Source organism: Rhizobium zaerense (genome assembly GCF_051810725.1).
Taxonomy (GTDB): domain Bacteria; phylum Pseudomonadota; class Alphaproteobacteria; order Rhizobiales; family Rhizobiaceae; genus Rhizobium; species Rhizobium leguminosarum_I.
The window spans coordinates 3172636-3228580 of the sequence record NZ_CM132690.1 but is presented as its reverse complement, the minus strand read 5'-3'; the positions used below and the strand labels follow the sequence as shown (position 1 = coordinate 3228580).

Here is a 55945-nt window from a genome sequence, read left to right as displayed (position 1 = left end):
CGGCCCATTCCATCGCCTTCATCTCCGATGAAATCTACCACGGGCTGACCTTCGCAGGCGAGGAGGCGAGCGCGCTGGAACTGACTGACGAGGCGATCGTCATCAATTCCTTCTCCAAATATTATTGCATGACCGGCTGGCGAATCGGCTGGATGGTGCTTCCCGACCGCCTGGTTCGGCCGATCGAGCGGGTGGCGCAGAGCCTCTACATCTCCCCGCCCGAGCTCTCCCAGATCGCCGCCACGGCTGCTCTTGGCGCTGGCGCCGAACTCGATCGTTACAAGGCAAGCTATGCCGCTAACCGCGACCTGCTGATGCGGCGTCTACCGCAGATCGGCCTTTCGATCGCCTCGCCGATGGACGGGGCCTTCTACGCCTATCTCGACGTCACCCGCTTCAGCAATGACAGCATGGGCTTTGCCAAACGCATGCTCGCGGAAATCGACGTCGCCGCAACGCCCGGTCTCGATTTCGATCCGCTGGAGGGAAATCGAACGCTGCGCCTGTCCTATGCGGGCTCGCAGGCAGAGATCGCCGAGGCGGTGGAGCGAATCGCAGCCTGGTTGAAGTAGCGCTCACGACCGGGCAAGCGGCAATGCACTCTCCTGTCGTCAGCTGCGCGACGAAAACAGCGAAGCGAACGTCGAAGACGGTTTGTTGTTCAGCCTTGGCACCACCACGAGCTGCTTGATGTCGCCGCGCTTATAGGCAGCGAGGAAGCGGCGGTAGTCCTTGAAGGAGACGCAGCCGTTGGAATCGCCGTTCTTGCCGAGCATATAGGTATGGGCGAGAAGGCCGACACGGTCATAGATGGCGTCCGAACCCTGGACCGGCGTCAGCCGCAGCGCCTCGACCCCATGGAAAAGGCTCTCGCGCATGGTGAGGACATAGGTGTGCGGCGGTGTTGGCCCGCGCATCTTCTTGTTCACATAACGCGGATTGTCGCGCATCTTGCCGAGCCCGGAATGGGCCTCGAGCCGTTCGCCGTTCGGCAGATAGACGGTGCTGTTTTCGATGTCGTAGATCGCCACGCCAGCGCGCAGCTTCGGCGAGAACACCGGCTTGTCGTAGCGCGGCACTGCGTCGTCCTCGTCATCCTCGATCGGCGAGTTCGGCTGGGCATAGGCAAGTGCAGGCTCGCCAGCGCGCTGCGAACCCTTGGAAGCCAGTGCCGGTTTGCCGATGAGGCCATCAGGACGTGCCATCGGCAGCGGCACGGAACCTTCGTCCGGCGCCAGCACGAGATCGAAGGGTGGCGCGTCGTCCGCGGCGGCAACGACCACCGGTGCAGGTTCCGAGGCGGGAATTGAGGCCGTTTTGACGGGAGATGCGGTCGGCTCGACCGGAGCCGGCGCGATTTGCCCGGATCCTGCATCGGCAAGCGCAAGCAGGGCTGTCAGTTCGGCTGCAGCGACCGCCTCCTTCGACGGAACGATGATCCGATTGCCGTCGTCTTCATCAGTCTCTGCCGAGGCGAGCTCGACCGGCGGCGCGATGACATCGTCCTTGCGGAATTTGGCGCTGTCGGAAATCGCGGCCACGACCGGTTGCTCCGCGGCCATGGTGAGCCGATTGTTTTTTGTAAGAGCCGCCAGCGCCGTTGCTGCGGCGGCGGTCTTTTCGGCATGGGATTGAATGAGGCTCGCCGTCAGCAGGACCTTCGGCTTCGCATCGAAGGCGGTTAGCCGGTCGGCCTTGCCGACATGAATCAGCCTCTCATGGCGCGGTGTAGGCGCCACCTTCGGCGCAGCCGCCACCTGTGCCGGGCGATCCGGCGGAGAATAGGGAGCGGCGATCGAATGCATCGTCGCGAAGGTCGCGATCAGCCATGTCGAGGTCAGAAATCCGGCGCCGACAACACTGTAAAGGAAACCGCGAGATCTGCGCCAACGGAAAGCAGATCCGCCAAGAGGGGTGACGTCATCGAACGTCCCGACCACACACGCCATACTACACTCGTCTTTCAAACTCGCTACGCAGGCCGGCGGCACTGACTGACTACACTTCGCCGGGGGCCGGTACAGGCGCAAATGGGCCGAATTTAGACCACCCACGACGTCCGACTGTCTCGCAAGGATGACGAATTATGGTTTCTAATTTGTTTACGCGGCGTTGCAGTTTCTCACGACGTCTCAAAAAGAGATGCGTTGGGCGTCTCAGGCGCGCTCCATCACATAACTTCCCGGCGCTTCCTCGATGGCGTTCAAGGCGTCGCCGCCGGGTTTGCGGGCCGGCACACGCCTGCCGTCATGCGTCTCGATCCAGGCCTGCCAATGTGGCCACCATGATCCCGGGGTCTCGGTCGCCTGCTCGAGCCAAGTCTCGTAGTCCCCCTTGGCCGGGCCGCCCGTCCAGAATTGATACTTCTTCCTGTCGGGCGGGTTGACGACGCCGGCGATATGTCCCGAGCCGGTCACGACGAATTCCACCTTGCCGCCGAAGAACCGGCTGCCGAGGAAGACGGACTTGGCAGGTGCGATGTGATCCTCGCGGGTGGCGAGATTATAGATCGGGATCTTCACATCCTTCAGCGACACGGACTTGCCGTCGAGGATCATCTCGTTCCGCGTCAGCGCATTCTTGAGATAGCAATTGCGCAGGTAGAAGGCATGGTTTGCCGCCGCCATGCGGGTCGAGTCGGCGTTCCAGAACAACAGGTCGAAGGGCAGGGGATCCTGGCCCTTGAGGTAGTTGTTGACGAAATAAGGCCAGATCAGCTCGGAGGCGCGCAGCATGTTGAAGGCCATCGACATCTTCGTGCCGTCGAGATAGCCGGTCGCCTGCATATGCTCTTCGAGCGCTTCAAGCTGCTCCTCGTCGACGAAGACCTTGAGGTCGCCGGCATGGGTGAAATCGACCTGGGTGGTGAACAGCGTCGCTGTCTTGATGCGCTTGTTCTTCTCCTTGGCATGCAGCGCCAGCGTTGCGGCCAGCAGCGTGCCGCCGACGCAGTAGCCGACGGCGTTGACGTCCTTTTCGCCGGTCGCCTTCTCGATTGTAACAAGCGCGAAATCGATTCCCTCTCGGGCATAGGCCGCCCAGTCCTTGTCGGCGTGGCGCGCATCCGGGTTGACCCAGGAAATGACGAAGACCGTCTGACCCTGGTCGACGCACCATTTGATGAAGGATTTTTGCGGGTTGAGGTCGAGAATATAGAATTTGTTGATCCAGGGCGGGCAGATCAAAAGCGGCCGCTTCAGCACCGTTTCGGTCGAAGCCTCGTACTGGATGATCTGGCAGATGTCGTTCTGGGCGATCACTTTGCCTGGCGTCAGCGCCATGTCGCGGCCGACGGCGAATTTCGTCATGTCGGTCTGGCGAAGGCGAAGATCACCATGTCCGGCAGCGATATCCTCGGCCAGCATCTTCATCCCGCGCACCAGATTGGCGCCGCTGGTTGCGATCGTCTCGCGGTAGAGCTGCGGATTGGTGGCGATGAAGTTGGTCGGCGAAAGCGCTGCCGTGATCTGCTTCACGTAGAAGCCGGCCTTGTGCTTGGTATGCTCGTCGAGGCCATCGGTCTCCGACACCAGCTTTTCCACCCAGTCGGTGGTGACGAAATAGACTTGGCGGAGAAAATCGAAGAACGGATTCTTCTGCCAGTCCTCGTCCGAGAAGCGCTTGTCCTTGCGGGTGTCCGGTTCCGGCTCCGTGGGTTCGCCTTGCATGCCGCGCGTGCCTTGCATGCGCTGCATTGAGCGCATCCAGATGCCGAAGAACGAGGACATCAGCTGCGTCTGCGCCTCGAAGGTGCGGCGCGGATCGGAAATCCAGTATTCGGTCACCTTGGAAAGCGTCTTGACCATGTCGGTCATCGGATCGACGGCGGTTTCGGTGATCTCACCGCGTTCGCGCGGCGCGAGCCAGGCAGACGCTGCTTGTCCGAGATTTTCGAGCGCTCGGGCGAAATTCATCGCCATGGCCTCGGGATCCTTCAACAGATAGGGATCGAGATCGGTCGCGTCGAAGCCGGCCTTTTCGCCATTTTTTGGCCGCCATTCTCCTGCTTGCTGTCGGTCACCATTTCCTCCGGCGGCAGCACCACTCTTTTTATCCATTCGTTGTACATCGTGATCGAACGAGAAAACAAGTTCCACCCGCATCGGCTCATGCTATTGCTTTGTGGCTGCGACAAATTTAACAGTCGACGCAGTCAGAACTGGATTTTTGAGGCATGACAAAGAACGGCATTCGGCGCATCGCAATCCTCAACCGCACCGCACTGATCTGCGCCGCGGCGGCGATGGCGCTTGCCGGATGCAATCTGACGGCGGAACAAAAGGCCGCAGCTGCCGCTAAGCGGGCGGCGCCGACCGCCGTCGTCATGCCGGCCACCAAGGGCGAGGCGGCTGAGGGCGGCCTGGCAAAATACCCGGACGGCTATCCGAGTTTCGGTGCGCCGCTGACCGCCGCCAATGTCCAGATGAGTGACGAGCAGGCGGCTGAACTGCAGCATCAGCTGACGGCACTTGCCGCTCGGCGTAAGGCCGGCACGATCTCGGAAGCCGAATATCAGGCCAAGGTCGCCGAAATGCGGCGTCTCGCCGCCGAGCACGGCACCGATACACTCTCCGAAATCTCCAAATAGACCTTGCCTTTCAGGCAATTTGGACGCAAAGCCATTCCGAATGCATCGGAAGATACAATTTTTCCGATAAAGCGCGTTACGCGGCCTTTCCGTCAAAGATTCGCCGCGTCACTTGGGTCTGATGAACACGGCGTTGCGATTCTGAAGTTCGTGTCGCAGCCGCCGGAAGACGGAACGAACTTCGACTGCGGCCCGAAATGCCGCCTTTCCATGGGGAATGAGATGGAAGAGTTTCACAAAGTCCGGCGTTTGCCGCCTTACGTTTTCGAACAGGTCAACCGTTTGAAAGCAAGCGCGCGAGCGGGCGGCGCCGATATCATCGATCTCGGCATGGGAAACCCAGACCTCCCCACTCCTCAGTCGATCGTCGACAAGCTGTGCGAGGTCGTGCAGGATCCGCGCACGCACCGCTATTCCTCTTCCAAGGGCATTCCGGGCCTGCGCCGCGCCCAGGCCGCCTATTATGCCCGTCGTTTTGGCGTCAAGCTCAACCCGGATACCCAGGTGGTCGCCACCTTGGGCTCCAAGGAAGGGTTCGCCAATATGGCGCAGGCGATTACGGCGCCGGGCGACGTGATCCTCTGCCCGAACCCCACCTATCCGATCCACGCCTTCGGCTTCCTGATGGCGGGCGGCGTGATCCGTTCCATGTCGGTGGAGCCGGATGCGAGCTTCTTCGAACCGCTGGAACGTGCCGTCCGGCATTCGATCCCGAAGCCCTTGGCGCTGATCCTCAACTACCCCTCGAATCCGACGGCCTTTGTCGCGACGCTCGATTTCTACAAGGACGTCATCGCCTTCGCGAAAAAGCACGACATCATCGTGCTTTCCGACCTTGCCTATTCGGAAATCTACTTCGACGGCTCCCCGCCGCCGTCGGTTCTCGAAGTGCCGGGCGCAATGGACGTGACGGTCGAGTTCACCTCGATGTCGAAGACCTTCTCCATGCCCGGCTGGCGCATGGGCTTTGCCGTCGGCAACGAGCGGCTGATCGCGGCGCTCACCCGCGTCAAGTCCTATCTCGACTACGGCGCCTTCACGCCGATCCAGGTGGCGGCGACGCATGCGTTGAACGGCGATGGTTCCGACATTGCGGAAGTCCGCAACGTCTATAAACGCCGCCGCGACGTCATGGTCGAAAGTTTCGGCAAGGCCGGGTTCGAGGTGCCGCCGCCGGCCGCGACGATGTTCGCCTGGGCGAAGATCCCGGAAAAGTTCCGTCATCTCGGTTCGCTGGAGTTCTCCAAGCTGCTGGTCGAGAAGGCCGACGTCGCCGTTGCCCCGGGCATCGGCTTCGGCGAAATGGGCGACGACTACGTCCGTCTGGCGCTTGTCGAGAACGAACACCGCATCCGTCAGGCTGCGCGCAACATCAAGAAGTTCATGTCGACGGCAGACGAGACGATGCACAACGTCATCTCGCTGAACGCCCACCGCTAATCCAACCGTTGGGCAGCTGCGTTCGGCGGCTGCCGCCACACAGACACTTCAGGATCGATCCATGGCAGATGCCCTCAAAATCGGCATTGCGGGCTTGGGCACCGTTGGCGCCTCGCTTGTCCGTATCATTCAGCAGAAAAGCAACGAGCTTGCCGTCACCTGCGGGCGTCCGATCACCATCACGGCGGTCTCCGCGCGTGACAAGGCGAGGGATCGCGGCATCGATCTTTCCACCGTTACCTGGTTCGACCGGCCGGAAGAGCTTGCCGAAAAAGGCGATATCGACGTCTTCGTCGAGCTGATGGGTGGCGCCGAAGGGGCGGCCAACGTCTCGGTGCGTACGGCACTCCAACGTGGTCTCCATGTGGTGACAGCCAACAAGGCGCTGCTTGCCTATCACGGCGTCGAGCTTGCGAAGATCGCCGAGGAGAAGGGTTCGCTGCTGAACTTCGAGGCGGCAGTCGCCGGCGGCATTCCGGTCATCAAGGCGCTGCGTGAATCGCTGACGGGCAATTCCGTCTCGCGCATCTATGGCATCATGAACGGCACCTGCAATTACATCCTGACCAAGATGGAGAAGGAGGGGCTTTCCTTCGCCGAATGCCTCAAGGAAGCGCAGCGGCTGGGTTATGCCGAGGCCGATCCAGCCTTCGATGTCGAGGGCAACGACACGGCCCATAAGCTTTCCATCCTGACGACGCTCGCCTTCGGCAATCAGATCGCGGCCGACGACATCTATCTCGAAGGCATCACCAACATTTCGATCGAGGATATCCACGCTGCCGCCGAGCTCGGCTATCGCATCAAACTCTTGGGCGTTGCCCAGCGCACCGATACCGGCATCGAGCAGCGCGTCCATCCCACAATGGTGCCGGTCGATTCGGTCATCGCCCAGGTCGACGGCGTCACCAATGCGGTGGCGATCGAATCCGACGTGCTCGGCGAACTGCTGATGGTCGGCCCGGGCGCCGGCGGCAACGCGACGGCCTCGTCCGTGCTCGGCGATATCGCCGATATTGCCAAGAGCCAGCCAGGCGCCCAGCGCGTGCCGGTGCTCGGCCATCCCGCAGCGACGCTGGAACCCTACCGCAAGGCGCAGATGCAGAGCCACGAGGGCGGCTATTTCATCCGCCTGACCGTGCTCGACCGCACCGGCGTCTTTGCCAGCGTCGCAACCCGCATGGCGGAAAACAACATCTCGCTGGAATCGATCGTCCAGCGCTCCAAGCAGCACCTGGCGCCATCGCACCACCAGACGATCATTCTCGTCACCCATGCGACGATGGAAGAGTCGGTGCGCAAGGCGGTCGCCTCGATCAAGTCGGAAGGTTACCTCTTCGGCGAACCGCAGGTGATTCGCATCGAGCGGCCAAAAGAAGAAGGCTGAACTCTTTTTTGCCACAATCCGGGATGGCTGACCCGCTCTGTGCACGCAGGGCGGGTTTTTTTATTGCCTGTTTAACCGCTCTCACGAAAACTTATATTAACAGGTACCGAAACATTGATATAAATAAGCCGGGAGAGGGAGTCGCCGGCTTTGGAGAACACCGTGAACAAGGACAGCCATGCCGGGAAGGGGTATGGTCGCCCGGAAGAGGAACCTCCCGATCATCCTGGTCTGTTTGAGGAAGTTCCCGAGACGAACCGTGATGAGGTTCGTTACCACCCCTCCGATGGGGCCTATGACGACGAAAGCCCGGAAGGCCGCAACTGGGCCATTCTTCTCACTCTCTTCTCCGTCATCCTGGTGCAACTGGCCGGCATCGCCCTGGTCGTCTGGGCGGTATTCTAAAGCGTGTCGCGATCTTTCAGATTCGCTCTCGCGCTTTAGGTCTTTATTTTTACGCATGTCGTTGTCGCAAAATCGCTGCACGCTTTTGCGCGACATGCTTTGGTAAAAAACCGTGTCTGCAAATCCATCGCTATGTTATCTCCGCTGCTCCTGTAGAAAGAGCAGATGAAGTCAGCGGAGTGTGGCATGGCAGATCTCGTCGACCCCGTACAGCGCGCGTTTCTCGGCGTGGAGAAATCCGCGCTCGACAATCGCTGGGTGGCGCGGCTCGACCGGGCCGGGCAGAACCGCGCGCTGGCCATGTCGCAGATCCATGGATTGCCGGATCTGATCGCCCGGGTGCTCGCTGGGCGCGGCGTGACGGTAGACGAGGCGATCGAATTCCTCGATCCGACGATCCGAAGCCTGATGCCCGATCCCCATAGACTGACTGATTGCGAAAAGGCCGCGACCCGCCTCCTGCGCGCGATCGAGCGAGGCGAGAGCGTCGCCATCTTCGGCGACTACGACGTCGACGGCGCAGCCTCCTCGGCGCTGATGTTTCGTTTTCTCCGCCATTTCGGCGTCAGGGCGACCATCTATATTCCCGACCGCGTCTTCGAAGGCTACGGCCCCAATCCGGCGGCCATCAACCAGTTGATCGACAACGGCGCTGAGCTGATCATCACCGTCGATTGCGGCTCCACCAGCCACGAGGCACTGGCCGCTGCCGCGGCGCGCAACATCGATGTCGTCGTCATCGATCACCACCAGGTGACACATGAGTTGCCGCCCTGCCATGCGCTGGTCAACCCGAACCGCGAGGACGATCTCTCGGGGCAGGGGCATCTTTGCGCCGCCGGCGTCGTCTTCATGGTGCTGGTCGCGACACTCAGGCTGCTGCGCGCGGCCGGCAACAAGCGCATCCTGGCGCTCGACCTGCTGCAATGGCTGGATATCGTGGCACTTGCGACGGTCTGCGATGTCGTGCCGCTGAAGGGTCTCAACCGCGCCTATGTGGTAAAGGGGCTGGTTGCTGCCCGCCACCAGAGCAATGCCGGACTGGCAGCACTCTTCCGCAAGGCGGGGCTCGCCGGCCCGGTGACGCCCTATCATTTCGGCTTCCTGATCGGCCCGCGCATCAATGCCGGCGGGCGGATCGGCGACGCCGCACTCGGAAGCCGGCTGCTGACGCTCGATGACGCCGGAGAGGCGGATGTGATCGCGCAGCGCCTGGACGAGCTCAATCGCGAACGCCAGGCGATGGAGGCGATCATGCTGCAGGAGGCCGAAGCCGAGGCGCTTGCCGAATATGGCGACGGCGAGGGCGCCTCCGTCATCGTCACCGCCCATGAGAAATGGCATCCCGGTATCGTCGGGCTGATCGCGGCGCGGCTGAAGGAGAAATTCAAACGGCCGGCCTTTGCGATCGCCTTCGATCCCTCCGGCCGCGGCACCGGCTCGGGCCGCTCCATCAACGGCTTCGACATGGGCAGGATGGTCCGGGCCGCAGTCGACGAGGGGCTGCTCGTCAAAGGCGGCGGCCACGCAATGGCCGCGGGACTGACGGTCGAGCGCGCTGATCTCGGCAGGCTGAGGACCTTCTTCACGGAGAAGGCCGAGAGGACGGTGGCTAGCCTCGTCGCCAACGAAACGCTGAAGATCGACGGTGCGATCGGCGCAAGTGGCGCCACCCTCGAACTCATCGACCGCCTGGAGGCCGCCGGCCCCTACGGCTCCGGCCACGCACTGCCGCTCTTTGCCATACCGGCGCATCGTCTGCGCGACGCCCGCCTGGTCGGCGAGAAACATGTGAAGGTGACGCTGGAGGCTATGGACGGATCGCGGCTCGACGGCATCGCCTTCCGCGCCGCCGACACGCCGCTTGGCAATCTTCTCATCAATTCACGCGGTGCCAGCCTGCATGTCGCGGGTTCGCTCGGTGCCGACCACTACCAGGGCGCACGCCGCATCCAGCTGCGCGTCTGCGATGCTGCACCGGCGAAATAGAACGGTCGCGCAAGAGCGCTGACGATGTGAAATGCAAGGGAGAGAAAGTGGTACGCCCTAGGGGAGTCGAACCCCTCTTCCCAGAATGAAAATCTGGTGTCCTAACCGATAGACGAAGGGCGCTTCCTTCGTGGTGGCGCCCTTATAGTCAGCGCCTTCGAAGGCCGCAAGCGCCAAGGCGCGAAAAAATCATCGTTTTCGCCGATTTATTTCGGCTGTGGAAAATCGCGGCACAGTCTACGCGGAATGGAGGTCAAGCCGGCGGGCTGGGATGAGCAGCGGCGCGCGAACCCAGAGGGTTCTACACGAGGGGACTCATAGGGCCGGTGGCCTATCATCAGGAATTGGTACGCCCTAGGGGAGTCGAACCCCTCTTTACAGAATGAGAATCTGTCGTCCTAACCGATAGACGAAGGGCGCAGGCAGCCTCGTTAAAATAGGAGCGTGCGCCGGCTTCTGCAAGCGGAAGTGATGGCTTCTATATAGGGAGAAAGTGGTACGCCCTAGGGGAGTCGAACCCCTCTTCCCAGAATGAAAATCTGGTGTCCTAACCGATAGACGAAGGGCGCGTCCTTCGTGGTGGCGCCCTTATAGTCAGGCGTATTGAATCCCGCAAGCGGCAATTGCGGTTTCTTTCAAAAAAATGACAGGAAATCCGAGCGCGTTCGAGAAGCCGATTATTGAAGCCGAATCAACAGGCTGCCGGTTGTTTCTTTAATGAGACCAGGTGGTGCTGCCGTAACGTAATGCCAAAATCGCGCGGCCGTCAGATCGCTCGTGCGGTCGTCATCGGCGCGCGTTTGCCGCCGCAGCCCCAGTTCCAGTCACGACTTTTGCCGGTATCGAGGTGGACCGAATCCGTATGGCAATAGGTGCCGACGCCGCCGCGGTCCGGCAACGAGCGGATATAGGCGGCGATATCCCATTTCGTAACACCGTCGATCTGGATGTCGGCCGCCTCGCAGCTCTTGTGCATCGATTCGTCAGCCCCGCCGGCCAGGCGGTTGTGCTCTTCGTCTCGATAGCCGGAGGTGACGATGACCGGTCGCCCGAAATGGTTTTCGACCGTCTTGATCACTTTCAGCAGGTCGGGCTTGAAGCAACCGACCTCGACCTTGTCGTTCTGGAGATGCAGCCCGTTCGGCGCGATGCGCGTCATGCCGGGCAGGGCCGCCTTGTGCAGGAGGCCCGAGAGGCTGCCGAGCAGGTTCTGCTTCGGCGCGCTGTAGAGCGCATTCATCGTCGAGGTCGGAATGCTGCCCGTCGCCAGCGACGCAGTCTGCACAGGCGCAAGCTGCGTGCTGTTATTCTGCGAGGATTGCTGCGGCAGCACCGGCTCTGCCGGCTGTGTAGGCACGGGCGACTGGCTATAGACGCTGCTCCGCGCCGGTGCTGCACCTTCCACCGGCACATAGGCCTGCGGCTGAATGACGGTGGAGGTGCTATTGTTCTGCGGCGCCGGCTGGCGATCTGAAAAGATGCTCATCGACTGCGCGTTGATCCTGGTCGACTGCAGGACCAACCCGCCGATATTGGCAGGCGCCGCCGTTGCCGAGCCGGCGGGCGGAGCGGCGGCATTTGGATCTTGTGCCACGACCTGAGGCGCGCCCTGGACGCCGGAGACGTTGACGAGCCGTGGGTCCGTATAGACCGAACGTGGGGCAGGGCCCCCAGGCGCTGCGGTGGCAAGCTGCGGTGCTGCGGCTTGTGCTGGAACAACTGCGGCGGAATCGAGCGCCTTCTTGTCCGACGCGCAACTGGACAGCGCCAGCACCGAGGTGGCGATCAGCAAAGCGCCCGTCACGGGCATCCGCATCTGCATCTTACGCAAGCGACAGTCTCCAGTTGCTCCGGAAAATAAGCGAAAACCGCTTCTCTTCCGCTTCGAGTCGTTAGGAGATTGCCTGCGGGGCCGGATCGCGGCAAGCGCCGAAGCGTCGGCCGGACCCGAAATCGGAAAAGCCGCAAGCCTCGCAAAAGCCTTGCGCCGAAAAGCCTTACCAGGCGCCGGTATTGCCCATCGAGAGCCAGGGCTCAGTGGCCGGAAGCGGGCTGCCCTTTTGCAGGATTTCGATCGAGATACCGTCGGGCGAGCGCACGAACGCCATGTTCCCGTCGCGCGGCGGCCGGTTGATGGTGACGCCGTTGTCCATCAGATTCTGGCAGGTCGCGTAAATATCGTCGACCTCATAAGCGAGGTGGCCGAAATTGCGACCTCCGCTATAATCTTCCGTGTCCCAATTGTAGGTAAGCTCGAGGCAGGGGCCTTTTCGCTGCGCGCACGGTCGAGATCGTCGCGAGCAGCCAGGAAAACCAGGGTGAAGCGGCCCTTCTCGTTTTCGTGGCGGCGAATCTCCTCCAGCCCGAAAAGCGTGGTGTAAAAGGCAAGCGAGGCGTCCAGGTCTTTGACGCGCACCATTGTATGAAGATAACGCATTCTATTTACTCCTTTATTGGGGCTAGCTTTTTTCGGCGAGCCGAGGTCAGCTTCGGGCAAGTCATCTTTATAAAATGTGCACCTGGGAATAACCGAAAACTAGGACTTGCGCTTATCCGTTACCAAGATGTTAATCTTGATTTCAAGAATCAGTTAACCGTAACAGTGTGACGCGTATTCGAGGGGCTGGCGACAATGGCTGACAGGATTTCATCGAACGAATACTCCGACCTCGACGAGCTATCGGGAGAGGCGGTCGATCTTGTTGAAATCACCGGCGTCGTCAAGTGGTTCGACGTTGCCAAGGGTTTCGGCTTCATCGTGCCAGACAACGGCATGCAGGATGTACTCCTGCACGTGACCTGCCTGCGCCGCGACGGCTACCAGACGATCCTCGAGGGAACGCGCATCGTCGCCCTCATCCAGCGCCGCGAGCGCGGCTATCAGGCTTTCAAGATCCTCTCGATGGACCAGTCGACCGCGGTTCATCCCTCGCAGCTGCCGCCGGTGCGCACCCATGTGCAGGTCACCGCAACGAGCGGACTCGAGCGTGCACTTGTCAAATGGTTCAACCGCACCAAGGGCTTCGGCTTCCTGACGCGCGGCGAGGGCACCGAAGACATCTTCGTGCACATGGAAACGCTCCGCCGCTTCGGCCTGACGGAACTGCGCCCCGGCCAGGTGGTGCTCGTCCGCTTCGGCGACGGAGAAAAGGGCTTGATGGCCGCAGAGATCCATCCCGACGTTCCGAGCCCGGCAAGCCGGTCGCACTGAACATGCGCGGCCTAATCCTATTTGATGCTATCAGAAGCGCCATCCTGGCGCTTTTTTTCATGGTTGGGCTGCCGGCCTTCGCTGACGAGCAGATGCGGTTCGACAAGGAGCCGCTGCTCATCCAGACTGCTGCGGGCAAGGTGTTGCATTTTACTGTCGAGATCGCCGCGACCCCGGATCAGCGCGCCCGCGGCCTGATGTTTCGCAAGGTGATGGCCGATGATGCCGGCATGATCTTCGATTTCGACGAGCCAAGGCGCGTCACCATGTGGATGGAAAACACCATCCTGCCGCTCGACATGCTCTTTGCCGACGACGCCGGTACGATTCGCCACATCAAGGAAAAGGCAGTGCCCTATTCGCGCGACATCATCGATTCGATGGTTGCGGTGAAATACGTCGTCGAACTCAACGCCGGCATTGTTGCCAAACTCGGAATCAAGCCTGGCGACAGGATCGTCAGCGCCACGACGACGAAAAAGATGAAGTAACGGCGCGCATAACCGCAAGCTGCGCTGCGCCTGTCAAGGAATTCAACAATATCGGGATATTTGAATGGTCGGAGTGGAGAGATTCGAACTCCCGACCCTCTGGTCCCAAACCAGATGCGCTACCAGGCTGCGCTACACTCCGTGCCGTGAATGGCAGGGGAGATACACGGTTCACTTCGCCGTCGCAACCCATAAATCCAGCTCTGGCCGAAGATTCCTCGCCGGACCTGTGGATGCAAGATAGAAAAATCTTGATGGGCGGTCAGTCTGCTTACCAGCGCACTAATCCGTTTGCCTGGCACTATTGGCGTCAGGGCAATTCTGCCTTAGCCGTGAGCGATCAGGCCGATATATTGAGCGTAGCTGATCGCAAGGTAGAAGAACGCCGTGATACCAGCCCCTATCACAATGGCATTGAACTCCGCCGAACGTCTCATCATGAGTGCGAATCCACTGAAACCAACCGAGCCGTAGAAATAGTGCCGAGGGCTGGCTGCGGCAATCAGGTTGCAATCACAACATGCGACAATCGGTAACATTGCGCAATCCGGCCGGTGTCGCTTGGCCATCAAGAGATGGCTGGTCCGTCACGAGGGGAAGAATGCCCACCGCCGCCTGTCCGCGGATATTCTTTGCTTCCTAACGCATCGGCTTGTCATGGGATGGAGTCGGCAGCGTCGTCGTGCACCGCCTTTTTCCTTGAAAAAGCGGGGATTCGCCGCTAAGCAAAATTCATCTCTTTGCGTTATCCTCAGCGATGATGCAAAAGGCCCGGCACGGGCCGGCAACGGGATTGAGACCATAAATGGCGGGCATTGTCCCGCATAGTCGGAGACGCTGCAGTCATGTCTGCCAAGATCTATCGTCCAGCCAAGACCGCCATGCAGTCCGGCAAGGCCAAGACCAATCTCTGGGTGCTTGAGTTCGATCAGGAGTCTCCGCTTAAGATCGATCCGATCATGGGCTACACCTCTTCGGGTGACATGCGCCAGCAGGTGAAGCTCACCTTCGAAACGCAGGAACTCGCCGAAGCCTATGCCCAACGCAACGGTATCGAATACCGCGTCATCGCGCCGAAGGACCCGACACGCCAGGTTGTCGCCTATCCGGACAATTTCCGCTATACCCGCACGCAGCCCTGGACGCATTGAGATTTCTGGTCCAGATATGCCGCATCCGGTCGCGCTCGTGAGACGCGGCCGCCGGACGGCCCCTTAGCTCAGCTGGATAGAGCACCTGCCTTCTAAGCAGGTTGTCGCAGGTTCGATTCCTGCAGGGGTCGCCACAAATTCAATGACTTGAAGCCGCCCGTGACCAGCCCGAAGGAGCCTGGTCACCGGGCGCTCACATTTGGACCGCCGCCCGGCGAATCCCGCGTACGGCGGCCGGACGGGCGTCCCAGACCGGTGCGGAATTATTGTTTGAACTGATCTCGCAAGACGTCGACGAGTGCCATCTGATCACCAGCAACCTTGCGTTCGAGGAATCCTGGGATCCGAGTGCCTGACCGGCGCTCTGCTGGACCGCGTCACCCGCCACGTCGACATCCGCGAGATGAACGGCGACAGTTATCGCCTCGCGCAAGTCCGCACTCGAAAGGCCGGCTGACAGCCGTCAAAAAATCGCAGCGCGCGGATGGGATCGCCGTTCGGGCTACGCCCTCCCAGCTTGCTCATCCACGCGCTGAAGTAGTCGAATTTTGCGCGCCGCGTGGCGGGTTTTACTCCGCCGTCGACACATTTTGTTAGCACGATTGTTGCGGCGATCAGACGACCGCCGCAACAGGTATAGTTACAGGATCAAATCGCCTGCCCCCAGGTGGACGAGGCCCTGCAGCTGAATCTCGAAGTCATGAACGCCGTCGCCGTTCAGGTCGGCCTGGACAACGGTAATATCGTGATCGGATCCAGCATTGTCTTGATAGTGCCAAGCGAGCGCGCCAGCCTTCTTATCGAACAAGGCATTCTCTTGCGCCTGGAAATGGAAGGCTGCATCGCCCTGCGCAGAGCCATTCGCATCGATCGCCGAGAGGTTGATCTTGTCGACCCCATGCTGGAAGTCGGTGATGACGTCGCGGTTCCAGCCGGATCCGGTCTCCGTCGCCGTCTTGAAGGTAAACGTATCCGAGCCGATACCACCGCTCATGATGTCCTTTCCGGCACCACCAATGATGACGTCCGAGCCGGCGCCGCCCTTCAACACGTCATTGCCGCCGAGACCCTTGTAGGTTTCGTTGCCGCCGTTGGACTGACCGGTGTGTGGCAGGTAGTCGTTACCCTCGGTGCCGGTATATACCTTCGTCGATGTGGTCGGCGTGGTCGGCTCTGTCGGTTGCGTCGGCGTGGTCGGCGTTCCCGAGCCGGAGCTCGGCTGCGTCGGCGTGGTTGGCTCTGTCGGCGTGGTCGGCGTTGTCGGCGTTGTCGGTTGCGTCGGCGTGGTTGGCGTTCCCGGTGCCGCGCTGGAGCCCGATTCGTAGGCACCCATATCGACAGTTCCAACGACGCGAGCGTGGCCGTCCAGATCGGTCGAGCCGACGCCGTACTTGGTGGTTCCACCGTCGATCGCCGACGAGCCGGAGCCGAGGTGGAAGTTGTCGGTCGCTGCCCCCGCGAAATGCGGGTCGACACCGAGCTTGTTGCCGTTCGTCGCACTCGGCATCGCGTTGCCACCGTCGGTCCTGACCGAGTCCTGGCCGGCCGTGCCGTTGTAAGTGATGTTGTTGGCCCAGACAGTGTTGGCGTTGGTGTAGCCACCGTACGACGTGTTATCGACAGCGGTGTTGTTCTTGTTCACCGATGGGTCGGCTACGGCGACGTTGTTGACCCAGGTGTTGTTGCTCGACTGCGCGTTGCTGAGCTCGCCGCGCCAGGTGCCGTCGTTCAGCGGGTCCTGGTTGTTGTGGTATGCCGTGTTGTTCTGCACCGTGACGGAGTCGCTCCAGGCAACCTGGACGCCTTTGCCGCCGTTCTCGTAGACCAGGTTGTTGTCGACGAGGGTCTTAAACGTATAGTTCGGATGACCATCCGCCTGTGTGCTCTGAAAATCGTCGATGATGATGCCGTTGCCATCGGTGTGCGCACCCGTCTTCGTGACGTTGTCGTGCGAGATGTTGTTTTGTACGATATTCCGGTAGCCGGTCGTCGAGGTATCGCCGGTGATGTTCCGGTTCTCGTAGATCGAGATGCCCGAGAACCAGCCCGTGGACGCGTTATGGTAGGTCTCGTTCCCGACGATCTTGACGAAGTCAGAATAGTTGAACTGAATGCCCGACTCCCCGCTGTCGTGGACCTTGTTGTTGAGAATTGAGACGTGATGGACGTTGTTCGCTTCGATGCCGTCACCGTTGCCGCCCTTGATGTCGAAGCCGTCGATTGTCACGTAGTTGGCGTTGACACTGATCCCGGTGTACGAGCCCGCGGGCGGCCGGATCAGCGCTGCGCCAGGCACTTCCGAGCGTAGCGTGATGTCGCCTGCCGCCGAGCCGTCCTTGTCGATGTTGATGCTCTCGTTGTAGGTTCCTGGCTTCACCACCACCTCGTCGCCGGGCTTAAGGTTCGCCGACATTGCCTCGCCAATCGTGCGAAAGGGAGTGGAGGCACTTCCGTTACCACCGCCGCTGCCGGTCGTCGCTACATAGTATGTCGTCATGTTCTTGTTCCTCAACCTTAGCGTTGTCTTTGCCGGTACTAATTTTGGTTAATCAGGCGTTACGGCGAGGGGTTATAGGGTGACATCCTGGAGGGCGCAACAGTAGAGCGATAGTAAGTGCTTGACAAACATAGCCATATTGCTGCCACATTATCAAAATCGATCCGAAGTTACGTTTTGAAATATTTAGTGAAATTTGAGTCGCCCAAATTGAGGCAGTATAAAGGTCTCGCTTTCCGCGAATTATTCTTTCTGCAACTGCCGCGATATGCGTCCCTTGAAAACATTAGAAAAACCTGACGGGCGTGAGCGGATTCCTCCCGCGAAGGGCGGAATCGACATTTTTTCTGTATTTAGCGATTTTAGGCAGCGCCGCTTTACCGATTGGGACAAATCGAGAGGGTAATGGGAGGGCATGACCGCAGCAGATTCGGCCAAACCCATTGCGCAGCATTTCAAGCGCCGCCGATTCCCCGCCGAGATCATTGGGCATGCGGTACGACTGTACTTTCGGTTTCCGCTGCGCCTGCGTCATATCGAGAATCTGCGTGCCGAGCGTGGTATCGATGTCTCGTTCCAGCGGCGAATCTCCTCGTTGAAGCGCTCGAGCATGTTGGTGCTCTTGAGATGCTTGTGGTGGGTGCGCGGCAGGCGGAAGAAGGTCAGCGTCTGCTCGATGGCTTCCTCGAGCCAGCCGGTCAGCCGTGGGTATTTTCCCGACCATTTACCAAGCCAGGCGGACAGATCGGCCTTCGCCTCGGCGAGGTCGCGCCGGTCGTAGATCCATCGCAGTTCCTGCAGGCAATCGTCGCCGTGCTTGCGCGGCAGATGGTCGAGCGCATTGCGCAGGAAGTGCACATAGCAGCGCTGCCAGGCGGCTTCCGGAATGACCTCGCCGATGGCCGCGACGAGGCCGGCATGATCGTCGGAGACGACGAATTCGACACCCTTGAGGCCGCGGGCTTTCAATCCCAGCAGGAAGTCCTTCCAGGCCGAGCGGCTCTCGCGGCTGGCCATCTCGACGGACAGGATTTGCCGCCGGCCATCCCAATCGATGCCGACGGCGATCAGCACCGCTTGGCTCCTGACGACGCCGGCCTCTCTGACCTTCTCATAACGGGCATCGAGGATGAGGTAGGGAAAGGGCTCTTGAAGCGGGCGGCAGGCAAAGGCCTTCAGGCTTTCATCGAGCCGCTTGTTGATCGCCGAGATCGATGAGGCCGAGAACGCATGCCCACACAGTTCTTCGGTGATCGCCTTGACCTTGCGCGTCGACACCCCCTGCACATACATCTCGGCCAGCGTGGCGACCAGCGCCCGCTCCGAGCGCTGGTAGCGTTCGAACAGCTCGGTGGAGAAGTGCCCCGAGCGGTCCTGCGGCACCCTGAGCTCCAATTTACCCATCCGCGTCATCAGCGTGCGGCCGTAATGGCCGGAGCGGTAGCCGAGCCGTTCGGGCGTTCGTTCGGCTTTCGCGGCTCCTAAAGCCTCGTCCATCTCGGCTTCAAGGACCTCCTGCATCCCGCGCGCAGCACCTCGTGCAGCCCATCGGGATCTGAAAGCAGAATATCTTTGACGGCGGCAACAGCAGTCTTATCTTCAGTCTTGGTCATGGTGGCGTTCCTTCCAGGGAATCAGGTGACGTTGAACATCACCAGCCTGCCATGACCGCCCCTCTTAGTGAATTTGCAGAACCTTCCGCACACTACCTACCGATATACGAGGTGGCAGGATTGGCGAGTTCGATCGACCGCAGTTTCACCATTTCAAATATCTCTCGACTCAGTCACTGGAGTTCCGCCGCTGGAGGGTAAGGGCGTGACGGTTATCGACTGGTTGCTGTCGGACCGGTCCGGCTCGACTTCTGGATGCAAATATGGTCAAGATCACCCTTCCTGCCCGAGGAGGTCAATATGGCGAGTGACCCTGCATTGGTGCTGTTGACCGCCGAGGAATATCGGCGGGCCTCAATTATTCTTGAAGGGGTGCCAGGAACTGCGGCTCATCTGGACCCTCGATCGCTTGTTCCAGGCATGACCTATGTTGCCTTTGCGACGGAACTTTACTTCAAGTTCCTCTTCCTTAGAGATAAGGGAAAAGACGCCCCAAACGAGCACGATCTGAGAAAACTCTTCAGAATGCTGCGACGCGATATTCAAAAAAGGATCAAAACGAAATGGGAAAGCCCTGTTGCAGGCGTTTTGATAATACGCAATCCCATAGCCGCCGCGACAAGGAAGCCTCACCCGGATTTTGACGAAACACTGCGTTTGTCAGCCAACGCATTCATTAGGCTGCGTTATGCCTACCAATATCCTCGTAGTGCACTTAATTATATCGGTGGAGATATCATGGAATGCGCGCGCGACGTAATCTATGAGGATTATCCGACTGAATATGCAGCATCGAGACTGCCACTGCCGCCCGGCGCAATCAATAAGAGCCAGATAACAGGCGTGGTCGACAAGTTGGACACCCACCCGCTTCGGCAGCCACCGAAAAAATGCGTCAAATGCGATCCACACCCAGCAAGCGCGCGGTCTTTGTGCCTCCGCTTCCAAACCGCCAGCCGCGCCTTGAACAATGGAGCGAGGCCAAAAATAGCCACGCGACCATGGAAATTTGATAAACCTAAGTAATACAAAGTCACCGGTAGAGAATTGGTCGTGTAAACTTGGCAATAATACGAGCGAATGTGCTGGCAGCTGAAGTCCATGTGTGTGGAGTGACTACATCTATTCCAAGATGCTGGCGTCCCTTATTCGTCAATGCCAGCGTTTCCGTAAAGCCTAGGTCCCCGCCATGATACTCTTTGGAAATGAGGCCGAGCAACTCGGCTTCCACGTCCAAGGGATAATAGTGGTCTTCTACGACTTCCATCGCCCCGCCCTTGTCGGCAATCTCCTTAAGCATACCGTCAATATCCATGCGAAGGCCCTATTAACTTATCGAGTTTCGGACGGCGCGATCATTGTTGTGATACTCGCGAAATCCTTACTCCTCTTGCATTTAAACAAGAGTGAATCAACTGGTGAGTATTGGTCCGGGATCAGGGGCAAGCGCACGATCAGCGCAGGATGAATGACGCCGCTGCTCACTATCGGCAGATTGCCGGCTGCGTCGCATGCACGCCAGCTCCGATCCACGCGCTGTCAGTGTAGAGCCCCGCAGTTTCCGATGCCGATGCAATATCAAAGACGCGCGCCAGTGGTGCCGGAACTGCCCGCTGCGCAGAACTGAAGGTCTGTCGGACGCCGTTTGTCGGTTTGTCGCGGCCACAACGGTGTTGTTGCTACCAATGATCGGCGTCTGATTTCTATTTCGATTCGCGTGACGCGAAAGACCATGCGGCGGCTTTCACGTATTTCATGCCTTTGACGAGGTCCAACGGGTAGCGTATTGCAGCTAGTCACTACAGGTGGGATGTCGTTTCGCCCGATATGATCCACTCACGCCCGCAGCTTGATCTGGGAGGGCTCACAGGACCAGTGCTATCCGGCATTTCCTCAGCATAGCAGGCAGGCTGCAGCTCTCCGCCATCCATCCTACCTAGCCCCAGAATTCGGCCTCGGCGATCAGCGTGGCTGCGCGCCGTTTCTGCCCGATCCAGGCGGTGATCTCAGTGAACGACCGAGAGGTAGCGGATGCCGGCTTCATCAGCCGCTCTCATCAGCGCTTCCCGCGCGGCGTTTGCGGGCGTGGTGCCGCGGATCGCGTCGAGGCATGTCTTCACCGCTACGATATACTCCTCGCCATCATCTCCAGGCCATTCGGAAATGAGCATGATGGCTGCGTCGCCGAGGGTTCTGACGACGCTGTATTTATCTTGGCCGCTCATGAGCATCCTCAGGGCGGGAAACTGATGCGATGTGTACCGATTCATGACATTTGGTCCTTGCATCATCAACATATTAGTAACCCTGCAAAAAGCGTTCCAACGGGAGCTGCTGCATGATCATCCGCGGATGGTTCCGCAACAACGGCCGGCAACGGAACGGGGAGATTCGATGCAGTCGCAGAGCGGTCAAACCGATCAAACCGATCTGGGTCAAAGCGCGGCCGAGCAGATCCGAACTGGTCTTGGGATGCTTCTCGGACGGATGACAGGCTCCAATGAGGGCTGCCGTTACCATGACCGCACCGGAGTACACCGAGAACACGAGGTTCATCACTCCGCGATGAGGGCCACCGATCCCATCAAAAACCGTGAGATGTCGTTTTACTGTTGAAATCGTAAGTTGTTGTTTTGTCAGGCGCAGCTTTCGATCGGACTATCTGGATTGTTAAAATGCTTAGGGCTATTGCCCTTGTCCGATTGGGCAGAAATTCGAGGCAATGCCTAGACAACCAAGTGGCCGGGAACTTGTTTTAAACACATTGCCGTCCTATTGATTCTTCTATCGAAATTGCTTGTCGAGCTTGGTTTGCGCCCTTGGCGTCCCAGCTGATCTTTCCTTTCAAAATCGATTTCTGCGCCGTCCGGCAGCCGCCGGAGGGTGATTGTCATGCCGGTTGAGGGGGATCGTCATGAACGCAGGCAATTCTTTGATCGACGCAAGCCTCCGCCAAACACCCATCGTCGCTGCCTGATATGCCTTCGGTCTTTGCCCGCGGATGTCAACGGCGCCATTCAGGCTGGGTTTTCCAGCCATTGAGGAGAATTTCATGAGCAAGACCAATGCAGAAGCACTGTTGCGCAAAATGCAGCGCCAGGTCGCCAATACCAGTGGCGGTGGCCATCTCGGCGGCACCAACTTCGGTCAGGGCAATGACGCCAAGACCTCGTCCGGAAGCGGCAATCGACCGGCAGGCAAGGGCAGGCCGCCAAGTGGCGGCAAACGCTGACGACAGCGCCGCGCGTCTTTTAAGCCGCGCAAAGGACGCTGTAGCATTTTGAAGGGCTGCATCGCGATCGAAGACAACCCCGCCATAATGGTGGGGTTTTTGTTTGATGCGCCTCTGAAGGCCTACGGCGGATTGGATCTGCTCGGCTCTTCTCAGCGATCCAGGAAATGATCGAAGTAGACCTGGGGGATGGGGTAGGCGTAGACGCCCCTGTCGACGAAACTGTACCTATAGAGGCAACTTCTGAGAGCCGCGTTGTAATAGAGGCTGTGCGGGTCCGTTGAGCCGCGTCGCCATGAGCCAGCCTCCGGCACGCACTGCTGAAGCACTTTATCGTATCGAGCCAGGAGCGCCGGGTCGGTATCGACCCGAATGCCGCTGTAGGACTGATAGTTTGAAGGAGATTCTGCGGCCGATATACAGCCCAGGCTAAGTGCAAGACCAACGACTGCCATCAATCTCATTGGATTTATTCCCCCCTGATCGATTATCGAAGTATCGAGCAGAACGTTATTAGTTCCAGTGCCTGCGGGCAAGGCCCGCTTGTTGCGGCATCTACATCGGCGGCGTGATCTTCCGGATGGCCGACCGTGAGAAATGAGCGAGATCATCTCGCGAAGCGCACCGGCGGCTTGAGAGCTGCCGCCACAGGATGGCGGCAGCAATTCTGTACCGATCAATCCAAGAGATCGGCGGGAACCTTGCCGCCATTTTCCGAAAGCCGCTTCATCAGCGCCTTGTGCAGCCACACATTCATTTTTGCGGAATCGTTGGCGTCGCCGGTATAGCCGAGTTCAGCGGCAAGTTCCTTGCGCTCGGTTAGGCTTGCATCCATCCCAACGGCTTTCATCAAGTCCACGATCGAGTGGCGCCAATCGAGTTTCTGGCCGCTCTTCTTCACAGCCGCGTCAAGGATCGGGACGATATCGACTGTGGCTGTCGCGGTGGCAGGCTTGCTCTGCGGGGCAGGGGCAGCAGGCCTTGGACTGGGCGCTGCCGACGGTGAGGCAGGCGCTTGCGCCGGCTCCATCTTCGGCGCGCCGGCAGCAACGGGTTCGGCTGCTTTCGCCTCTCCGAAGATTGCATGTTTGATTTTGTCGAAAATGCCCATTCTAAACCTCCAGTTCCATCAGATGAGAACATGCTGAAACATGGACTTCCCGCCTGATATATCCAGGCGGGAAGGGAGTTATTTTTAACACGTTCAATCTTTGGTAGAAAAGCCAATGCGGCGTGTGATCGATCTCGAGGAAGAGCTCCGATCGGATTATTCGCCGCCTCCCGCTGAACATGCAAAACCCGCCGAGCCAGCGGCTCGGCAGGTCTTTTCAAAGGATGCTTCGATCTAAAGCATGCAAAAGTGAGCAGCGGTTTGCGACAACATGCGTAAAAACAAGGGCCTAAAGCGCGGGGAGAGAAACCGAAAGATCGTGACCCGCTTTAGTGCAGGATCTGGCTGAGGAACAGCTTGGTGCGTTCGTGCTGCGGATTGTCGAAGAACTCGGCCGGTGAATTCTGCTCGACGATCTGGCCCTGGTCCATGAAGATGACGCGGTTGGCGACCTGGCGGGCAAAGCCCATTTCATGCGTGACGCAGAGCATGGTCATGCCTTCCTCGGCAAGACCCACCATGGTGTCGAGCACTTCCTTGATCATTTCGGGATCGAGCGCCGAGGTCGGCTCGTCGAACAGCATGATCTTCGGGTTCATACACAGCGACCGGGCGATCGCCACGCGCTGCTGCTGGCCGCCGGAGAGCTGGCCCGGATATTTGTTGGCCTGCTCCGGGATCTTGACCCGCTTGAGGAAGTGCATGGCCACTTCTTCGGCTTGCTTCTTCGGCATCTTGCGGACCCAGATCGGCGCCAGCGTGCAGTTTTCGAGGATCGTCAGGTGCGGGAAGAGGTTGAAGTGCTGGAACACCATGCCGACTTCGCGCCGCACTTCGTCGATCTTCTTCAGGTCGTTGGTGAGCTCGGTGCCATCGACGATGATTTTGCCCTTCTGATGCTCTTCCAGGCGATTGATGCAGCGGATCATCGTCGACTTGCCCGAGCCCGACGGACCGGCGATGACGATACGCTCGCCACGCATGACCTTCAGGTTGATGTCGCGTAGCACGTGGAAATCGCCGTACCACTTGTTCATGTTGACGATCTCGACCGCCACTTCCGTCGCGGAAACGGTGAGCTTTTTCGCTGGAGCTTCAGCCATGACTATTTTCCCTCATTTTTATCGTTTTAGCGTTCTTATCGTTTGTGGCCGGTATCGAGATGGCGTTCCATGAAACCTGAATAGCGCGACATGCCGAAGCAGAACAGCCAGAAGATGAAGCCCGCGAAGATCAGACCCGTGATCGGCGTGACAGCGCTTGCCCAGTTGGCATCTGAGAAGTTCAGCTTGACGATGCCAAGCAGATCGAACATGCCGATAATGGTGACCAGCGACGTGTCCTTGAACGTTCCGATGAAGGTGTTCACGATGCTCGGGATCACCAGCTTGATGGCCTGCGGCATGATGATCAGCCGGGTTTTTTGCCAATAGCCGAGGCCAAGTGAATCGGCGCCTTCGAACTGGCCCTTCGGGATCGCCTGAAGGCCGCCGCGGATCACTTCCGCCATATAGGCCGACGTGAAGATCGACACACCGATCAGCGCCCGAAGCAGTTTGTCCACGTTCCAGCCTGTGGGAAGGAAGAGCGGCAGCATGACACTTGCCATGAACAGAACGGTGATCAGCGGAACGCCTCGAATGACCTCGATGAAGGTAACGCAAAGCATCCGGATGACGGGCATCTTCGAGCGGCGTCCCAGCGCGAGCAGAATGCCGCAGGGTAAAGAGACGGCAATACCGACAAAGGATAGAACGAGCGTCACCATCAACCCGCCCCAGAGCGGAGTATCCACCACTTCGAGGCCGAAGCCGCCGTGAAGAAGCCAGAAGGCGAGGACCGGCAGGACGGCGAACAGAAGAATGGCGTTCATGCCCTTGCGCGGCGCCGACGGGATCAACATCGGGACCAGCAGCAGAATGAACAGGATCCCGACGATCGCCGGCCTCCAACGCTCACCGAGCGGATAGCGGCCGAAAATAAACTGATCGTACTTGGCGCTGATGAAGGCCCAGCATGCACCGCTCCAGCCGTCAGGCTGGATGCCGCCCTGGATCGTCGTCGCGCAGAATGTGCGGTCCGGGCCTGACCATACGGCCTGGATGAACAGCCAGTTGACGAGATGCGGCACGGCCCATGCGATGAGCGCAAGAGCCAGGATCGTCAGGATCACGTCCTTCGGAGTTGCCAGGAGATTGCGGCGTATCCAGGCGACGGCCCCCGTCTCGCCGGGGGGCGGCGGTTCGGCGGCAAGGATGGACGTTCTGACAAAGGGTTTATCGGCGACCGACATCTTATCTCTCCACCAGTGCCATCTTGGCATTGAACCAATTCATGAACAGCGACGTGAGAATGCTCAAGCTGAGATAGACGATACCCCAGATGCAGACGATCTCGATCGCTTGACCGCTCTGATTGAGGATCGTGCCACCGACGGCAACGAGATCCGAGAAACCGATCGCGATGGCGAGTGAGGAGTTCTTGGTCAGGTTCAGGTACTGGCTCGTCAGCGGCGGGATGATGATACGTAGCGCCTGCGGCACCACGACAAGTCTCGTCACGCTCGATGGATGCAGTCCCAGCGCGCCGGCTGCTTCGGATTGTCCCTTTGCAACGCCGCGAATGCCGCCGCGAACGATCTCGGCGATGAACGAGGCGGTATAGAAGGACAGAGCGAGAAACAGCGACATGAATTCGGGGCCGACGACGGAGCCGCCCGTGAGGTTGAATTTTCCGGCAATCGGAACGTCGAAGGTGAGCGGAAAGCCGGAGACAACGAAGACCAGCAATGGCATGCCGACGATCAGCGCGATCGACGTCCATACGGTGTGGAACGGCTGGCCGGTTGCGGCTTGGCGCTTGTGGGCCCAGCGCACGATGATGATGGTGGCGACAATCGCAATCAGCAGGGCGATGGCGACCGCTATCATGCCTGTCTCAAAGATCGGCTTCGGGAAGGCTAGTCCTCTGTTGTTGAGGAACATGCTGAACGGCAGACCCACCGACTCGCGCGGCTGCGGCAAGACGGAGAGAACGCCGAGATACCAGAAAAAGATGACGAGCAGCGGCGGAATGTTGCGGAAAACCTCGACATAGACCGTGCAGAGCTTGGCAACCAACCAATTGCGCGACAGCCGGCCGATCCCGATCAGGAAACCGATGATGGTCGCCGTGAAGATCCCGGTCACCGCCACCAGCAAGGTATTCAGAATGCCGACGAGAAGTGCGCGCGCATAAGTCGAGTCACTCGAAAAGCTGATCAGCGACTGGCCGATTTCGAAACCGGCGCGACCGCGAAGAAAGCCGAAACCCGATGCCGTATTGCTGCGGGCAAGGTTCGCGGCCGTGTTGTGGGCCACCCACCACACAAAGCCCACGAGGACAACGATTGTTAGAACCTGGTAAAATATGCTCCGGTATTTCGGGTCGTACATTGCCGACCGGAAACTCCAGCCGGTGCCATGCAAAGGTGTCGAATCCACAGCCTCATGCGTCATGCCGCGCCAATCCCCTTGTGCCCGTTTTCGGGCTTTCTTTTTAGCTTTTTGGAAGCGGGAAGGCGGCTTGGCCGCCTTCCCGGTATTTCATGCCAGGGCTCGATTAACGAACCGGCGGTGCGTACTGGATGCCGCCCTTGTTCCACAGGGCATTCAAGCCGCGTGCGATCTTGAGGGGGCTACCCTGACCGATGTTGCGTTCGAAGATTTCGCCATAATTGCCGACGCCCTTGATGACATTGGCGGCCCAATCATTGGTCAGGCCGAGGTCGGTGCCGATCTTGGTATCGGCCTCGCTGCCGAGGAAGCGCTTGATATCCGGGTTCGGCGAGTTCTTCATCTCGTCGACATTTGCCTGGGTAATGCCGAACTCTTCGGCATTGATCAGCGCATAAGCCGTCCAGGAAACGATGTCGAACCACTGGTCGTCACCCTGACGGACGGCCGGGCCAAGCGGCTCCTTGGAGATGATCTCAGGAAGGATGACGTGTTCGTCGGGATTCTTCAGCGTCAGACGCAACGAATAGAGACCGGATTGGTCGGTCGTGTAAACGTCGCAACGACCGGCGTCATAGGCGGCGTTGACCTCAGGAAGATTTTCGAAGACGACCGGATTGTACTGCAGATTGTTCGTCTTGAAGTAATCGGCGAGGTTCAGTTCGGTAGTCGTGCCTGACTGTACGCACACTGCGGCGCCGGAGAGTTCGAGAGCCGACTTCACGTTCAGACCCTTGCGCACCATGAAGCCCTGGCCGTCGTAATAGGTGACAGGACGGAAGTTGAAGCCGAGAGCGGTGTCGCGATTGATCGTCCAGGTCGTATTGCGCGAGAGAACGTCGATTTCGCCGGACTGCAGAGCGGTGAAGCGTTCCTTCGCATTTGTCGGCGTGTATTTGACCTTGGTGGGGTCGCCGAACACGGCCGAAGCGACGGCCTTGCAGAAGTCGACGTCGAAGCCGGCCCAATTGCCGGAAGCGTCAGGTGCGGCAAAGCCGGTAAGGCCGGTATTGACGCCGCACTGAACGAAACCCTTTGCCTTGACGTCTGAGAGTGTGGTGGCGGAGGCGGCCGAGGCGCCAGCTGCCAAAACTGCTGCGCCGATGGCGGCCGACAGGAGCTTATTTTTCATTTTCCCAACCTTTTCCGTTGTCTTATCTTTTCTTGTGGAGAGTGCGTGCGAACAATCCGTGCCGCCTCCCCATTGTCTCGACACCCTCCCGGCGCGAGTGACCCTATCACAGTCGCAAATGTCACTATGGTCAAGTGTCGCGCCCAATAATTGCCGCAAAATTCAGAATTTTGGTAGATTGCGCTGCATTCGTGGGCGGCTGGCTATGAAATAGGCGTCCGGTTGCGGAAAAATAACGCGAAAATCGAAATTTCCATCATTTCGGATCGTCGCCTGCAACCGATCTTCAAGGGGTTGACCCGAAACGGCGGGGCGTCCAAAAGTCTGGTTTCGCGACCCTTCGCCAAAGGCTATTCCCGACATGAAAGACAAAGACAGCTTGCTGCAGAATGCCGGCATCAACACCCGCCTGACCCATATCGGCAACGACCCGTTCGACTATCACGGCTTCATCAATCCGCCGGTCGTGCATGCCTCGACTGTGTTGTTTCCGAATGCACGGGCGATGGAGACGCGCACGCAGAAATACACCTACGGAACGCGCGGCACACCGACGACGGATGCGCTCTGCGAGGCGATCGACGCGCTCGAAGGCTCGGCCGGCACGATCCTCGTCCCCTCGGGCCTTGCGGCCGTCACAATTCCGTTCCTGGGTTTCGTCGCTGCCGGCGATCATGCGCTGGTGGTCGATTCGGTCTATGGTCCGACGCGCCATTTCTGCGACACGATGCTGAAGCGCCTCGGCGTCGAGGTGGAATATTACGATCCGGAGATCGGCGCCGGCATCGAGACGTTGTTCCGGTCGAACACGAAGCTCGTCCATACCGAGGCCCCCGGCTCGAATACGTTCGAAATGCAGGATATTCCGGCAATCTCGGCGGTTGCGCACCGCCATGGCGCCGTCGTCATGATGGACAATACCTGGGCAACGCCGCTCTATTTCAGGCCGCTCCATCACGGCGTCGACATCTCGATCCACGCATCGACGAAATATCCGTCCGGCCATTCCGATATTCTGCTCGGAACGGTTTCGGCCAATGCCGAGCATTGGGAGCGGCTGAAGGAGGCAAACGGTGTGCTCGGCATCTGCGGCGCACCCGATGATGCCTACCAGATCCTACGCGGATTGCGCACCATGGGCCTGCGCCTCGAGCGGCATTATGAAAGCGCGCTCGATATCGCGGAATGGCTGGAGGGCAGGGAGGATGTCGCCCGCGTGCTGCATCCGGCCCTGCCGAGTTTCCCCTCCCACCATCTCTGGAAGCGCGATTTCAAAGGTGCCAGCGGCATCTTTTCCTTCGTGCTTGCCGCCGATGGTCCCGAGAAGTCCAGAGCAAAGGCGCATGCCTTCCTCGACGCGCTCAGGATTTTTGGTCTCGGTTATTCCTGGGGCGGCTATGAAAGCCTCGCCTTGCACGCCTATCTCAACGATCGCACGGTCGCCAAGGCTCCGACGGACGGTCCGGTCATCCGCCTGCAGATCGGCATCGAGGACGTGGCCGATCTCAAGGCCGATATCGAGCGGGGTTTTGCCGCCGCAAGCGCCATCTGATCGGACACGCTTTGTCGTCGCTGGCAGCGGCTCACGGCAGATCTGCAGCCCGATAGCCGTAGATCCAGTCGAGATCTGCCGCCAGGCTTAGCGGCGGCTTGAGGCCGAGCACGAGATCGCGGCCGATCCGGATCGGCCCTTTCGCATGATAGGCAAACCGGTTGAAGGCGCCGCGCTGGCGAAGCTTCGCGATGCGCGGCGCGCGATGTCGTTCGAAGAGCGCCAGTGCTTCCGCCACGGGACGGTTCGAAAGAAATGCGGCCAGTTCATAGCCGTCTTCGATCGCCATCGCCGCTCCCTGGGCGGCAAACGGCATCATCGCATGTGCGGCGTCGCCGATCAGAACCGTCTTTCGGCCGTCCTGCCATGCGCCTGATGTGGTTTCGAACAGTGGCCAGAACGTCAGCTTCCGGTGTATTTCGAGTAGTGAGACGATCGAGGCGTTCCAGCCGGAAAGGCGCGCCCGCAGCTGCACCCGCTGCTCGGCCGTCGGCTCGCTTTGCCAGGCCTGCGGCGCGATATTGCCGGCGGTGATCGCCACCATGTTGAAGCTGCCGGTCTCCCTGAGCGGATAGCAGACGAGATGTGCCGAGCCGCCGAGAAAAGCCGAAACGCTTGCCCGGTCGAGGAAACCAGGCGCCTCATTTTCGGGAATGGTAAAGCGGTAGGCGATATTGCCGGAAAAGCGCGGCGAGGGGCTGCCCGGAACGGATTGCCGAAGCTTCGACCAGACGCCGTCGGCGCCGATGATAACATCGGGCGCCCGCTCGAAAGGCGGTAGGATCGAGACCATCCGCACGCCGAGGTGAAGCCGGCAGAGCGGATCGGCCGTAACCGCATCCAGAAGGGCTTTTTGCAATGTGGTGCGGTGCAGGACGCCATAGGGAGCGCCCCAGCGTTCCCGCGCGAATTTGCCGGCCGGCACCGTCGCGAGTTGGCGAAGCGAACTGCCTGATATCAGCCGGATCGCATCCGGCTCGAGCCAGACCTTTGACAGTCCCTCAAGGATACCGAATTCGGCAAGGATGCGAGAGGCGTTCGGCGAAACCTGCAATCCGGCGCCGATGTCGGTGAGTTCGCCCGCCTGCTCGAAGATCTCCGAACTGATACCCCGGCGCGAAAGCGCAAGGGCAGCGGTCAGCCCTGATATGCCGGCGCCGATGATGGCGGCATGTTCGATCGGCATTGTCCGTCCGATCCGGATCTGGACTGACTACGCCGCCTTCACGTGGAAAACGCAACCGGCCGGATTGGTCTGGCTGGGCTTGAGCGCGGAATTGAAACGATAGAGCGTCGAGCAATAGGAACAGACCTTCTCGTTGTCGTCGCCCATGTCGATGAAGATATGCGGATGATCGAAGGGAGCCGAAGCGCCGGTGCACATGAATTCCTTGACGCCAACTTCGATAACGCTGTGACCGCCGTCGTTCTGGAAGTGGGGAATGTTGTGGCCGGCCATGTCGCTCTCCGAATGCTTTGAAATGTGCGCGAACCTTATAAGCCTTCGCCGCAAATGTGTAGAGCCAAACCGCCGCGCCAGGCACAGTTTTTAGCCACAGTTTTTGGCTTCACGATGAAAGGCCGCTCGACTATGGTCGCGCCAAAAAGGAAGGCCCGATGAATTTAAATACACCCGCATTTTCAAGCTTTACCCATGATGGATTGCAGCTCGCCTTCTTCGATGAGGGCGATCCGGCCGGTGTGCCCGTGTTGTTGATCCACGGCTTTGCCTCGACCGCTAACGTCAACTGGGTGCATCCGGGCTGGCTGAAGACGCTGGGCGATGCCGGCTACCGGGTGATCGCCATGGACAATCGCGGCCATGGCGCAAGCGACAAGCCGCACGATGCCGAAGCCTATCGTCCATGGATCATGGCCGGCGATGCGGTCGCGCTGCTCGACCATCTTGGCATCCCCAAAGCCAATGTCATGGGCTATTCGATGGGCGCGCGTATTTCCGTCTTTGCCGCACTTGCCAATCCCCATCGGGTCCGTTCGCTGGTGCTCGGCGGCCTCGGCATCGGCATGACCGACGGCGTCGGCGATTGGGACCCGATCGCCGATGCGCTGCTGGCGCCCTCGCTCGACGCGGTGACGCATGCCCGCGGACGCGTGTTCCGCGCCTTCGCCGAGCAGACGAAGAGTGACCGCGTCGCCCTTGCCGACTGTATCCGCGGCTCGCGCGATCTCGTTGCCCGCTCCGATATGGCCAAGCTCGACATGCCGACGCTGATCGGCGTCGGCACCAAGGATGATATTGCCGGCTCGCCGCAGGAATTGGCGGCGCTGATGCAAAATGCCGAGGCGCTGGATATTCCGGGCCGCGATCATATGCTCGCCGTCGGCGACAGGGTTTTCAAGCAGGCGGTGCTGGCCTTCTATGCAAGGGTCGCCCATCGCTGACAACATCGTGATGCCGAAAAACCATGCTAAAAAACCATGGCGACGGCACCCATTTATGTTATTGGCGTTTTCCTTTATATATTGGCATTCCGAAAACGGCATTCCTTCCGGCAACGAGGAGAGCGGCGATGGTCGCAAAGACTGACATCCGTGCTTTTGAGACAGGCCATCCGCTGAAGGTGATGGACCCCATCTGGGACAGCCTGCGCGAGGAAGCCCGGCTCGCCGCCGAACGGGATCCGGTTCTCGCCGCCTTCCTCTATTCTACGGTGATCAACTACCATTCGCTCGAGGAATGCGTCATCCACCGCATCTGCGAACGTCTCGATCATCCCGACATGCAGGCGAACCTCCTGCGCCAGACCTTCGAGGAAATGCTTCTCGACTGGCCTGACTGGAGTTCCATCCTGCGCGTCGATATCCAGGCGATCTATGACCGCGATCCCGCATGCCTGCGCTTCATGGAGGCGGTGCTTTATTTCAAGGGCTTCCATGCGCTGCAGACACACCGTCTCGCCCATTGGCTGCTGAACCGCGGCCGGCGTGATTTCGCCCTCTATCTGCAGAGCCGCTCTTCCAGCGTCTTCCAGACCGACATCAATCCGGCCGCCCGGATCGGCAAGGGCATCTTCCTCGATCACGCCACCGGCCTCGTCGTCGGCGAGACGGCTGTCATCGGCGACAACGTCTCGATCCTGCACGGCGTCACACTCGGCGGCACCGGCAAGGAGGGCGCCGACCGTCATCCGAAGATCGGCTCCGGCGTCATGATCGGCGCCGGCGCCAAGATCCTTGGCAATATCGAGATCGGCTACTGCTCACGTGTCGCAGCCGGCTCCGTTGTCTTGAAGGCGGTGCCTCCCAAGAAGACGGTGGCGGGCGTTCCGGCTAAGGTCGTCGGCGAGGCCGGTTGTTCCGAGCCGTCGCGCAACATGGACCAGGTGATCGGCGCCGATATCTGAGCGCCCGTTGGAAACAGGGATAGGAGAAATCGGCGGGATCCGAGCGAGGAGGGCCATGAGCAGACGGCAACCTTGCCTTTACACCGCTGCATTTCCTGTGCAAGAAGCGGCCAATCAAGACCGCTTACGGAGATGACAGAGTGAAGCCAGAAGAAATCAAGAAGCTCGACGCCTATTTCAAGCGCATGTTCAATCCGCAGATGATCGTCAAGGCGCGTCCGCGCAAGGATGATTCTGCGGAAGTCTATCTCGGCGAAGAATTTCTGGGCGTCGTCTATATCGATGACGAGGACGGTGACCGCTCCTACAACTTTTCGATGGCGATCCTCGACGTCGATCTCTGATCGCGTTCGACCAATTTAGCTGAGCCGGGCGGCACGATCCGCCCGGTTTTTTTTGTCTTTTGTGCTCACGAGTAAAATTTTTTTTAAAGCTTATAGTTGCAGCATCGGCCTATATATTAGCGAAATCCGTTAAAGACGTACGTGCCCCGGGACATCGGCTTTGTTTTATTATTGTCATGCAACCCAAAGATGTGTTGCATCGCACAAGACTACTTGACTATTTGTGCATTGCAGCTACCCTGCGGCCATCAACAGCCCAACGGAGGATGGCTTATGTTCAACTTTGACGATGCTAACAAGAAGAGCAAGGAAGCCGTCGACACGGCCTTGAAAACCTATTCCGACACGACCAAGGGCTTTCAGGCGATCGCCGCCGAAGCCACTGAATATTCTAAGAAATCCTTCCAGGACGCAGTGACGCATTTCGAAACGCTGGCCGGCGTCAAGAGCTTCGAGGCGGCCTTCGAGTTGCAGACGAGCTACGTCAAGGCGTATTTCGAAGGCTTTGTCTCCGAGACGACGAAGCTCAGTGAGATGTATGCCGATCTCGCCAAATCAGCCTACAAGCCCTATGAAGCACCGATCGCCGCTGCCGTGGTCAAGAGCGCCAAGTCGGCGGCGGCGACGCCTGCTGCTGCATGAACTGATTTTGACGGCGCAACCTGCGCTACATATTGAAAAATGAGGACCGGCTACGCATCTGTAGCCGGTCTTTTTGTTTCCACTTTCGCTGCAGCGCCCGCATGGGATCGACCGGGGACTTTTTTGGTCTTTCCCGTGCATGCCGGCCATTTCTTGATTGCAGTGTCTGACAGGGGGCTTAAAATCAGCCTATTATGAACTAAGTTAGTGTTTCAGATATTCGGCGGGAAAAGCACCCTCCCATGCTCCGCTGGATTGCTTGAGGAATGAATGACAATGATCGCAAAGCCGATCCGGATGCAGAACGACAGCGAAAGGAACGGGGACAACGCAAATCGAACCTCGGTCATCACGCGCACCAAGCCGAAGACCAAGAAGCCCAATCTTTATCGTGTGCTGCTTTTGAATGACGACTACACTCCCATGGAATTCGTCATCCATATTCTGGAGCGTTTTTTTCAGAAGGATCGTGAAAGTGCCACCCGCATCATGCTCCATGTCCATAACCACGGCGTCGGCGAATGCGGAATATTCACATACGAGGTAGCGGAAACGAAGGTCAGCCAGGTGATGGACTTCGCCCGGCAGCACCAGCATCCGCTGCAATGCGTCATGGAAAAGAAGTGAGGATCTGAACGTGCCAACATTTTCGCCTAGTTTAGAGAAGGCGCTCCATCAGGCACTGACCTTTGCCAACGAGCGGCACCACGAATACGCGACGCTCGAGCATTTGCTGCTTGCCCTGATCGACGATGCCGATGCGGCCGCGGTCATGGGTGCCTGCAATGTCGATCTCGACGCGCTGCGCAAGACGCTCGTCGAATATGTCGATAACGAACTTTCTAACCTGATCACCGGTTATGACGAGGATTCGAAGCCGACCTCCGGATTCCAGCGCGTCATTCAGCGTGCGGTCATCCACGTGCAGTCGTCCGGCCGCGAAGAGGTGACCGGCGCCAATGTGCTCGTCGCGATCTTCGCCGAGCGCGAAAGCCATGCCGCCTATTTCCTGCAGGAGCAGGAGATGACCCGCTACGATGCCGTCAACTACATCTCGCACGGCATCGGCAAGCGCCCCGGCGTTTCGGAAGCGCGTCCCCCGCGCGGCGCCGAAGACGAAGCCGAAAGCAGCAAGCCGACGGCGCGCGGCGGCGAGGAAGAGGGCGGCCCCAAGAAACAGCAGGACGCGCTCAAGGCCTACTGCGTCAATCTCAACGAGAAGGCCAAGGGCGGCAAGATCGATCCGCTGATCGGCCGTCACGCTGAGGTGAGCCGCACGATCCAGATCCTGTGCCGCCGTTCGAAGAACAATCCGCTCTACGTCGGTGATCCCGGCGTCGGCAAGACGGCGATCGCCGAAGGCCTTGCCAAGCGCATCGTCGAAGGCAAGGTGCCGGAAGCGCTCGCCGATGCGACGATCTTCTCGCTCGACATGGGCACGCTCTTGGCCGGCACGCGCTACCGCGGCGATTTCGAGGAGCGCCTGAAGCAGGTCGTCAAGGAACTGGAAGAATATCCGGGCGCCGTGCTCTTCATCGACGAGATCCACACGGTGATCGGCGCCGGCGCCACCTCGGGCGGCGCGATGGATGCATCGAACCTCCTGAAGCCGGCCCTGTCATCGGGCGCGATTCGCTGCATCGGTTCGACAACGTACAAGGAATACCGCCAGTTCTTCGAGAAGGACAGGGCGCTGGTCCGTCGTTTCCAGAAGATCGACGTCAGCGAGCCGTCGATCGATGATGCGATCGAGATCATGAAGGGCCTGAAGCCCTATTTCGAAGAGTATCACCACCTGCGTTATTCGAACGACGCCATCAAGTCGGCCGTCGAATTGTCGGCCCGCTACATCTCCGACCGCAAGCTGCCCGACAAGGCGATCGACGTGATCGACGAAACCGGTGCGGCCCAGATGCTGCTGCCGCCGTCGAAGCGCCGCAAGCTGATCACCGAAAAGGAGATCGAGGCGACGGTCGCCACGATGGCGCGCATTCCGCCGAAGACCGTCTCCAAGGACGATGAAGCCGTGCTCGCCAATCTCGAGCAGGAACTGCGTTCGGTGGTCTACGGCCAGGATATCGCGATCGAAGCTCTTTCGACCTCGATCAAGCTGGCGCGTGCCGGTCTTCGCGAGCCGAACAAACCGATCGGCGCCTATGTCTTCTCCGGTCCGACCGGCGTCGGCAAGACCGAGGTGGCAAAACAGCTGGCATCGTCGCTCGGCGTCGAACTCCTGCGCTTCGACATGTCGGAATATATGGAGCGGCACACGGTTTCGCGTCTTCTCGGTGCACCTCCCGGCTATGTCGGCTTCGACCAGGGCGGCCTCCTCACAGATGGCGTCGACCAGCACCCGCATTGCGTGGTCCTGCTCGACGAAATCGAGAAGGCGCATCCCGACATCTACAATATCCTGTTGCAGGTCATGGACCACGGCACGCTGACCGACCATAACGGCAAGAAGATCGACTTCCGCAACGTCATCCTGATCATGACGACCAATGCGGGCGCATCCGAAATGGCCAAGGCTGCAATCGGTTTCGGTTCGTCCAAGCGCACCGGCGAAGACGAGGAGGCGCTGACCCGTCTCTTCACGCCGGAATTCCGCAACCGTCTCGACGCGATCATTCCCTTCGCGGCGTTGCCGACGGCGGTCATCCACAAGGTCGTGCAGAAGTTCATCATGCAGCTGGAGGCCCAGCTTTCCGAAAGGAACGTCACCTTCGACCTGCACGAGGATGCGATCGCCTGGCTGGCGGAAAAGGGTTACGACGAGAAGATGGGCGCCCGCCCGCTTGCGCGCGTCATCCAGGATACGATCAAGAAGCCGCTCGCCAACGAAATCCTCTTCGGCAAGCTGAAGAAGGGCGGCGTCGTCAATGTCACCGTCGGCCCCAAGGAAGACGGCAAGCCCGGCATCGTGCTCGAAGCCATTTCGGAAACGGCGCCGATCAAGCCGAAGCCCGAAGCCGAGGTCGCCCACCCCGAAGTCGACGGCGAGGATGACGGTGAGCTGAAGACGAAGGCGGCCCGCAAGGCGCGCGCCAAGACAGCCCCGCGGGCCGAGCCTGAGGTTCGCGACGCTCCGAAGAAGGGAAGCGCGGTTCCGAAGGTTCCACGCAAGAAGTAAGATAGTGTCACCGAATTGGAAAAAGGCCGCGTCACCGCGGCCTTTTTTGGTTTTCGGCTCGTTCCATCGCTTTGGCTGATATCGACCTTACGCCAGCGCTGCCCTGATCTTTTCGGCATTGGCGGCCAGCACGGCACCGTCCTCCATCTTGCCGGAATGCGGCTTGAGGGCGGTGCCCTCAAGCCGCGGGATGACGTGGAAATGCAGATGGAACACCGTTTGCCCGGCGGCCGGTTCGTTGAACTGGGCGACGAAAACGCCGTCGGCGTCGAAAACATCCTTGACCGCATTGGCGACCTTCTGGACGACCGTAATCGCACGGGTGAGGGTGGCGGGATCGGCATCGAAGATATTGCGCGACGCCGCCTTCGGAACGACGAGCACGTGGCCCGGCGCCTGCGGCATCACATCCATGATCGCGACGGTATGCTCGTCTTCATAAACCCGGTGCGAAGGGATTTCGCCGCGCAGGATCTTGGCGAAGATGTTGCTGTCGTCATAGGCGGCTGGGCTGGTCATCACGAAAATCTCCTCGTTTCCAGATTATTCGGGTAGCGCGACCGTTGCGGCGGCGTCAATCCTCCTGCTGACGCTCGCCCTTGCGGAACGGACTGTGCTCGCTCAGCAACTCGCTCATCTGTTCGACGTCGGTGCGCTCGCGGGCGAGATAGTCGCCGATCGCCCGGCGAAGGCCGGCATGGGCGACATAATGGGCGGAATGCGTTGTCACCGGCAGGTAACCGCGGGCGAGCTTGTGTTCGCCCTGCGCGCCGGCCTCGACCCGTTTCAACCCTTTCGAAAGGGCGAAGTCGATCGCCTGGTGATAGCAGACCTCGAAATGGAGGAAGGGGTGATCCTCGACGCAGCCCCAGTGACGGCCGTAGAGCGTATCGCCGCCGATGAAGTTGATCGCGCCGGCGACATAGCGCCCGTCGCGCTTGGCCATGACGAGCAGGACGTCGTCGGCCATGCGTTCGCCGATCAGCGAATAGAACTTACGGGTGAGGTAGGGCCGACCCCACTTGCGCCCGCCGGTATCCATGTAGAACTTGAAGAATTGATCCCAGATGCGTTCTGTCAGGTCGCTGCCGGTCAGCCAGTCGATGCTGATACCGTTTTCGAGTGCGGCGCGACGCTCCTTGCGCAACGCCTTGCGTTTGCGCGAGGCAAGCGTTTCGAGGAATTCCTCGTGATTGGCATAGCCGTCATTGATGAAATGGAACTGCTGGTCGGTGCGGTGCAGATAGCCGTCCATCTCGAAGACGCCGATCTCATCATCTGGCACGAAGGTGATATGGGCCGAGGAGATGCCGAGCCGGCGCACGACCTCCTTCAGGCTTTCGGCGATAGCGCTCTGGATCGGAAGCCGCTGCAGCCCCTCGGCGACAAGAAGACGCGGGCCTGTCGCCGGGGTGAACGGGATCGAGCACTGAAGTTTGGGATAATAACGCCCGCCGGCCCGCTCGAAGGCGTCGGCCCAGCCATGGTCGAAGACATATTCGCCCTGGCTGTGGTTCTTGAGATAGCCGGGCAGGGCGCCGACCAGTTCGCCGCGATCGGTCTCGAGCAGCAGGTGGTGGCCGAGCCAGCCGGTCTCGGCGTCGGCCGAACCGGATTCCTCCAGCGATGATAAAAAGGCGTGCGAAACGAAGGGGTTGTAAGCAAGCGTACTGCAGGACTTCGATGCCCCGGAAAGCCTGGACCAGCTCTCCGGGGAAATCGCGGTGAAGGAGCGTTCTACGCGAATGGATAGTTCTTCATTCATGGGGCAAATGGAAGCCTGTGGGAGGATAGTCTCAGCTCTGCCTCACGGCGCCGCACGTCTTTCACACGCGCAAAGGACGCTGTAACACTTTGAGTTGCTGCATAATTTTATCCCCAATTCGATCCGATTTAAGGAATTATGCAGCAGTCTGCGCATGATCTTGGCCAAAAAGCGAGCGTCAAGCAGCCACGCGCGGATCGAAGCCCTCGAAGGTCATCTGGTCTGCATTGGCGAATGTGCGTCGGCGCCCCTCGTCGTCACGCACCGTCCAGGTGATGACGGGAATGCCCTTTTCGCGTTCGCCCGTGATGAAGGCATTCGGCAGGTCGTCATAATAATAGGAGATGAAATCGAGACCGATCGCCATCGCCTTCGCATGCGTGTTGAACGCTTCCGGCGTGTTGCCGTTGGCGGTCAGCCCGAGCGGGTAGGGCGAGCCAAGCGCCTTCAGATCGCGCAGCAGCCAGTGATCGAAGCTCATCAGCGCCACTTTGCCCTGATAGTTTTCAAGCACCTCGAGCACGTCTTCGGCGAAACCTTCGTCATCGGCCTCGCGGCCCTTGAGCTCCAGCACCAGCGGCACCTTGCCCTTGACGAGGTCGAGGAGCTGGCGCAGCGTCGGCACCTTGTCGCTGGTGCCGCCGACGGCGATCAGTCCGAGTTCCCTGGAGGTGCGCTCGCGGATGTCGCCGCTGAGATTGCACAGGCGCTGCAAGTCCTCGTCGTGAAAGATGACCGGCACGCCGTCGGAGGCGTAATGCAGGTCGCATTCGATCGCAAAGCCCGCTTCGACGGCACGCGAGAATGCCGAAAGCGTATTTTCCCAGATATGGGTGTTGAGATCGTGATAGCCGCGATGGGCGACCGGCAGGTCCCTGATCCAGGCAGCATTGGTCATTCGGCGATTTCCATGATAGCGTCTATCTCGACGGCGGCGTTCAACGGCAGGGCGGCCATGCCGACAGCAGCACGCGCATGTTTGCCGGCTTCGCCGAGCACGCCGGCAATCAGGTTCGAAGCGCCATTGATAACGAGATGCTGCTCAATGAAGTCGGGCGCCGAGGCGACGAAGCCGTTCAGCTTGACGACGCGCCGGATACGGCTGAGATCACCGCCAAGTGCCGCCTTCGCCTGGGCAAGGATGTTGATGGCGCAGAGTTCGGCGCCGCGCTGGCCCGTTGCAACGTCGACGGTCTTGCCGAGATGGCCCGATACGGCCACCTTGCCGCCTTCGAGCGGTAGCTGGCCGGAGATGTAGAGGAGATTGCCGCTGATGACATAGGGAACGTAATTTGCAGCAGGTGCTGCGGCTTCGGGCAGGGTTATCCCCATCTCAATCAGGCGCGCTGCTATTTCATCGGACATTTTCGTCTCCGCTTTTATTGTCAATTCTTCTAAAATTATGCATCAAGACTAGAATCTTTAATATGACAGTTTCGAGCCTCGATTTGGCCGAAAGCGTTCTTATAACATCGCGAGCGAGTCCAACAGGAGTTAGTGAATGTTCCGATCGAGTCTTGTCGCTCTGCTTCTTGCCAGCGTTTCCGCCAATGCATGGGCGGCTGCGCCCGCGGTAAGCGCTGCGATCGCGACCGGCCTCGTCGCACATCGTGCGGTCTACGATCTGGAATTGAAGGACGCCTCGGACCGCTCTGGCATCGCCGCCATGTATGGTCGCATGGTCTATGAGTTCGATGGCAGCTATTGCCAGGGCTTCACCACCAATTTCCGCTTCGTGACGCAGATCGACACCGGCGACAACGTTCGCGTCAGCGACCAGCAGACGAAGACCTTCGAGAACCTGAAGGACGGCAAGTTCACCTTCGACACCAAGTCCTTCACTGACGACCAGCTCGACAAGGAGGTCAACGGTGCGGCTCAGGATCAGCCGGATGGTGTCAAGGTCGATCTGACGCAGCCGGCGAGCCGCGAGCTGCAGCTTTTAGAAAGCCGTTTTCCCACAGAACATATGCTCGACGTGATCCAGCACGCCAAGGACGGCAAGCGCTTCTTCGAGGCGCGCGTCTTCGACGGTTCGGACGACGGCGACAAGTCGCTGGTGACGACGACGATCGTCGGCAAGCAGGAGACGCCGATCGCCGAGGAAACCGATGCCGGTAACGCCGGCGCTTTCTCCAAGACGGCCTTCTGGCCGGTAACGATCGCCTATTTCAACGAGAGTGCGAAATCCGATGCTTTGCCGGTCTACCGCATGTCGTTCAAGCTTTATGAGAACGGCATCACCCGCGACCTGACGATGGACTACGGCGATTTCGTCCTGACCGGCAAGCTCGCCAAGCTGGAGCTGCTCGACCGCAAGGCCGAGGTTTGCAAATAGGCGACGAGATCTCGCCTGTCATAAAACTGTATCATAAAATTCACTATGGTTCGGCGATCAGCGATGACTGAGTCGCCGTCTGTCGTCCTGCTTTTCGGGTCGGTGCGATCCGAGCGGCCAAGCCATTGCGATGACGTCTATCTGTCAGACCGCGTAGACCATTACGCATCGCAAGCTTGAAAGCCCGAACCATGGCCGATACCGATCTCGCGACTGTTCAAAATGCTGCCCTGCCGGTTGTCGTCGGCGATCCGGCGGAAATTGCCCGCATTTCCGATAGCATCGACATCACCGACCGCGCCGGCATCTCGGTCTATGGTGACCGCGCCCAGCAGGCGGTCAGCGATTATGCCGACAGGATCCTGCGCGAAGTTCGCAACAAGGACGTCGGCGATGTCGGCCGCCTGCTGACCGACATCATCCTCAAATCGAAGAGCCTCGATCCGGCGTCATTGAAGGACAAGGGTTTCCTTAGCCGCATGTTTTTCTCAGCCAAGGCCCGACTCGAACGCTTAAAGGCGGAATTCGAGGACGTAGCCGGCCAGATCGACCGGATCGGCCTGGAGCTCGACCGTCACAAGGATACGCTGAGGCGCGACATTGCGCTGCTCGACGACCTGCATGAAGAAACCCGGCAATCGATCATGCGGCTCGAGGCCTATGTCCAGGCCGGCAAGACTTTCGCCGAGCGTTTTCGCAGCGTCGAGCTGCCGAGGCTGAAGGCGCAAGCCGAGGCGGCAGCGACAGGCCCCGGCGGCGGCATGCTGGAGGCGCAGACCTATCAGGACAGCCTGCAGGCGCTCGACCGGCTGGAAAAGCGGGTCTTCTACCTGCAGCAGGCCCGCCAGCTCGGTATCCAGCAATTACCGCAGATCCGCATCGTTCAGGCGGGCGACGAAACGCTGATCGAGAACCTGCAGGCGACTTCGGCGCTGACGGTGCCGGCCTGGAAGCAGAAGATGGTGATCCTGCTCGGCCTGACGCGGCAGAAATCGGCGCTCGACCTGCAGAAGGCGGTGACCGACGCCACCAACGACATGATCCGCCAGGCATCCGAGATGATGAAGGATCAGGCGATATCAATCGAGCAGCAGTCGCAGCGCGGCATCGTCGATATCGACACGCTTGCCAAGGCGAACAGGGATCTGATCGATACGATATCCGGCGTGCTGCAGGTTCAGGAGGAGGGTCGGCGAAAGCGGGCGCTCGCCGAGCAGCAGATGGAGCAGATGACGATCGAACTCAAGAAGGCGATGACCCAGGCGTGATCGGCAAGATGGCGATGCGAGCACTGCTTTCAGGCTTGGCACTTCTTGCAGCTCTGCCCCTTGCCGGCTGCAATCCCTTCGGCCAGGGGCCGGATTTCTCGATCGTATCGGGATCGGAGAATACCATTCTGCAGCCGATCGTTGAGGAATTCTGCAAGCAGAAGAACGCCACCTGCACCTTCAAATATGAAGGCACGCTCGATATCGGCCTGGCGTTGCAGAGCGACGAGGGCGTCGCGCAGGATGCGGTCTGGCCGGCTTCCAGCGTCTGGGTCGACATGTTCGACACCAAGCGCCGCGTCAAGAGCTTGACCTCGATCGCTCAAACGCCGGTGGTCTTGGGTGTGCGCAGATCGAAGGCGCAGCAGCTTGGCTGGATCGGCAAGGATGTATTCATGAAAGACATTCTCGCTGCTGTCGAGAGCGGATCACTGAAGTTCCTGATGACCTCGGCGACGCAATCCAATTCGGGCGCCAGCGCCTATCTTGCCATGCTGTCGAGCGCACTCGGCAACAAACCGGTAATCGAACCCGGCGATCTCGACGACAGACACGTCCAGGAAAGCGTCCGGTCGCTGCTGTCAGGTGTCGTGCGCTCTTCCGGTTCTTCGGGCTGGCTCGCCGATCTCTATGTCGAATCCGCCGGCAAGGGCACCGTCTATGACGCGATGTGGAATTACGAAGCGGTGCTGAAGGAAACCAACGACAAGCTCGCTGCCCTGTCGCAGGAACCGCTTTACGCCATCTATCCGGCTGATGGTGTGGCCATGGCGGATTCGCCGATCGGTTTCGTCGATCATGGCCGCGGGCCAGAAGTCCAGACCTTCTTCAAGGATCTGCTCGCCTATCTGAGCTCTGCCCCCGTGCAGCAGCGCATCGCCGATAGCGGCCGGCGCATTCCGCTGACCGGCGTTGCCGCAAAACCGGAGCCGAGCTGGAATTTCGATCCCGCCCGGCTGGTGACGGCGATCCGCATGCCGGAGGCGAGCGTCATCCGCCAGGCGCTCAACCTTTATCAGGCGGCGCTGCGCAAACCGTCGTTGACCGCGCTCTGCCTCGATTTTTCCGGCTCGATGCAAGGTGACGGCGAGGACCAGTTGCAGAAGGCGATGCGTTTCCTGTTGACGCCCGACGAAGCGAGCAAGGTGCTGGTGCAATGGTCGCCCGCCGATCAGATTATCGTCATTCCCTTCGACGGCAACGTGCGCAGCACGTTCGTGGCGAGTGGAAACCCGCTGGAGCAGGAAGGGCTGCTGAACGAGATTTCCCGCCAGAAGGCCGATGGCGGCACGAACATGTATGCCTGCGCCGAACGAGCTCTGCAGCAGATTGCCCGAACCGACAGGCTCTCGACTTATCTGCCTGCCATCGTCATCATGACCGACGGCAAGTCCGATGATCAAAGCCAAGCTTTCATGCGTTCATGGAACGCGATGGAGCCACATGTGCCGATCTTCGGCATCACATTCGGCGATGCCGACAAGACGCAGCTCGACAGCCTCGCCAAGCTGAGCTCAGCGCGCGTGTTCGACGGCGGCTCGGATCTCGCCACCGCCTTTCGTACGGCGCGGGGCTATAATTAGGACAGGCATGCGCAACTGGCTCGGCAATGACGGCAACTGGATCGTAGCGGGACTGGCGGCGGCAATCACCGTGCCGTTCTTGAGCTTTGCCGCCGGCATGCCGTTCTGGATCGCTGCCATCATCGCCCTCCTGGTCTTTGCCGGCCTTGTCATTCTGCTTGCACCGCGCCGGCTGTTCGAAGGCCTCGATATCAAGCGCATCGGCAGTGGACGCGTCGCCTTTGCCCGCGACCTGCTGGAGGCCGCCGTTCCCTTTGCCGAACGCCTGGAGACTGCCGCGGATGTGATCGGCGACAAACAGATGGCGGCCGCAGTCCGGCATCTCGCTGAAATCGCCGCCGATGTCTTTCGAAAGGTCGAAGCCAAGCCCGAAAGTGCCAATGCCGTGCGGCGGTTCCTCTCCTATTATCTGCCGCGTTCTGCCGAGCTGGCGGAAGGGTTTGCCGTCATCGAGGCCAAGCGCGTTCCCGACCTCAAGCAGCTGGAGGAAGTGCGCGGCGTGCTGGTGAAGCTCGAAGAGGCCTTCGTCCATTATGCCGACAGTCTGGTTGATGAGGAACTCGGCACGCTCGACACCGATCTGCGCCTCATCCAGGCATCGCTCAAAGAGGATATCGGACGCTGATGGCCCTTTCTCGTCGCGCCTTTGGAGTGGGACTGCTCGGAGCCGGCGTCGCGGGCACCGGCGGTTATTTCGCCGTCCGGGATCGGCCGGAATTGCAGGGCCTGCTCGGCAGCCGCACGACGTTGTTCGGCTTCATCGGCGGCGAGAAGGAGGCCTTCCTGGCCGATCCTGACGTCATCAGGGCGCTCGGCGGATACGGGTTGACGGTGGACAGCCGCGTCGCGGGCTCCGTGGAGATGGTCCGCGAACAGGCGCTGCTGTCGCAGCGTCCGCAATTCCTCTGGCCGTCCTCCTCGATCATGGTCGATATCGCCAGGCAAAACGGCATCAATATCCGCGACGACCGCGTCGTGCTGAACACACCGATCGTCGTCTATTCCTGGCAGCCCGTCGTCGACGGACTGATGAAAGCGGGATTGGTGACGGTGACGAACGAAGGTCATCATCAGCTCGACCTCAAGGCGTTGCTTGATGCGATTCTTGCCGGATCCGACTGGTCGAAGCTCGGCGTCAATTCGCTCTACGGCCGCGCCCGCATCGTCTCGACCGATCCGAACCGCTCGAATTCCGGCTTCATGTTCGCCGGCCTCGCGCTCAGCCTTTTCAGCGGCAATGTCGCGACATCAGGTGACCTTGGCACCTTTGGCGGCAAAGTGCAGGCGATCTTCCGCAACATGGGCTTCAAGTCACCATCCTCAGGCAAGCTTTTCGACCAGTATCTGGCAGGCGGCCTCGGCGGCGAGCCGATGATCGTCGGCTATGAGAACCAGCTGGTCGAATGGATCCTCGCCGATCCCGCGCGATGGCAACGCATCAAGGCGAGCGCCGGCGCAAAGCCCGTGGTGCTCTATCCGCGCCCGACCGTTTATTCGGCACATCCGCTGATCGTCGTCGACGAGAGCGCCAACCGGCTGATCGAAGCGCTGGTGAGCGCGAAGCTCCAGGAACTTGCCTGGACGAGACACGGCTTCCGTGGTCCGCTGGGAACTGCCACCGGTAATGCCGACAGCGCGATCGGCTCTCTGCTGCCGGCCGAGGTCGATGCCATCCTGCCGATGCCGGATGCGGGCGTCATGCTGTCGCTGCTGCCGACACTGCTAAGCTAAGCGGCCAGGTTTTTCCGCATAAGCCTTGCTTTTGCGCCAAATCGAATGTATGGGCACCGGCATTCCACACGTAAGGCATGGGATCGTCCGGGAGAAATCCGGGCTGTTCCGCCCGGTGGCATTCTCGAAGAGGATGCTGTTCGCCTTGCGGAGGTTCAACCGGAAAAGGAGTAACAAGGCATGGCATTGCCTGATTTTTCTATGCGCCAGCTTCTTGAGGCAGGCGTCCACTTCGGCCACCAGACGCATCGCTGGAACCCGAAGATGAAGCCGTACATCTTCGGCGATCGCAATAACATCCACATCATCGACCTGGCTCAGACCGTTCCGATGCTGTCGCGCGCCCTTCAGGTCGTCAGCGACACCGTTGCCCGCGGCGGCCGTGTTCTCTTCGTCGGCACCAAGCGCCAGGCGTCTGAGATCATCGCCGACAGCGCCAAGCGCTCGGCCCAGTACTACGTCAACTCGCGCTGGCTCGGCGGCATGATGACGAACTGGAAGACGATCTCCAACTCGATCCAGCGCCTGCGCAAGCTCGACGAGATCCTGAACGGCGAAGCCCAGGGCTTCACAAAGAAGGAACGCCTGAACCTCGAGCGCGAGCGTGAAAAGCTCGACAAGGCTCTCGGCGGTATCCGCGATATGGGCGGCACGCCCGACCTGATGTTCATCATCGACACCAACAAGGAAAAGATCGCGATCGACGAAGCCAAGCGCCTCGGCATTCCGGTTGTCGCCATCATCGATTCGAACTGCGATCCGGACCTGATCGACTATCCGATCCCGGGTAACGACGACGCATCGCGCGCGATCGCCCTTTACTGCGAGCTGATCTCCCGCGCCGCCATCGACGGCATCGCGCGTCAGCAGGGCTCTTCCGGCCGCGATCTCGGCGCATCCTTCGAAGTTCCGGTCGAGCCGGCTCTCGAGGAATCAGCCGAAGGCTGATGAAAGCAGGCGGATCGAAAAGGTCCGCCGATGCTTGCAGAGACTGGGCTTGCAGAGACTGGGAAAGGCCGCTCGCGACTCATCGAAGTTCGGCGGCCTTGCCTGTTTCGAGGGGAGGGCATCAGGCTCTCCGCCCGATAAGTTTCGTTATGACGCGTCTTCATCACGCTGTCATACACACAGGTACATTTCGTGCCTCAATCCGGTGCCGAGCCGCGCTTTGCGGTCCACCGTATGAACCGACAAGAGGAAGCTAATGAGCGAGATTACGGCTGCAATGGTGAAGGAACTGCGCGAAAAGACCGGCGCAGGCATGATGGACTGCAAGAAGGCTCTTGCTGAAACCGGTGGCGACATGGAAGCGGCGATCGACTGGCTGCGCGCCAAGGGCATCGCCAAGGCCGACAAGAAGTCCGGCCGCACCGCTGCCGAAGGCCTCATCGGCGTTGCGAGCCAGGGCACCAAGGCCGTCGTCGTCGAAGTCAATTCCGAAACCGACTTCGTTGCCCGTAACGATGCCTTCCAGGAACTCGTCCGCGGCATCGCCAAGGTCGCTGTCTCGACCGACGGCACTGTCGAGGCTGTTGCCGCTGCGGCCTACCCGGCATCCGGCAAGTCGGTTTCCGACACGATCAAGGACGCGATCGCAACGATCGGCGAGAACATGAACCTGCGTCGTTCAACCGCTCTCTCCGTCGAGGACGGCGTCGTCGCCACCTATATCCACAATGCTGTTTCCGACGGCCTCGGCAAGCTCGGCGTTCTGGTCGCGCTGAAGTCGACCGGCGACAAGGAAGCCCTGAACGCCATCGGCCGTCAGGTCGCCATGCACATCGCCGCGACCGCGCCGCTGGCGATCCGCCCGGAAGAAGTCGATGCCGCCGTCGCCGAGCGCGAGCGCAATGTCTTCATCGAGCAGTCGCGTGCTTCCGGCAAGCCTGACAACATCATCGAAAAGATGGTCGAAGGCCGCATGCGCAAGTTCTTCGAGGAAGTCGCCCTTCTCTCGCAGGCTTTCGTTATCAATCCGGATCTGACCGTCGCCGCTGCCATCAAGGAAGCTGAAAAGGCCGTCGGCGCGCCGATCGAGGTTGCCGGCATGGCCCGTCTGCTCCTCGGCGAAGGCGTCGAGAAGGAAGAAACCGACTTCGCAGCCGAAGTCGCTGCTGCCGTCAAGGGTTGATCTTCCAGCCATAATTGGGAAAACACGAAGGGCATCGCGTGACAACGCGGTGCCCTTCGTGTATCGGGCATTCACGGCAATTTACGAGGAGCCAAGATGTCTTTAGAGCCTGTCTATAAACGTGTTCTACTCAAGGCTTCCGGCGAAGCGCTGATGGGTGGCCAGGGTTTCGGGATCGATGTGACGGTGGCGGACCGCATTGCATCCGACATCGCCGAGGCAAGGCATATGGGCGTGGAAGTCGGCGTTGTCGTCGGTGGCGGCAATATCTTCCGCGGAGTCGCGGTAGCGTCCAAGGGCGGCGACCGGGTCACCGGCGACCATATGGGCATGCTCGGCACCATCATCAACGCGCTGGCGCTGGCGACGTCGTTGCGCAAGCTGAACATCGATACGGTGGTGCTCTCGGCCATCTCCATGCCGGAGATTTGTGAAAGTTTCTCGCAGCGCGCGACCCTCTACCATCTGTCGATGGGACGCGTGGTGATCTTTGCCGGCGGCACCGGCAATCCCTTCTTCACCACCGATTCCGCTGCGGCACTGCGCGCCGCCGAAATGGGTGCGGAAGCGATCTTCAAGGGCACGCAGGTCGACGGCATCTACACCGCCGACCCCAAGAAATATCCCGATGCGACCCGCCTCGACCGGCTGACGCACCAGGAAGTGCTGGACAGAGGGCTGGCGGTGATGGACGTTGCCGCCGTGGCGCTCGCCAGAGAAAATTCCATTCCGATCATCGTCTTTTCGATCCACGAAAAAGGCGGTTTTGCTGAAATCTTGACGGGCGGTGGCCTCAAGACCATCGTCTCCGACAACTGATATAAGCTGCGCCGCGGTTTCGGCGCAGCCCTCGCTAGAACATGATGATTTTAGGCCCGACGGGCCTAAATCTGAATCATGTTCTACATTAGATAGTTAGAGCATGATGTCGCCCGAAAACCGCTGACACTTTTCGGCATCATGCTCTGGACGGGAGCATCGACATGAGTGAAGGTATAGATATCAAGGAACTGAAGCGCCGCATGGATGGCGCGATTTCCGCATTCAAGGGCGACATCGCATCGCTGCGCACCGGCCGTGCTTCGGCCAACATCCTCGACCCGGTCACGGTCGAGGCCTATGGTTCGCGCATGCCGCTGAACCAGGTCGCCAACATCACCGTGCCTGAGCCGCGCATGCTGTCGGTCTCCGTCTGGGACAAGTCGATGGTCAGCGCCGTCGAGCGCGGCATCCGCGAATCCAATCTCGGCCTCAACCCGATCATCGACGGCCAGAACCTGCGCATTCCGCTGCCGGAACTGAACGAGGAGCGCCGCAAGTCGCTCGTCAAGGTGGCGCACGACTATGCCGAAAAGAGCAAGGTGGCGATTCGCCATGTCCGCCGCGATGGCATGGACGGCCTGAAGAAGGCCGAAAAGGACGGCGTCATCGGCCAGGACGAGAGCCGGGCGCAGTCGGAACGTGTACAGAAGATGACGGACGAGACGATTTCCGAAGTCGACCGCTTGCTTGGCGAGAAGGAAAAGGAAATCATGCAGGTCTAGTGGATCTGTGCCTTTGCCTGGAAAGACCGGACGGGAAATGTCGGAATCTGTATTTGTAACTGTGCCAGAGCATGTTGCCATCATCATGGACGGCAATGGCCGTTGGGCCAAGCAGCGTGGTCTGCCGCGCACGATGGGCCATCGCAAGGGTGTGGAGGCGGTACGCGAGACAGTACGCGCCGCCGGCGCCGTCGGGATAAAATATCTGACCCTCTTTGCCTTCTCCTCGGAGAACTGGCGTCGGCCCGAAGCCGAGGTCTCCGATCTGCTCGGTCTCCTCAAGGCTTTCATCCGCCGCGACCTCGCCGAGCTCCATCGCCAGAACGTGCGGATCAAGGTGATCGGCGACCGCCACAGCCTGCGCAGCGATATTCTCGGCCTGCTGCTCGAAGCCGAGGAAACGACCAAGGACAACACGGCGCTGACGCTGGTCATCGCCTTCAATTATGGTTCTCGCGACGAGATCGCCCGCGCCGCAGTGAGCCTTGCCAGGGATGTCGAGGCTGGCCGCTTGAGGGCGCAGGACATCACCCCGGCGCTGATCAACGCCCGTCTTGACACGGCAGGTATCCCCGATCCGGATCTCATCATCCGCACCAGCGGCGAGGAGCGGCTTTCCAACTTCCTCCTCTGGCAGGCGGCCTATTCGGAATTCATCTTCCTTCCGGAATACTGGCCGGATTTCACCGCCGAGATCTTCCGTTCGGCGCTCGAGACATTCGCCTCTCGCGACCGGCGCTTCGGCGGCCTCTCGTCGCCGGCAGCCGCGGTCGGCACCTGATGCAGAGGGAATTGAAGCTCCGCATTGTTTCAGGGCTGATTCTTGCGGCCATCGTTCTCGCCGCCACCTGGTATGGCGGCCTTGCCTTCCGCATCCTGGCGGTCGTCATTGGCCTGCTGATCTATTATGAATGGTCGAAGATCACGGGTATCGCCCGTGATTGGGTTGCCAATGCCGTCGGCTGGATCGGCGAGGCGGCGATAGCCTTCCTCGTGCTTGTCGGCAATTTCGAATTCGCCGCCGGCATGCTGGCCGGCGTCACCGCCGTCGGCATCGCCCTGATCATCTTGCAGGGCACGAGCCGCTGGTTTCCGACTGGCCTGTTTTATTCCGGCGCTACCGGCCTGGCTCTTGCCGCGATCAGAAGCGATGACCGGCCCGGCCTTTACGCCATGCTCTTCGTCTTTGCCGTCGTCTGGGCAACCGATATCCTTGCCTATTTCGTCGGCAGGGCGCTCGGCGGACCGAAGCTTGCCCCTTCGATCTCGCCTGGAAAGACTTGGTCTGGCGCAATCGGCGGCGCCGTCTCGGCAGTCGCCGCCGGCGTCGTTCTCGTCCATTTTCTCCTTCCGGGCGCTGAAATCATCGCCGCCTTCGTGGCGCTCGTTCTATCGGTTTGCAGCCAGTCCGGCGATCTTTTCGAATCGTTCATCAAGCGGAAATTCGGCGTCAAGGATTCCAGCCGTCTCATTCCGGGCCATGGCGGCGTCATGGACCGTGTCGACGGACTGATTTTTGCCTGTTTTTCGGCGTTCTTGCTTGCAGGGCTTTTTTCCCTGATAAAGGGGACCGGAATGACGTCGCTCGGCGCGGCATTGTTCGGACTCTGACAACGCGGCAGTCTGACGGAAGGCACCCATGGAAACCCTGAGCGGAATATACGCATTTTTGATGGGGAATATCGTCACCTTCATCCTCGTGCTGTCACTGCTCGTCTTCGTGCATGAGATGGGCCATTACCTTGTCGGGCGTTGGAGCGGCATTCGCATCCTTGCCTTTTCCGTCGGTTTCGGTCCGGAGATATTCGGCTTCACCGACCGCCATGGAACGCGCTGGAAGATCTCTGTGATCCCACTTGGCGGCTACGTCCGGTTCTTCGGCGACGAGGATGCCTCGAGCAAGCCCGACACCGACAAGATCGCCGCCATGTCCGAAGAGGACAGGGCGCGCTCCTTTGCCGGCGCCAAGCTATGGAAACGAGCTGTAACCGTCGCGGCTGGCCCGATTGCCAATTTTCTGCTGGCGATCGCCATCTTCACCATTCTTTTCTCAGTCTATGGCCGCATGATCGCCGATCCTGTCGTTGCCGAAGTCAAGCCTGATGGCGCTGCCGCCGCCGCCGGCATCCTTCCAGGCGATCTATTGGTCGCCATCGATGGCGGTAAGGTCGAGACCTTCGACGACGTGCGCCGCTATGTCAGCATCCGGCCGAGCCAGCAGATCGTCGTGACGATCGAGCGCGCCGGCCAGAAGCTCGACGTGCCGATGGTGCCGCAACGCACCGACACGACTGACCAGTTCGGTAACAAGGCTGAGGTCGGCCAGATCGGCATCGTCACGAACCAGCAGGCCGGCAATTTCCGCCTGCAGACCTATACGCCGCTCCAGGCGCTGCGTGAGTCTGTGCTCCAGACCCGGGATATCGTCACCGGCACCTTCAAATATATCGGTAACATCTTCAGCGGAACGATGCGCGCCGACCAATTGGGCGGGCCGATCCGCGTCGCGCAAGCCTCGGGCCAGATGGCGTCGCTTGGGATAGGCGCAGTGTTGCAGCTTGCGGCGGTGCTTTCTGTTTCGATAGGATTGCTTAACCTGATGCCGGTTCCGGTACTTGATGGCGGCCACTTGATGTTCTATGCGGTGGAAGCGGTGAGGGGAAAGCCGCTCGGCTCTTCGGCCCAGGAAATTGCATTTCGCATCGGCTTGGCGATGATCCTGACATTGATGGTTTTCACGACCTGGAACGACATTGGCTCGTTGAGAGGGTAAACGCGCAAGGCGGGGCCAATTACTATTTATTTACGATGTTTCAAGGCTGTAGTGGCGAATGGGTCACGCTTGCAAATGAAGTAAACAGAAATTAACGACCTGCCTTGCTTGTATGTCAAAAGCGGGTAAAACGACACACGTGACCGGAATCGGGTTCTCCCGGAACCGGGGACGAGGGAAACAAAGGTAATAGGTGAAATGAAGGCTGGTTCAAAGTTTTTGAACGCAGTATCGGCGGTTGCGCTGTCTGCTAGTGTTGTTGCTTCGGGCGCAGGTGCTTTGACGTTCGTTTCCGCTACGGCCGCTGAGGCCGCGGTTATCCAGCGCATCGATGTGCGCGGCGCAAGCCGTGTCGGCGCGGAAGCCGTCCGGTCGAACCTTACCATCGCTCCCGGCAAGAGTTTTTCCAACAGCGATATCGATGCCTCGGTCAAGCAGCTCTACGGGACGGGCTACTTCTCCGACGTCAAGATCTCGGTCTCCGGAAGCACGCTCGTCGTCAACGTCCAGGAAGCCCAGCTCGTCAATCAGGTTGTCTTCAACGGCAACCGCAAGATCAAGGACGACAAGCTCGCGACTGTCGTCCAGACCCATGCAGCCGGCCCTTATAGCGACGCCCAGATTCAAGCTGACATCCAGTCGATCAAGGACGCCTACGCCGCCACCGGCCGCAGCGAGGTCGAAGTTACGACGCAGGTGGTGCCGCTCGGCGAAGGCCGCGTCAACCTTGCCTTCGTCATCAACGAGGGGGACCGCACCAAGATCGATTCGATCAACTTCGTCGGCAACAATGCCTACAGCGCCGGCCGCCTGGCTGCCGTCATCGCCACCAAGCGTTCGAACTTCCTGTCGTTCCTGACCCGCAAGGACGTCTATAACGAAGACAAGCTCCACGCTGACGAAGAAGCGCTGCGCCAGTTCTATTACAATCGCGGCTACGCCGACATGCGCATCGTCTCTTCCGATGCAACGTTCGACGATGCGACCAACAAATACACGCTCACCTTCAACATCGAGGAAGGCCAGCGTTACGACTTCGGACCAGTGACCGTTCAGTCGACCGTCGAAGGCGTCGGCTCCGACCAGCTGCAGCCGCTCGTGCGCACTCGCGAAGGCCAGGTCTACAGCGCCAAGGAAGTGCAGAAGTCGATCGAGGCGATCTCCGATCAGGTGGCGTCTGCCGGTTATCCCTTTGCACGTGTCACGCCGCGCGGTAACCGCGACCTTAACAACAACACGATCGGTGTTGAATATCTGGTCGACCAGGGCGAGCGCGCCTATGTCGAGCGCATCGAGATCCGCGGCAACAGCCGTACGCGCGACTACGTCATCCGCCGCGAATTCGACATGAGCGAAGGCGACGCCTTCAACCAGCAGATGATCACCAAGGCCAAGCGTCGTCTCGAAGCGCTCGGTTATTTCTCCTCGGTCAACATCTCCACCCAACCGGGCAGTTCCCCGGACCGTGTCGTGGTGGTCGTCGACGTGCAGGATCAGTCGACCGGTTCGTTCGGTGTCGGCGCGGGTTATGCCGCCGGCGGCGACGGCTTGCTGCTCGAAGCATCGATCGAGGAAAAGAACTTCCTCGGCCGCGGCCAGTACATCCGCATCTCGGCCGGTGGCGGCCAGGAAGGCTCGCGCGCTTACGGCGTCAGCTTCACCGAACCCTATTTCCTCGGCTACCGTCTGGCGGCAGGCTTCGACGTCAATCGCAGCGAAACGTCGAGCAACAGCAATTACGATTACGAGGAAACCAGCGTTGTCCTGCGCGTCACTGCGCCGATTACCGAAGATCTGGCGACGACCTTCCGCTATAACTACAAGCAGATGAAGTACGATGGCGATACCTCGGACCTGTCGGCGACCTACGCCAATCTGGTCGATGAGAGCCCGTGGACACGCTCTTCCGTCTCGCAGACGCTGACCTACAACACGCTTGACGACACCGTCCTGCCGCGTGAAGGCATCTATGCGACGGCGACGCAGGAAATTGCCGGCCTCGGCGGCGACTCGCAGTTCTACAAGATCTACGGCAAGGCCCGCTACTACCATCTGCTTGCCGACGATGCCGATATCATCGGCTCGGTCTCGGGTTCGGCTGGTTATGTCGTCCCCTTCGGCGACCATCTGAACGTCTTCGACCAGTTCACGCTGACCAACGGCGATATTCGCGGCTTCGAGAACAAGGGTATCGGCCCGCGCATCACCGGGGACCACGATGACCCGCTCGGTGGCACGACCTATTTCACGGCGTCTGCTGAAGCGACCTTCCCAATGCCGGGCTTCCCGCGTGACTTCAATCTGCGCGGCGCAGTCTTTGCCGATGCCGGCACGCTGTTTGGCAATGATGTCGAGCTTCTCGGGGCCGACCAGGCCGAGGGCACCAGCGCTTCGCTGCGTGCTTCCGTCGGTGTCGGTGTCGTCTGGCAGTCTCCCTTCGGTGCATTGCGTCTGGATTACGCGATCCCGGTCCTCAAGGAAGACTTCGACAAGACGCAGAACTTCAAGTTTGGCATCAACAACCAATTCTGATATCGGCAGTCCGGAACTGTAAGACTCAATTCCGTTCTGGAGCATTGCCGATGGAGCAAAACGTTTTTTTTCTGCCCCATGAAGGTCTGAGGCTCGCTGAGCTGGCAGAGTTTCTTGGGGCGGAGCTTGTCAATTCCGACCATGCCGATGTTATCGTCAGGTCCGTTGCCCCCATCAGCCGGGCACGGGCAGGCGATATCTGTTATATCCTGTCGCGCCGCAGCCGCGATGAACTGGCGACATGCGAAGCCTCGGCGGTGATCTGCGACAAGGCGCTCGCCGATCTCGTCCCCCAACATCTCCCTGTCATGCTGTCGTCCAATCCGCATGCGGCCTTCGCGATGGCAGGCGGCCTGTTCTATCCCACGGCATTGCGCCCGGTCGCCTTTTCCGGTGAAAGCGAGATCGCGCCAAGCGCGGTGATCAATCCGAGCGCCAAGCTTGAAAAGGGCGTGATCGTCGAGCCGATGGCCGTCATCGGGGCGCATGCCGAGATCGGCGAAGGGACGCGTATCGGCGCGCACAGTGTGATCGGCCCGAATGTCAAGATTGGCCGGGATTGTTCGATTGCGGCCGGCGCGAGCATTCTCTGCGCTCTGCTCGGCAACGGCGTCATTATCCACAACGGCGTCCGCATCGGCCAGGATGGTTTCGGTTATGCGCCGGGTCCGCGCGGCATGATCAAGATCGTCCAGATCGGCCGGGTGATCATCCAGGATAATGTCGAGATCGGCGCCAACACCACGATCGACCGTGGCGCCATGGACGATACGGTGATCGGTGAAGGCACCAAGATCGACAACCAGGTACAGATCGGCCACAACGTTCAGATCGGCCGCCATTGCGCCATCGTCGCGCAGGTCGGCATTGCCGGCAGCGCGAAGATCGGCAATGGCGTGCAGATCGGCGGCCAGGTCGGCATCAAGGGGCATGTGACGATCGGCGACGGCGTGCAGATCGCCGCCCAAAGCGGTATCATGACCGATCTTGCCGCCGGCGGACAATATGGTGGTACACCTGCGCGTCCGCTGAATGACTATCTGAGAGATGTTGCACAACTGATGTCCAAGACCAGGGTGCGCGGAAAGAAACCTGGAGGCGAGAAAAATGACTGAGGAAGCCACGACAACGCTTTCTTCGGCTGACATCATCGAGATCATGAAGCTGCTGCCGCATCGTTACCCGTTTCTCATGGTCGACAAGATCATCGAGATCGACGGCGATAACACGGCGATCGGCATCAAGAACGTCACAGTGAATGAACCGCATTTCACCGGCCATTTTCCGGAATCTCCAATCATGCCCGGCGTGCTCTTGATCGAGGGCATGGCTCAGACCGCGGGTGCGATCTGTGCCAAGAAGGATGGCCAGCCGGGCAACCTCGTCTATTTCATGACCATCGAGAATGCGCGCTTCCGCAAGCCCGTCGTGCCCGGCGATCGTGTTGAATTCCATGTCAGGAAGCAGAAGCAGCGTGGTAATATCTGGAAATTCCATTGTGATGCC

The 55945-nt window shown here is 59.8% G+C and carries 53 protein-coding genes, 5 tRNA genes and 3 pseudogenes (2 of these 61 running past the window's edge); 35 read left to right on the top strand and 26 right to left on the bottom strand.

The features are described 5' to 3' along the window. Positions 1-572, top strand: partial view of a pyridoxal phosphate-dependent aminotransferase gene (locus ACS4RR_RS15650; protein ID WP_260110755.1) — the end only. The gene continues 586 nt to the left of window position 1, outside the view; 572 of the gene's 1158 nt are visible here — the last part of the coding sequence; its start codon lies off the left edge, out of view; the stop codon is at positions 570-572. A 39-nt stretch (positions 573-611) separates the two neighbouring features. Here the strand turns inward: ACS4RR_RS15650 and ACS4RR_RS15645 are convergent, their stop codons facing one another. Beyond that, a complete protein-coding gene (locus ACS4RR_RS15645) occupies positions 612-1949 on the bottom strand; it encodes a DUF2778 domain-containing protein (RefSeq protein WP_456188999.1) in 1338 nt (445 codons plus the stop codon). Positions 1950-2156: 207 nt separating this feature from the next. Continuing rightward, on the bottom strand, positions 2157-4058 hold the full coding sequence (gene phaC, locus ACS4RR_RS15640) for a class I poly(R)-hydroxyalkanoic acid synthase (RefSeq protein WP_456188998.1): 1902 nt from the start codon (positions 4056-4058) through the stop codon (positions 2157-2159). Positions 4059-4174: 116 nt separating this feature from the next. Here phaC and ACS4RR_RS15635 point away from each other — a divergent pair, with 116 nt between their 5' ends. From ACS4RR_RS15635 to recJ, 5 genes are all read left to right on the top strand, one after another. Beyond that, the gene (locus ACS4RR_RS15635) at positions 4175-4588 is read left to right on the top strand and encodes a hypothetical protein (protein ID WP_162118692.1); all 414 of its coding nucleotides are present in this window, start codon (positions 4175-4177) and stop codon (positions 4586-4588) included. A 222-nt stretch (positions 4589-4810) separates the two neighbouring features. Next, positions 4811-6028, top strand: coding sequence for an LL-diaminopimelate aminotransferase (locus ACS4RR_RS15630; RefSeq protein ID WP_162118691.1), 1218 nt, complete (start codon positions 4811-4813; stop codon positions 6026-6028). A gap of 61 nt (positions 6029-6089) precedes the next feature. Next, positions 6090-7415, top strand: a complete 1326-nt coding sequence (locus tag ACS4RR_RS15625) for a homoserine dehydrogenase (RefSeq protein ID WP_260110757.1) — start codon at positions 6090-6092, stop codon at positions 7413-7415. A gap of 162 nt (positions 7416-7577) precedes the next feature. Next, positions 7578-7820 carry a hypothetical protein gene (locus ACS4RR_RS15620; RefSeq protein WP_456188997.1) on the top strand — a complete coding sequence of 81 codons (243 nt, stop codon included), beginning with the start codon at positions 7578-7580 and terminating at the stop codon, positions 7818-7820. Positions 7821-8006: 186 nt separating this feature from the next. After that, the gene (recJ, locus tag ACS4RR_RS15615; RefSeq protein ID WP_456188996.1) at positions 8007-9809 is read left to right on the top strand and encodes a single-stranded-DNA-specific exonuclease RecJ; all 1803 of its coding nucleotides are present in this window, start codon (positions 8007-8009) and stop codon (positions 9807-9809) included. 48 nt (positions 9810-9857) lie between these two features. Here recJ and ACS4RR_RS15610 read toward each other — a convergent pair. The 5 genes and pseudogenes from ACS4RR_RS15610 to gloA form a co-directional block, all read right to left on the bottom strand. Continuing rightward, positions 9858-9932: transfer RNA gene (locus tag ACS4RR_RS15610), tRNA-Glu, on the bottom strand. A gap of 222 nt (positions 9933-10154) precedes the next feature. Then, a tRNA-Glu gene (locus tag ACS4RR_RS15605) sits at positions 10155-10229 on the bottom strand. 74 nt (positions 10230-10303) lie between these two features. Beyond that, positions 10304-10378 (bottom strand) — tRNA-Glu (locus tag ACS4RR_RS15600). A gap of 197 nt (positions 10379-10575) precedes the next feature. Continuing rightward, positions 10576-11631: a YcbK family protein gene (locus ACS4RR_RS15595; RefSeq protein WP_441005671.1), complete on the bottom strand. Its 1056-nt coding sequence runs from the start codon at positions 11629-11631 to the stop codon at positions 10576-10578. Positions 11632-11806: 175 nt separating this feature from the next. Next, a pseudogene (gene gloA / locus ACS4RR_RS15590) lies at positions 11807-12246 on the bottom strand (lactoylglutathione lyase). Between the two features lie 195 nt (positions 12247-12441). Between gloA and ACS4RR_RS15585 the strand changes: the two are divergent. Both ACS4RR_RS15585 and ACS4RR_RS15580 read left to right on the top strand, forming a co-directional pair. Further along, positions 12442-13020 (top strand): cold-shock protein, encoded by a 579-nt coding sequence (locus tag ACS4RR_RS15585; protein WP_012757289.1) that lies wholly within the window; start codon positions 12442-12444, stop codon positions 13018-13020. 2 nt (positions 13021-13022) lie between these two features. Next, the gene (locus ACS4RR_RS15580) at positions 13023-13511 is read left to right on the top strand and encodes a DUF192 domain-containing protein (protein WP_456188995.1); all 489 of its coding nucleotides are present in this window, start codon (positions 13023-13025) and stop codon (positions 13509-13511) included. A gap of 65 nt (positions 13512-13576) precedes the next feature. On the opposite strand, the gene ACS4RR_RS15575 is transcribed toward ACS4RR_RS15580, so the two are convergent. Together ACS4RR_RS15575 and ACS4RR_RS15570 are read right to left on the bottom strand one after the other, a co-directional pair. After that, positions 13577-13653, bottom strand: a tRNA-Pro gene (locus ACS4RR_RS15575). 184 nt (positions 13654-13837) lie between these two features. Next, positions 13838-14050 (bottom strand): hypothetical protein, encoded by a 213-nt coding sequence (locus ACS4RR_RS15570; protein ID WP_017964110.1) that lies wholly within the window; start codon positions 14048-14050, stop codon positions 13838-13840. 306 nt (positions 14051-14356) lie between these two features. Here ACS4RR_RS15570 and ACS4RR_RS15565 point away from each other — a divergent pair, with 306 nt between their 5' ends. The 3 genes and pseudogenes from ACS4RR_RS15565 to ACS4RR_RS15555 form a co-directional block, all read left to right on the top strand. Further along, positions 14357-14662, top strand: coding sequence for an ETC complex I subunit (locus ACS4RR_RS15565; RefSeq protein WP_407751814.1), 306 nt, complete (start codon positions 14357-14359; stop codon positions 14660-14662). Between the two features lie 57 nt (positions 14663-14719). Further along, positions 14720-14796 (top strand) — tRNA-Arg (locus tag ACS4RR_RS15560). A gap of 111 nt (positions 14797-14907) precedes the next feature. Next, positions 14908-15119: pseudogene (locus tag ACS4RR_RS15555) on the top strand (ATP-binding protein); the annotation flags it as partial. A gap of 183 nt (positions 15120-15302) precedes the next feature. On the opposite strand, the gene ACS4RR_RS15550 reads toward ACS4RR_RS15555, so the two are convergent. After that, a complete protein-coding gene (locus ACS4RR_RS15550; protein ID WP_170280590.1) occupies positions 15303-17159 on the bottom strand; it encodes a right-handed parallel beta-helix repeat-containing protein in 1857 nt (618 codons plus the stop codon). Positions 17160-17738: 579 nt separating this feature from the next. Next, a pseudogene (locus tag ACS4RR_RS15545) lies at positions 17739-18772 on the bottom strand (IS256 family transposase); the annotation flags it as partial. A 300-nt stretch (positions 18773-19072) separates the two neighbouring features. Here ACS4RR_RS15545 and ACS4RR_RS15540 point away from each other — a divergent pair. Then, complete coding sequence (locus ACS4RR_RS15540) at positions 19073-19798, top strand: hypothetical protein (protein ID WP_456188994.1); 726 nt, start codon at positions 19073-19075, stop codon at positions 19796-19798. A gap of 7 nt (positions 19799-19805) precedes the next feature. Here ACS4RR_RS15540 and ACS4RR_RS15535 read toward each other — a convergent pair whose 3' ends face one another. The 3 genes from ACS4RR_RS15535 to ACS4RR_RS15525 form a co-directional block, all read right to left on the bottom strand. Beyond that, on the bottom strand, positions 19806-20087 hold the full coding sequence (locus tag ACS4RR_RS15535) for a hypothetical protein (protein ID WP_162118793.1): 282 nt from the start codon (positions 20085-20087) through the stop codon (positions 19806-19808). Between the two features lie 691 nt (positions 20088-20778). Next, complete coding sequence (locus tag ACS4RR_RS15530; protein WP_017964116.1) at positions 20779-21069, bottom strand: DUF982 domain-containing protein; 291 nt, start codon at positions 21067-21069, stop codon at positions 20779-20781. Between the two features lies 1 nt (position 21070). After that, complete coding sequence (locus tag ACS4RR_RS15525; RefSeq protein ID WP_456188993.1) at positions 21071-21328, bottom strand: hypothetical protein; 258 nt, start codon at positions 21326-21328, stop codon at positions 21071-21073. Positions 21329-21824: 496 nt separating this feature from the next. On the opposite strand from ACS4RR_RS15525, the gene ACS4RR_RS15520 reads away from it, so the two are divergent. Beyond that, positions 21825-22004: a hypothetical protein gene (locus tag ACS4RR_RS15520; RefSeq protein ID WP_017964118.1), complete on the top strand. Its 180-nt coding sequence runs from the start codon at positions 21825-21827 to the stop codon at positions 22002-22004. A 152-nt stretch (positions 22005-22156) separates the two neighbouring features. Here ACS4RR_RS15520 and ACS4RR_RS15515 read toward each other — a convergent pair whose 3' ends face one another. The 6 genes from ACS4RR_RS15515 to ACS4RR_RS15490 all read right to left on the bottom strand — a co-directional run bounded on the left by ACS4RR_RS15515 (position 22157) and on the right by ACS4RR_RS15490 (position 27741). Beyond that, positions 22157-22468 carry a hypothetical protein gene (locus tag ACS4RR_RS15515; RefSeq protein WP_170262064.1) on the bottom strand — a complete coding sequence of 104 codons (312 nt, stop codon included), beginning with the start codon at positions 22466-22468 and terminating at the stop codon, positions 22157-22159. 212 nt (positions 22469-22680) lie between these two features. Next, positions 22681-23115, bottom strand: a complete 435-nt coding sequence (locus ACS4RR_RS15510) for a DUF3597 domain-containing protein (protein WP_222383870.1) — start codon at positions 23113-23115, stop codon at positions 22681-22683. A 329-nt stretch (positions 23116-23444) separates the two neighbouring features. Next, positions 23445-24218 carry an amino acid ABC transporter ATP-binding protein gene (locus ACS4RR_RS15505; RefSeq protein WP_162118789.1) on the bottom strand — a complete coding sequence of 258 codons (774 nt, stop codon included), beginning with the start codon at positions 24216-24218 and terminating at the stop codon, positions 23445-23447. Positions 24219-24253: 35 nt separating this feature from the next. Further along, entirely contained in the window at positions 24254-25408 is a 1155-nt protein-coding gene (locus ACS4RR_RS15500) for an amino acid ABC transporter permease (RefSeq protein ID WP_017964123.1), read from the bottom strand. A gap of 1 nt (position 25409) precedes the next feature. Next, complete coding sequence (locus ACS4RR_RS15495) at positions 25410-26612, bottom strand: amino acid ABC transporter permease (RefSeq protein ID WP_260110762.1); 1203 nt, start codon at positions 26610-26612, stop codon at positions 25410-25412. A gap of 103 nt (positions 26613-26715) precedes the next feature. Next, positions 26716-27741, bottom strand: coding sequence for an amino acid ABC transporter substrate-binding protein (locus ACS4RR_RS15490; RefSeq protein WP_017964125.1), 1026 nt, complete (start codon positions 27739-27741; stop codon positions 26716-26718). A 361-nt stretch (positions 27742-28102) separates the two neighbouring features. Here ACS4RR_RS15490 and ACS4RR_RS15485 point away from each other — a divergent pair, with 361 nt between their 5' ends. Next, a complete protein-coding gene (locus tag ACS4RR_RS15485) occupies positions 28103-29293 on the top strand; it encodes a cystathionine beta-lyase (protein ID WP_260110763.1) in 1191 nt (396 codons plus the stop codon). A 31-nt stretch (positions 29294-29324) separates the two neighbouring features. Here the strand turns inward: ACS4RR_RS15485 and ACS4RR_RS15480 are convergent, their stop codons facing one another. Both ACS4RR_RS15480 and ACS4RR_RS15475 read right to left on the bottom strand, forming a co-directional pair. Next, complete coding sequence (locus ACS4RR_RS15480) at positions 29325-30479, bottom strand: FAD-dependent monooxygenase (RefSeq protein WP_456188992.1); 1155 nt, start codon at positions 30477-30479, stop codon at positions 29325-29327. A gap of 27 nt (positions 30480-30506) precedes the next feature. After that, positions 30507-30752 (bottom strand): zinc-finger domain-containing protein, encoded by a 246-nt coding sequence (locus tag ACS4RR_RS15475; RefSeq protein ID WP_017964128.1) that lies wholly within the window; start codon positions 30750-30752, stop codon positions 30507-30509. 158 nt (positions 30753-30910) lie between these two features. Here ACS4RR_RS15475 and ACS4RR_RS15470 point away from each other — a divergent pair, with 158 nt between their 5' ends. The 6 genes from ACS4RR_RS15470 to clpA all read left to right on the top strand — a co-directional run bounded on the left by ACS4RR_RS15470 (position 30911) and on the right by clpA (position 36774). Continuing rightward, positions 30911-31696, top strand: coding sequence for an alpha/beta fold hydrolase (locus tag ACS4RR_RS15470; RefSeq protein WP_260110765.1), 786 nt, complete (start codon positions 30911-30913; stop codon positions 31694-31696). Between the two features lie 128 nt (positions 31697-31824). Further along, complete coding sequence (cysE, locus tag ACS4RR_RS15465) at positions 31825-32658, top strand: serine O-acetyltransferase (RefSeq protein ID WP_011651805.1); 834 nt, start codon at positions 31825-31827, stop codon at positions 32656-32658. A 140-nt stretch (positions 32659-32798) separates the two neighbouring features. After that, complete coding sequence (locus tag ACS4RR_RS15460) at positions 32799-33002, top strand: DUF3126 family protein (protein WP_003539277.1); 204 nt, start codon at positions 32799-32801, stop codon at positions 33000-33002. Positions 33003-33275: 273 nt separating this feature from the next. Further along, complete coding sequence (locus ACS4RR_RS15455) at positions 33276-33644, top strand: phasin family protein (protein WP_456188991.1); 369 nt, start codon at positions 33276-33278, stop codon at positions 33642-33644. A 276-nt stretch (positions 33645-33920) separates the two neighbouring features. Then, the gene (clpS, locus tag ACS4RR_RS15450) at positions 33921-34271 is read left to right on the top strand and encodes an ATP-dependent Clp protease adapter ClpS (protein WP_017988219.1); all 351 of its coding nucleotides are present in this window, start codon (positions 33921-33923) and stop codon (positions 34269-34271) included. A gap of 10 nt (positions 34272-34281) precedes the next feature. Further along, a complete protein-coding gene (gene clpA / locus ACS4RR_RS15445; protein ID WP_017964131.1) occupies positions 34282-36774 on the top strand; it encodes an ATP-dependent Clp protease ATP-binding subunit ClpA in 2493 nt (830 codons plus the stop codon). An 87-nt stretch (positions 36775-36861) separates the two neighbouring features. Here the strand turns inward: clpA and ACS4RR_RS15440 are convergent, their stop codons facing one another. From ACS4RR_RS15440 to ACS4RR_RS15425, 4 genes are all read right to left on the bottom strand, one after another. Next, the gene (locus ACS4RR_RS15440) at positions 36862-37293 is read right to left on the bottom strand and encodes an HIT family protein (protein WP_162118803.1); all 432 of its coding nucleotides are present in this window, start codon (positions 37291-37293) and stop codon (positions 36862-36864) included. Between the two features lie 55 nt (positions 37294-37348). After that, positions 37349-38539, bottom strand: a complete 1191-nt coding sequence (locus ACS4RR_RS15435) for a GNAT family N-acetyltransferase (protein ID WP_260110768.1) — start codon at positions 38537-38539, stop codon at positions 37349-37351. 178 nt (positions 38540-38717) lie between these two features. Then, positions 38718-39437 (bottom strand): glycerophosphodiester phosphodiesterase, encoded by a 720-nt coding sequence (locus ACS4RR_RS15430; protein ID WP_260110769.1) that lies wholly within the window; start codon positions 39435-39437, stop codon positions 38718-38720. After that, complete coding sequence (locus ACS4RR_RS15425; protein ID WP_018496796.1) at positions 39434-39904, bottom strand: RidA family protein; 471 nt, start codon at positions 39902-39904, stop codon at positions 39434-39436. The genes ACS4RR_RS15430 and ACS4RR_RS15425 overlap by 4 nt, the downstream gene beginning before the upstream one ends. A 136-nt stretch (positions 39905-40040) precedes the next feature. Between ACS4RR_RS15425 and ACS4RR_RS15420 the strand changes: the two genes are divergently transcribed. The 15 genes from ACS4RR_RS15420 to fabZ form a co-directional block, all read left to right on the top strand. After that, positions 40041-40877 (top strand): cell envelope integrity EipB family protein, encoded by an 837-nt coding sequence (locus ACS4RR_RS15420; protein WP_017964136.1) that lies wholly within the window; start codon positions 40041-40043, stop codon positions 40875-40877. A gap of 191 nt (positions 40878-41068) precedes the next feature. Next, on the top strand, positions 41069-42145 hold the full coding sequence (locus ACS4RR_RS15415) for a toxic anion resistance protein (protein ID WP_456188990.1): 1077 nt from the start codon (positions 41069-41071) through the stop codon (positions 42143-42145). Positions 42146-42159: 14 nt separating this feature from the next. Continuing rightward, complete coding sequence (locus tag ACS4RR_RS15410) at positions 42160-43728, top strand: substrate-binding domain-containing protein (protein WP_456190146.1); 1569 nt, start codon at positions 42160-42162, stop codon at positions 43726-43728. A gap of 7 nt (positions 43729-43735) precedes the next feature. Continuing rightward, the gene (locus ACS4RR_RS15405) at positions 43736-44353 is read left to right on the top strand and encodes a 5-bromo-4-chloroindolyl phosphate hydrolysis family protein (protein WP_170258300.1); all 618 of its coding nucleotides are present in this window, start codon (positions 43736-43738) and stop codon (positions 44351-44353) included. Continuing rightward, the gene (locus ACS4RR_RS15400; RefSeq protein WP_260110772.1) at positions 44353-45459 is read left to right on the top strand and encodes a type 2 periplasmic-binding domain-containing protein; all 1107 of its coding nucleotides are present in this window, start codon (positions 44353-44355) and stop codon (positions 45457-45459) included. Before ACS4RR_RS15405 ends, ACS4RR_RS15400 begins: the two co-directional genes overlap by 1 nt. Before the next feature lie 180 nt (positions 45460-45639). Beyond that, positions 45640-46407 carry a 30S ribosomal protein S2 gene (rpsB, locus tag ACS4RR_RS15395; protein WP_017964141.1) on the top strand — a complete coding sequence of 256 codons (768 nt, stop codon included), beginning with the start codon at positions 45640-45642 and terminating at the stop codon, positions 46405-46407. Between the two features lie 256 nt (positions 46408-46663). Then, complete coding sequence (gene tsf / locus ACS4RR_RS15390) at positions 46664-47590, top strand: translation elongation factor Ts (RefSeq protein WP_017964142.1); 927 nt, start codon at positions 46664-46666, stop codon at positions 47588-47590. A 96-nt stretch (positions 47591-47686) separates the two neighbouring features. Further along, on the top strand, positions 47687-48409 hold the full coding sequence (gene pyrH, locus ACS4RR_RS15385; protein ID WP_003539289.1) for a UMP kinase: 723 nt from the start codon (positions 47687-47689) through the stop codon (positions 48407-48409). 164 nt (positions 48410-48573) lie between these two features. Then, positions 48574-49134, top strand: coding sequence for a ribosome recycling factor (gene frr / locus ACS4RR_RS15380; RefSeq protein ID WP_017964143.1), 561 nt, complete (start codon positions 48574-48576; stop codon positions 49132-49134). A gap of 37 nt (positions 49135-49171) precedes the next feature. Next, positions 49172-49915, top strand: coding sequence for an isoprenyl transferase (locus tag ACS4RR_RS15375; protein WP_017964144.1), 744 nt, complete (start codon positions 49172-49174; stop codon positions 49913-49915). Next, complete coding sequence (locus ACS4RR_RS15370; RefSeq protein WP_017964145.1) at positions 49915-50745, top strand: phosphatidate cytidylyltransferase; 831 nt, start codon at positions 49915-49917, stop codon at positions 50743-50745. Before ACS4RR_RS15375 ends, ACS4RR_RS15370 begins: the two co-directional genes overlap by 1 nt. Positions 50746-50773: 28 nt before the next feature. Continuing rightward, on the top strand, positions 50774-51907 hold the full coding sequence (gene rseP, locus ACS4RR_RS15365) for an RIP metalloprotease RseP (RefSeq protein WP_017964146.1): 1134 nt from the start codon (positions 50774-50776) through the stop codon (positions 51905-51907). Positions 51908-52105: 198 nt separating this feature from the next. After that, on the top strand, positions 52106-54439 hold the full coding sequence (gene bamA, locus ACS4RR_RS15360; protein ID WP_017964147.1) for an outer membrane protein assembly factor BamA: 2334 nt from the start codon (positions 52106-52108) through the stop codon (positions 54437-54439). 50 nt (positions 54440-54489) lie between these two features. After that, positions 54490-55554 carry a UDP-3-O-(3-hydroxymyristoyl)glucosamine N-acyltransferase gene (gene lpxD / locus ACS4RR_RS15355; protein ID WP_162118773.1) on the top strand — a complete coding sequence of 355 codons (1065 nt, stop codon included), beginning with the start codon at positions 54490-54492 and terminating at the stop codon, positions 55552-55554. After that, positions 55547-55945: the 5' portion of a 3-hydroxyacyl-ACP dehydratase FabZ gene (gene fabZ / locus ACS4RR_RS15350; RefSeq protein WP_017964149.1), read on the top strand. Its footprint extends 69 nt past the window's final position; only the first 399 of its 468 coding nucleotides appear in the window; its start codon is at positions 55547-55549; the stop codon falls past the right edge of the window. The genes lpxD and fabZ overlap by 8 nt, the downstream gene beginning before the upstream one ends.

What these genes read in the sequence shown, in the direction of transcription:
- ACS4RR_RS15490 (WP_017964125.1), bottom strand. Translation starts at nt 27,741, where the DNA reads ATGAAAAATAAGCTCCTGTCGGCCGCCATCGGCGCAGCAGTTTTGGCA.
- ACS4RR_RS15405 (WP_170258300.1), top strand. Translation starts at nt 43,736, where the DNA reads ATGCGCAACTGGCTCGGCAATGACGGCAACTGGATCGTAGCGGGACTG.
- ACS4RR_RS15500 (WP_017964123.1), bottom strand. Translation starts at nt 25,408, where the DNA reads ATGTCGGTCGCCGATAAACCCTTTGTCAGAACGTCCATCCTTGCCGCC.
- ACS4RR_RS15530 (WP_017964116.1), bottom strand. Translation starts at nt 21,069, where the DNA reads ATGTTGATGATGCAAGGACCAAATGTCATGAATCGGTACACATCGCAT.
- ACS4RR_RS15425 (WP_018496796.1), bottom strand. Translation starts at nt 39,904, where the DNA reads ATGTCCGATGAAATAGCAGCGCGCCTGATTGAGATGGGGATAACCCTG.
- ACS4RR_RS15515 (WP_170262064.1), bottom strand. Translation starts at nt 22,468, where the DNA reads ATGAGATTGATGGCAGTCGTTGGTCTTGCACTTAGCCTGGGCTGTATA.
- ACS4RR_RS15550 (WP_170280590.1), bottom strand. Translation starts at nt 17,159, where the DNA reads ATGACGACATACTATGTAGCGACGACCGGCAGCGGCGGTGGTAACGGA.
- ACS4RR_RS15595 (WP_441005671.1), bottom strand. Translation starts at nt 11,631, where the DNA reads ATGCAGATGCGGATGCCCGTGACGGGCGCTTTGCTGATCGCCACCTCG.
- bamA (WP_017964147.1), top strand. Translation starts at nt 52,106, where the DNA reads ATGAAGGCTGGTTCAAAGTTTTTGAACGCAGTATCGGCGGTTGCGCTG.
- ACS4RR_RS15400 (WP_260110772.1), top strand. Translation starts at nt 44,353, where the DNA reads ATGGCCCTTTCTCGTCGCGCCTTTGGAGTGGGACTGCTCGGAGCCGGC.
- ACS4RR_RS15625 (WP_260110757.1), top strand. Translation starts at nt 6,090, where the DNA reads ATGGCAGATGCCCTCAAAATCGGCATTGCGGGCTTGGGCACCGTTGGC.
- ACS4RR_RS15510 (WP_222383870.1), bottom strand. Translation starts at nt 23,115, where the DNA reads ATGGGCATTTTCGACAAAATCAAACATGCAATCTTCGGAGAGGCGAAA.
- clpS (WP_017988219.1), top strand. Translation starts at nt 33,921, where the DNA reads ATGATCGCAAAGCCGATCCGGATGCAGAACGACAGCGAAAGGAACGGG.
- rseP (WP_017964146.1), top strand. Translation starts at nt 50,774, where the DNA reads ATGGAAACCCTGAGCGGAATATACGCATTTTTGATGGGGAATATCGTC.
- ACS4RR_RS15375 (WP_017964144.1), top strand. Translation starts at nt 49,172, where the DNA reads ATGTCGGAATCTGTATTTGTAACTGTGCCAGAGCATGTTGCCATCATC.
- recJ (WP_456188996.1), top strand. Translation starts at nt 8,007, where the DNA reads ATGGCAGATCTCGTCGACCCCGTACAGCGCGCGTTTCTCGGCGTGGAG.
- ACS4RR_RS15370 (WP_017964145.1), top strand. Translation starts at nt 49,915, where the DNA reads ATGCAGAGGGAATTGAAGCTCCGCATTGTTTCAGGGCTGATTCTTGCG.
- ACS4RR_RS15525 (WP_456188993.1), bottom strand. Translation starts at nt 21,328, where the DNA reads ATGAACCTCGTGTTCTCGGTGTACTCCGGTGCGGTCATGGTAACGGCA.
- ACS4RR_RS15430 (WP_260110769.1), bottom strand. Translation starts at nt 39,437, where the DNA reads ATGACCAATGCTGCCTGGATCAGGGACCTGCCGGTCGCCCATCGCGGC.
- ACS4RR_RS15480 (WP_456188992.1), bottom strand. Translation starts at nt 30,479, where the DNA reads ATGCCGATCGAACATGCCGCCATCATCGGCGCCGGCATATCAGGGCTG.
- ACS4RR_RS15470 (WP_260110765.1), top strand. Translation starts at nt 30,911, where the DNA reads ATGAATTTAAATACACCCGCATTTTCAAGCTTTACCCATGATGGATTG.
- ACS4RR_RS15580 (WP_456188995.1), top strand. Translation starts at nt 13,023, where the DNA reads ATGCGCGGCCTAATCCTATTTGATGCTATCAGAAGCGCCATCCTGGCG.
- ACS4RR_RS15495 (WP_260110762.1), bottom strand. Translation starts at nt 26,612, where the DNA reads ATGACGCATGAGGCTGTGGATTCGACACCTTTGCATGGCACCGGCTGG.
- ACS4RR_RS15540 (WP_456188994.1), top strand. Translation starts at nt 19,073, where the DNA reads ATGGCGAGTGACCCTGCATTGGTGCTGTTGACCGCCGAGGAATATCGG.
- ACS4RR_RS15485 (WP_260110763.1), top strand. Translation starts at nt 28,103, where the DNA reads ATGAAAGACAAAGACAGCTTGCTGCAGAATGCCGGCATCAACACCCGC.
- rpsB (WP_017964141.1), top strand. Translation starts at nt 45,640, where the DNA reads ATGGCATTGCCTGATTTTTCTATGCGCCAGCTTCTTGAGGCAGGCGTC.
- ACS4RR_RS15410 (WP_456190146.1), top strand. Translation starts at nt 42,160, where the DNA reads ATGCGAGCACTGCTTTCAGGCTTGGCACTTCTTGCAGCTCTGCCCCTT.
- ACS4RR_RS15535 (WP_162118793.1), bottom strand. Translation starts at nt 20,087, where the DNA reads ATGGATATTGACGGTATGCTTAAGGAGATTGCCGACAAGGGCGGGGCG.
- ACS4RR_RS15520 (WP_017964118.1), top strand. Translation starts at nt 21,825, where the DNA reads ATGAGCAAGACCAATGCAGAAGCACTGTTGCGCAAAATGCAGCGCCAG.
- ACS4RR_RS15570 (WP_017964110.1), bottom strand. Translation starts at nt 14,050, where the DNA reads ATGTTACCGATTGTCGCATGTTGTGATTGCAACCTGATTGCCGCAGCC.
- ACS4RR_RS15635 (WP_162118692.1), top strand. Translation starts at nt 4,175, where the DNA reads ATGACAAAGAACGGCATTCGGCGCATCGCAATCCTCAACCGCACCGCA.
- cysE (WP_011651805.1), top strand. Translation starts at nt 31,825, where the DNA reads ATGGTCGCAAAGACTGACATCCGTGCTTTTGAGACAGGCCATCCGCTG.
- ACS4RR_RS15440 (WP_162118803.1), bottom strand. Translation starts at nt 37,293, where the DNA reads ATGACCAGCCCAGCCGCCTATGACGACAGCAACATCTTCGCCAAGATC.
- phaC (WP_456188998.1), bottom strand. Translation starts at nt 4,058, where the DNA reads ATGGATAAAAAGAGTGGTGCTGCCGCCGGAGGAAATGGTGACCGACAG.
- frr (WP_017964143.1), top strand. Translation starts at nt 48,574, where the DNA reads ATGAGTGAAGGTATAGATATCAAGGAACTGAAGCGCCGCATGGATGGC.
- ACS4RR_RS15420 (WP_017964136.1), top strand. Translation starts at nt 40,041, where the DNA reads ATGTTCCGATCGAGTCTTGTCGCTCTGCTTCTTGCCAGCGTTTCCGCC.
- ACS4RR_RS15565 (WP_407751814.1), top strand. Translation starts at nt 14,357, where the DNA reads ATGTCTGCCAAGATCTATCGTCCAGCCAAGACCGCCATGCAGTCCGGC.
- pyrH (WP_003539289.1), top strand. Translation starts at nt 47,687, where the DNA reads ATGTCTTTAGAGCCTGTCTATAAACGTGTTCTACTCAAGGCTTCCGGC.
- lpxD (WP_162118773.1), top strand. Translation starts at nt 54,490, where the DNA reads ATGGAGCAAAACGTTTTTTTTCTGCCCCATGAAGGTCTGAGGCTCGCT.
- ACS4RR_RS15585 (WP_012757289.1), top strand. Translation starts at nt 12,442, where the DNA reads ATGGCTGACAGGATTTCATCGAACGAATACTCCGACCTCGACGAGCTA.
- ACS4RR_RS15505 (WP_162118789.1), bottom strand. Translation starts at nt 24,218, where the DNA reads ATGGCTGAAGCTCCAGCGAAAAAGCTCACCGTTTCCGCGACGGAAGTG.
- tsf (WP_017964142.1), top strand. Translation starts at nt 46,664, where the DNA reads ATGAGCGAGATTACGGCTGCAATGGTGAAGGAACTGCGCGAAAAGACC.
- ACS4RR_RS15455 (WP_456188991.1), top strand. Translation starts at nt 33,276, where the DNA reads ATGTTCAACTTTGACGATGCTAACAAGAAGAGCAAGGAAGCCGTCGAC.
- ACS4RR_RS15415 (WP_456188990.1), top strand. Translation starts at nt 41,069, where the DNA reads ATGGCCGATACCGATCTCGCGACTGTTCAAAATGCTGCCCTGCCGGTT.
- ACS4RR_RS15475 (WP_017964128.1), bottom strand. Translation starts at nt 30,752, where the DNA reads ATGGCCGGCCACAACATTCCCCACTTCCAGAACGACGGCGGTCACAGC.
- ACS4RR_RS15435 (WP_260110768.1), bottom strand. Translation starts at nt 38,539, where the DNA reads ATGAATGAAGAACTATCCATTCGCGTAGAACGCTCCTTCACCGCGATT.
- ACS4RR_RS15630 (WP_162118691.1), top strand. Translation starts at nt 4,811, where the DNA reads ATGGAAGAGTTTCACAAAGTCCGGCGTTTGCCGCCTTACGTTTTCGAA.
- ACS4RR_RS15645 (WP_456188999.1), bottom strand. Translation starts at nt 1,949, where the DNA reads ATGGCGTGTGTGGTCGGGACGTTCGATGACGTCACCCCTCTTGGCGGA.